The 57,093-nt window shown below is 53.7% G+C and carries 53 protein-coding genes and 1 rRNA gene (1 of these 54 only partly in view); 38 read left to right on the forward strand and 16 right to left on the reverse strand.

Annotated features, from left to right (window positions below):
* The first annotated feature begins 10 nt into the window (after positions 1-10).
* A 5S ribosomal RNA gene (rrf, locus tag ACKI5T_RS04925) occupies positions 11-126 on the forward strand.
* 151 nt (positions 127-277) lie between these two features.
* Here the strand turns inward: rrf and ACKI5T_RS04930 are convergent.
* The 5 genes from ACKI5T_RS04930 to trxC form a co-directional block, all read right to left on the reverse strand.
* Entirely contained in the window at positions 278-601 is a 324-nt protein-coding gene (locus ACKI5T_RS04930) for a YfiM family lipoprotein (protein ID WP_407435998.1), read from the reverse strand.
* 44 nt (positions 602-645) lie between these two features.
* On the reverse strand, positions 646-2,001 hold the full coding sequence (pssA, locus tag ACKI5T_RS04935; protein WP_407436777.1) for a CDP-diacylglycerol--serine O-phosphatidyltransferase: 1,356 nt from the start codon (positions 1,999-2,001) through the stop codon (positions 646-648).
* 109 nt (positions 2,002-2,110) lie between these two features.
* Positions 2,111-4,774: a bifunctional acetate--CoA ligase family protein/GNAT family N-acetyltransferase gene (locus ACKI5T_RS04940; RefSeq protein ID WP_407436000.1), complete on the reverse strand. Its 2,664-nt coding sequence runs from the start codon at positions 4,772-4,774 to the stop codon at positions 2,111-2,113.
* Positions 4,775-4,809: 35 nt separating this feature from the next.
* A complete protein-coding gene (gene tapT / locus ACKI5T_RS04945) occupies positions 4,810-5,508 on the reverse strand; it encodes a tRNA-uridine aminocarboxypropyltransferase (protein ID WP_407436002.1) in 699 nt (232 codons plus the stop codon).
* A gap of 69 nt (positions 5,509-5,577) precedes the next feature.
* On the reverse strand, positions 5,578-5,997 hold the full coding sequence (gene trxC / locus ACKI5T_RS04950) for a thioredoxin TrxC (protein ID WP_015960061.1): 420 nt from the start codon (positions 5,995-5,997) through the stop codon (positions 5,578-5,580).
* Between the two features lie 206 nt (positions 5,998-6,203).
* On the opposite strand from trxC, the gene ACKI5T_RS04955 reads away from it, so the two are divergent.
* Positions 6,204-7,301, forward strand: coding sequence for a tRNA/rRNA methyltransferase (locus ACKI5T_RS04955; RefSeq protein ID WP_407436005.1), 1,098 nt, complete (start codon positions 6,204-6,206; stop codon positions 7,299-7,301).
* A gap of 76 nt (positions 7,302-7,377) precedes the next feature.
* On the opposite strand, the gene ung is transcribed toward ACKI5T_RS04955, so the two are convergent.
* Positions 7,378-8,067: a uracil-DNA glycosylase gene (gene ung / locus ACKI5T_RS04960; RefSeq protein ID WP_407436007.1), complete on the reverse strand. Its 690-nt coding sequence runs from the start codon at positions 8,065-8,067 to the stop codon at positions 7,378-7,380.
* Between the two features lie 300 nt (positions 8,068-8,367).
* On the opposite strand from ung, the gene grcA reads away from it, so the two are divergent.
* A complete protein-coding gene (grcA, locus tag ACKI5T_RS04965) occupies positions 8,368-8,751 on the forward strand; it encodes an autonomous glycyl radical cofactor GrcA (RefSeq protein WP_015960058.1) in 384 nt (127 codons plus the stop codon).
* Positions 8,752-8,796: 45 nt separating this feature from the next.
* Here the strand turns inward: grcA and srmB are convergent, their stop codons facing one another.
* Positions 8,797-10,125, reverse strand: coding sequence for an ATP-dependent RNA helicase SrmB (gene srmB, locus ACKI5T_RS04970; protein ID WP_015960057.1), 1,329 nt, complete (start codon positions 10,123-10,125; stop codon positions 8,797-8,799).
* Positions 10,126-10,258: 133 nt separating this feature from the next.
* Between srmB and trmN the strand changes: the two genes are divergently transcribed.
* A complete protein-coding gene (gene trmN / locus ACKI5T_RS04975) occupies positions 10,259-10,996 on the forward strand; it encodes a tRNA(1)(Val) (adenine(37)-N(6))-methyltransferase TrmN (RefSeq protein ID WP_407436009.1) in 738 nt (245 codons plus the stop codon).
* Here the strand turns inward: trmN and nadB are convergent.
* Complete coding sequence (nadB, locus tag ACKI5T_RS04980) at positions 10,981-12,600, reverse strand: L-aspartate oxidase (RefSeq protein ID WP_407436011.1); 1,620 nt, start codon at positions 12,598-12,600, stop codon at positions 10,981-10,983. The genes trmN and nadB overlap by 16 nt on opposite strands.
* A 346-nt stretch (positions 12,601-12,946) precedes the next feature.
* Between nadB and rseD the strand changes: the two genes are divergently transcribed.
* The 12 genes from rseD to acpS all read left to right on the forward strand — a co-directional run bounded on the left by rseD (position 12,947) and on the right by acpS (position 22,468).
* Positions 12,947-13,030 carry a rpoE leader peptide RseD gene (gene rseD / locus ACKI5T_RS04985; RefSeq protein ID WP_407436779.1) on the forward strand — a complete coding sequence of 28 codons (84 nt, stop codon included), beginning with the start codon at positions 12,947-12,949 and terminating at the stop codon, positions 13,028-13,030.
* Positions 13,027-13,602 carry an RNA polymerase sigma factor RpoE gene (gene rpoE / locus ACKI5T_RS04990; RefSeq protein ID WP_015960054.1) on the forward strand — a complete coding sequence of 192 codons (576 nt, stop codon included), beginning with the start codon at positions 13,027-13,029 and terminating at the stop codon, positions 13,600-13,602. Before rseD ends, rpoE begins: the two co-directional genes overlap by 4 nt.
* A 31-nt stretch (positions 13,603-13,633) precedes the next feature.
* Positions 13,634-14,284, forward strand: coding sequence for an anti-sigma-E factor RseA (gene rseA / locus ACKI5T_RS04995; RefSeq protein WP_059179479.1), 651 nt, complete (start codon positions 13,634-13,636; stop codon positions 14,282-14,284).
* Entirely contained in the window at positions 14,284-15,237 is a 954-nt protein-coding gene (gene rseB / locus ACKI5T_RS05000; RefSeq protein ID WP_407436013.1) for a sigma-E factor regulatory protein RseB, read from the forward strand. Before rseA ends, rseB begins: the two co-directional genes overlap by 1 nt.
* Positions 15,234-15,710: a SoxR-reducing system protein RseC gene (gene rseC, locus ACKI5T_RS05005; protein ID WP_407436015.1), complete on the forward strand. Its 477-nt coding sequence runs from the start codon at positions 15,234-15,236 to the stop codon at positions 15,708-15,710. Before rseB ends, rseC begins: the two co-directional genes overlap by 4 nt.
* Positions 15,711-15,896: 186 nt before the next feature.
* Complete coding sequence (gene lepA, locus ACKI5T_RS05010; RefSeq protein ID WP_015960050.1) at positions 15,897-17,696, forward strand: translation elongation factor 4; 1,800 nt, start codon at positions 15,897-15,899, stop codon at positions 17,694-17,696.
* 15 nt (positions 17,697-17,711) lie between these two features.
* Positions 17,712-18,686: a signal peptidase I gene (lepB, locus tag ACKI5T_RS05015; RefSeq protein WP_059179475.1), complete on the forward strand. Its 975-nt coding sequence runs from the start codon at positions 17,712-17,714 to the stop codon at positions 18,684-18,686.
* Between the two features lie 221 nt (positions 18,687-18,907).
* Positions 18,908-19,588 carry a ribonuclease III gene (gene rnc / locus ACKI5T_RS05020; RefSeq protein ID WP_015960048.1) on the forward strand — a complete coding sequence of 227 codons (681 nt, stop codon included), beginning with the start codon at positions 18,908-18,910 and terminating at the stop codon, positions 19,586-19,588.
* Positions 19,585-20,490 carry a GTPase Era gene (era, locus tag ACKI5T_RS05025; protein ID WP_015960047.1) on the forward strand — a complete coding sequence of 302 codons (906 nt, stop codon included), beginning with the start codon at positions 19,585-19,587 and terminating at the stop codon, positions 20,488-20,490. The genes rnc and era overlap by 4 nt, the downstream gene beginning before the upstream one ends.
* 131 nt (positions 20,491-20,621) lie before the next feature.
* The gene (gene recO, locus ACKI5T_RS05030) at positions 20,622-21,329 is read left to right on the forward strand and encodes a DNA repair protein RecO (protein ID WP_041689706.1); all 708 of its coding nucleotides are present in this window, start codon (positions 20,622-20,624) and stop codon (positions 21,327-21,329) included.
* 27 nt (positions 21,330-21,356) lie between these two features.
* Positions 21,357-22,088 (forward strand): pyridoxine 5'-phosphate synthase, encoded by a 732-nt coding sequence (pdxJ, locus tag ACKI5T_RS05035; protein WP_407436018.1) that lies wholly within the window; start codon positions 21,357-21,359, stop codon positions 22,086-22,088.
* On the forward strand, positions 22,088-22,468 hold the full coding sequence (acpS, locus tag ACKI5T_RS05040) for a holo-ACP synthase (RefSeq protein WP_015960044.1): 381 nt from the start codon (positions 22,088-22,090) through the stop codon (positions 22,466-22,468). The genes pdxJ and acpS overlap by 1 nt, the downstream gene beginning before the upstream one ends.
* Here acpS and ACKI5T_RS05045 read toward each other — a convergent pair.
* Together ACKI5T_RS05045 and ACKI5T_RS05050 are read right to left on the reverse strand one after the other, a co-directional pair.
* Positions 22,465-22,725: a YfhL family 4Fe-4S dicluster ferredoxin gene (locus ACKI5T_RS05045; protein ID WP_133629580.1), complete on the reverse strand. Its 261-nt coding sequence runs from the start codon at positions 22,723-22,725 to the stop codon at positions 22,465-22,467. The two genes, acpS and ACKI5T_RS05045, sit on opposite strands and share 4 nt — an antisense overlap.
* Positions 22,726-22,781: 56 nt before the next feature.
* Positions 22,782-23,630, reverse strand: coding sequence for a MurR/RpiR family transcriptional regulator (locus ACKI5T_RS05050; protein ID WP_015960042.1), 849 nt, complete (start codon positions 23,628-23,630; stop codon positions 22,782-22,784).
* Between the two features lie 117 nt (positions 23,631-23,747).
* Here ACKI5T_RS05050 and murQ point away from each other — a divergent pair, with 117 nt between their 5' ends.
* Genes murQ through tadA form a run of 4 tightly spaced genes read left to right on the forward strand, consistent with a single transcriptional unit; the run spans position 23,748 to position 27,225 of the window.
* The gene (gene murQ / locus ACKI5T_RS05055) at positions 23,748-24,641 is read left to right on the forward strand and encodes an N-acetylmuramic acid 6-phosphate etherase (RefSeq protein WP_407436021.1); all 894 of its coding nucleotides are present in this window, start codon (positions 23,748-23,750) and stop codon (positions 24,639-24,641) included.
* Positions 24,642-24,657: 16 nt separating this feature from the next.
* On the forward strand, positions 24,658-26,019 hold the full coding sequence (locus tag ACKI5T_RS05060) for a PTS transporter subunit EIIC (RefSeq protein ID WP_407436023.1): 1,362 nt from the start codon (positions 24,658-24,660) through the stop codon (positions 26,017-26,019).
* 3 nt (positions 26,020-26,022) lie between these two features.
* Complete coding sequence (gene yfhb, locus ACKI5T_RS05065; RefSeq protein WP_407436025.1) at positions 26,023-26,658, forward strand: phosphatidylglycerophosphatase C; 636 nt, start codon at positions 26,023-26,025, stop codon at positions 26,656-26,658.
* A 57-nt stretch (positions 26,659-26,715) separates the two neighbouring features.
* Positions 26,716-27,225: a tRNA adenosine(34) deaminase TadA gene (tadA, locus tag ACKI5T_RS05070; RefSeq protein ID WP_407436027.1), complete on the forward strand. Its 510-nt coding sequence runs from the start codon at positions 26,716-26,718 to the stop codon at positions 27,223-27,225.
* Here tadA and mltF read toward each other — a convergent pair.
* The gene (gene mltF / locus ACKI5T_RS05075) at positions 27,110-28,663 is read right to left on the reverse strand and encodes a membrane-bound lytic murein transglycosylase MltF (RefSeq protein WP_407436028.1); all 1,554 of its coding nucleotides are present in this window, start codon (positions 28,661-28,663) and stop codon (positions 27,110-27,112) included. The genes tadA and mltF overlap by 116 nt on opposite strands.
* A 266-nt stretch (positions 28,664-28,929) precedes the next feature.
* Here mltF and purL point away from each other — a divergent pair, with 266 nt between their 5' ends.
* The 5 genes from purL (at position 28,930) to glnB (ending at position 37,355) form a co-directional block, all read left to right on the forward strand.
* On the forward strand, positions 28,930-32,817 hold the full coding sequence (gene purL, locus ACKI5T_RS05080) for a phosphoribosylformylglycinamidine synthase (protein ID WP_407436030.1): 3,888 nt from the start codon (positions 28,930-28,932) through the stop codon (positions 32,815-32,817).
* 592 nt (positions 32,818-33,409) lie between these two features.
* Positions 33,410-34,843, forward strand: coding sequence for a two component system sensor histidine kinase QseE/GlrK (gene qseE, locus ACKI5T_RS05085; protein ID WP_407436032.1), 1,434 nt, complete (start codon positions 33,410-33,412; stop codon positions 34,841-34,843).
* Positions 34,840-35,604, forward strand: coding sequence for a two-component system QseEF-associated lipoprotein QseG (qseG, locus tag ACKI5T_RS05090; protein ID WP_407436034.1), 765 nt, complete (start codon positions 34,840-34,842; stop codon positions 35,602-35,604). The genes qseE and qseG overlap by 4 nt, the downstream gene beginning before the upstream one ends.
* Positions 35,601-36,938: a two-component system response regulator GlrR gene (gene glrR, locus ACKI5T_RS05095; protein ID WP_015960033.1), complete on the forward strand. Its 1,338-nt coding sequence runs from the start codon at positions 35,601-35,603 to the stop codon at positions 36,936-36,938. Before qseG ends, glrR begins: the two co-directional genes overlap by 4 nt.
* A gap of 78 nt (positions 36,939-37,016) precedes the next feature.
* A complete protein-coding gene (gene glnB, locus ACKI5T_RS05100; RefSeq protein WP_002914032.1) occupies positions 37,017-37,355 on the forward strand; it encodes a nitrogen regulatory protein P-II in 339 nt (112 codons plus the stop codon).
* Between the two features lie 38 nt (positions 37,356-37,393).
* Here glnB and hmpA read toward each other — a convergent pair whose 3' ends face one another.
* On the reverse strand, positions 37,394-38,584 hold the full coding sequence (hmpA, locus tag ACKI5T_RS05105; RefSeq protein ID WP_407436040.1) for an NO-inducible flavohemoprotein: 1,191 nt from the start codon (positions 38,582-38,584) through the stop codon (positions 37,394-37,396).
* Positions 38,585-38,886: 302 nt separating this feature from the next.
* Between hmpA and glyA the strand changes: the two genes are divergently transcribed.
* Complete coding sequence (gene glyA, locus ACKI5T_RS05110) at positions 38,887-40,140, forward strand: serine hydroxymethyltransferase (protein WP_407436042.1); 1,254 nt, start codon at positions 38,887-38,889, stop codon at positions 40,138-40,140.
* Positions 40,141-40,188: 48 nt separating this feature from the next.
* On the opposite strand, the gene ACKI5T_RS05115 is transcribed toward glyA, so the two are convergent.
* A complete protein-coding gene (locus ACKI5T_RS05115; protein WP_407436044.1) occupies positions 40,189-40,611 on the reverse strand; it encodes a DoxX family protein in 423 nt (140 codons plus the stop codon).
* Between the two features lie 118 nt (positions 40,612-40,729).
* On the reverse strand, positions 40,730-41,926 hold the full coding sequence (locus ACKI5T_RS05120; RefSeq protein ID WP_407436046.1) for an ROK family protein: 1,197 nt from the start codon (positions 41,924-41,926) through the stop codon (positions 40,730-40,732).
* 114 nt (positions 41,927-42,040) lie between these two features.
* Between ACKI5T_RS05120 and ACKI5T_RS05125 the strand changes: the two genes are divergently transcribed.
* The 4 genes from ACKI5T_RS05125 to ACKI5T_RS05140 all read left to right on the forward strand — a co-directional run bounded on the left by ACKI5T_RS05125 (position 42,041) and on the right by ACKI5T_RS05140 (position 48,886).
* Complete coding sequence (locus tag ACKI5T_RS05125; RefSeq protein WP_407436048.1) at positions 42,041-45,316, forward strand: DUF5107 domain-containing protein; 3,276 nt, start codon at positions 42,041-42,043, stop codon at positions 45,314-45,316.
* A gap of 70 nt (positions 45,317-45,386) precedes the next feature.
* A complete protein-coding gene (locus ACKI5T_RS05130; protein WP_407436050.1) occupies positions 45,387-46,829 on the forward strand; it encodes a sugar porter family MFS transporter in 1,443 nt (480 codons plus the stop codon).
* A complete protein-coding gene (locus ACKI5T_RS05135; RefSeq protein ID WP_407436052.1) occupies positions 46,829-47,674 on the forward strand; it encodes an aldose 1-epimerase in 846 nt (281 codons plus the stop codon). Before ACKI5T_RS05130 ends, ACKI5T_RS05135 begins: the two co-directional genes overlap by 1 nt.
* Positions 47,675-47,746: 72 nt before the next feature.
* On the forward strand, positions 47,747-48,886 hold the full coding sequence (locus tag ACKI5T_RS05140) for a 3-phenylpropionate MFS transporter (protein ID WP_407436054.1): 1,140 nt from the start codon (positions 47,747-47,749) through the stop codon (positions 48,884-48,886).
* A gap of 3 nt (positions 48,887-48,889) precedes the next feature.
* Here ACKI5T_RS05140 and csiE read toward each other — a convergent pair whose 3' ends face one another.
* Entirely contained in the window at positions 48,890-50,167 is a 1,278-nt protein-coding gene (csiE, locus tag ACKI5T_RS05145) for a stationary phase inducible protein CsiE (RefSeq protein WP_407436056.1), read from the reverse strand.
* A 124-nt stretch (positions 50,168-50,291) separates the two neighbouring features.
* Between csiE and ACKI5T_RS05150 the strand changes: the two genes are divergently transcribed.
* Both ACKI5T_RS05150 and ACKI5T_RS05155 read left to right on the forward strand, forming a co-directional pair.
* Positions 50,292-50,930 (forward strand): DUF1007 family protein, encoded by a 639-nt coding sequence (locus ACKI5T_RS05150; RefSeq protein ID WP_407436058.1) that lies wholly within the window; start codon positions 50,292-50,294, stop codon positions 50,928-50,930.
* Positions 50,921-51,901, forward strand: a complete 981-nt coding sequence (locus ACKI5T_RS05155; RefSeq protein ID WP_407436060.1) for a nickel/cobalt transporter — start codon at positions 50,921-50,923, stop codon at positions 51,899-51,901. The genes ACKI5T_RS05150 and ACKI5T_RS05155 overlap by 10 nt, the downstream gene beginning before the upstream one ends.
* A 53-nt stretch (positions 51,902-51,954) precedes the next feature.
* On the opposite strand, the gene suhB is transcribed toward ACKI5T_RS05155, so the two are convergent.
* Complete coding sequence (suhB, locus tag ACKI5T_RS05160; protein WP_015960025.1) at positions 51,955-52,761, reverse strand: inositol-1-monophosphatase; 807 nt, start codon at positions 52,759-52,761, stop codon at positions 51,955-51,957.
* A gap of 136 nt (positions 52,762-52,897) precedes the next feature.
* On the opposite strand from suhB, the gene trmJ reads away from it, so the two are divergent.
* The 6 genes from trmJ to hscB all read left to right on the forward strand — a co-directional run.
* The gene (gene trmJ, locus ACKI5T_RS05165; protein ID WP_015960024.1) at positions 52,898-53,632 is read left to right on the forward strand and encodes a tRNA (cytosine(32)/uridine(32)-2'-O)-methyltransferase TrmJ; all 735 of its coding nucleotides are present in this window, start codon (positions 52,898-52,900) and stop codon (positions 53,630-53,632) included.
* Between the two features lie 148 nt (positions 53,633-53,780).
* On the forward strand, positions 53,781-54,272 hold the full coding sequence (gene iscR, locus ACKI5T_RS05170) for a Fe-S cluster assembly transcriptional regulator IscR (RefSeq protein WP_015960023.1): 492 nt from the start codon (positions 53,781-53,783) through the stop codon (positions 54,270-54,272).
* A gap of 179 nt (positions 54,273-54,451) precedes the next feature.
* Positions 54,452-55,666 (forward strand): IscS subfamily cysteine desulfurase, encoded by a 1,215-nt coding sequence (locus tag ACKI5T_RS05175; protein WP_407436063.1) that lies wholly within the window; start codon positions 54,452-54,454, stop codon positions 55,664-55,666.
* Positions 55,667-55,689: 23 nt separating this feature from the next.
* The gene (iscU, locus tag ACKI5T_RS05180; RefSeq protein ID WP_005120408.1) at positions 55,690-56,076 is read left to right on the forward strand and encodes a Fe-S cluster assembly scaffold IscU; all 387 of its coding nucleotides are present in this window, start codon (positions 55,690-55,692) and stop codon (positions 56,074-56,076) included.
* Positions 56,077-56,092: 16 nt separating this feature from the next.
* The gene (iscA, locus tag ACKI5T_RS05185; RefSeq protein WP_015960021.1) at positions 56,093-56,416 is read left to right on the forward strand and encodes an iron-sulfur cluster assembly protein IscA; all 324 of its coding nucleotides are present in this window, start codon (positions 56,093-56,095) and stop codon (positions 56,414-56,416) included.
* A gap of 198 nt (positions 56,417-56,614) precedes the next feature.
* Positions 56,615-57,093 carry the 5' portion of a co-chaperone HscB gene (gene hscB, locus ACKI5T_RS05190; RefSeq protein WP_407436066.1) on the forward strand. Its footprint extends 37 nt past the window's final position, so the window shows 479 of its 516 coding nt (coding positions 1-479); the start codon lies at positions 56,615-56,617; its stop codon lies beyond the right edge, outside the window.

The raw sequence follows: 57,093 nt of genomic DNA on the forward strand, positions 1-57,093 counted from the left end.
ACAGAATTTGCCTGGCGGCTTTAGCGCGGTGGTCCCACCTGACCCCATGCCGAACTCAGAAGTGAAACGCCGTAGCGCCGATGGTAGTGTGGGGTCTCCCCATGTGAGAGTAGGGAACTGCCAGGCATCAATAAAGAAGAACCCCGGTCCGCAAGGCCCGGGGTTTTTTGCTTGTGTTTTTCAGTGATAATGCTCAGAAAATAAGCCAGTCTGATAAGAAGTCCGGATGTTTGTTACATCGGTGATACAGTTGTGTAAAAGTATGGAGTGAGTCGGCTTAATAATGGGCAAGCTGCCATAATGAATACCCCGCCGTAGCACCGGCGACGTCCCACGCAAAGTCTTTCCAGCTCCAGCCGCTTCCTGCGGGGCGACTATCCCACAATTCCTTTGTAGCCCCTAGGCTTACTGAAAACATAAGCCCATAAAGAGCGCTGCGATCACGGCTATAACCCTGATGTTGAGCGTATTCGTTTCCTGCTGCAGATAGCATTGCTGAGGCTATAAAATGCTGGGCCTTATCCTGGCCCTGCCAGCGATCGTTGGCCATATGGCTACAGCCAGAAAGTAAAAGAAGACTAAAGAGGAAAGGGCTGCGCATCGTGGACTCCAAAAAAAAGCCCTGTCGATGACAGGGCTTGGGCATTACAAAATGCGGCTAATCAGGCGATCAATACGTATCCGGCGTAAACGGCGGATGAGCTTACGCACTTTCACCGGATAGTCTGCAATACTCTGCAGGTCGCGATAGTGGCGAACAGTGAGTGTGTGGGTACGGATCAATTCGAGTTCACGTTCACGCTGTGCAGAAAGTTCGTGCCGCGGATCGTGAATCAGGATTGCGTTTTCAAGATCCAGACGCCATGCACGTGGGTTTAAATTATTCCCTGTCAGAAGCATCCAGTTATCGTCCACCCACATACCTTTCAGATGATAGCTGTTATCATCATCCTTCCAGAGACGAACGATGAGCTGATCGGTATTGACGTAATATTGCAGACGGCTCAGGAATCGACGCAGGTTAATTTCATAGAGATAGGGCAGTGCGCCAATAATTTTAAATGGCTGATCTTCTGGGATAAAGAAATCATTTGCACTCTTATCACCGACGATAATTTCGACTTTTTTACCATCACGCAGCAGTTGAATAATGTTGCGAACCAGGATGGCAGGTAAATTGAAATACGGCGTACAGATCGTCAGTTTTTGCTCGGTACACGGCATCAAATGATAGATGGTCTTGTTCAGCAGGCTGGATTTACCCAAACCGACCAATGGCGTAACAGAAAGCTGTTCATTATCCGCATCGCCATGAAAATGATAAACCGCATCGCGTAATTCCTGACGGAAAAGGCGGATGTCATTTTTGATTTCTGGGCTCTTTGGACGATTAGGATCATCAAGACGATTTACGCCACGACCATGTACCAGGTTTTGATCAACCCAGTTAAACATGATGTCCGTCATCTGTTTATTGCGAATAAGGTGGTAGCGATCATAACGATATTTATCAAGCTGGTGCAGATAAACGTCATTAATGCTTGCGCCGCTGTAAAGGACACAGTCATCAATGATGAAACCTTTGAAATGCAGAACACCAAGCGCTTCACGTGTATTGACCGGTACGCCATAGACACGCACGTCTACACCTGGATTTTCCTGAGCCATGCGGCAATACCAGTCTGCATTGGTGTTTGATGCAGCGGCGCCTATCCGGCCTCGTTGTGCGCGATGCCAGTCAACTAAGATGCGAACGTCAAGTTCCGGGCGCTGCCGTTTCGCCTCATAGACTGCGCTTAAAATGGCACGTCCGCCTTCATCCTGTTCAAGATAAAGCGCCACAATGCAAATACGCTGAGCGGCACTCGCGATCTTTTCCAGAAGCGTCTCCCGAAAATGGGCGGGAGCATAAAAGAACTCGACATCATCAACTGACTGAGAAATCTTCGGTAGTTGAGCAAGGTGTTGTTGATGTTTATTGCGCTTAAATTTTGACAACATCACAGTGCGTATCTTCTCTGTTCATTGAAGGGTTATCTGACATCTGCAGACAACATAAGCGGACAATGATACCACCAGTAAAGTCTAAGTGGTCAACATTTCCAGTACCTTACTTCCGACTCAACGGCGGTGTCAGACTAAGCGACAGAGCAACAATCCCTTCATCCAACTGAATATCGACGTCAAATCCAAGTTTACGCGCCAGGGTAATCATGCCGCGGTTATGGGGCATCGTAATGCCATTCAGGCACAACAATCCGTGATCGCGGGTGTAACTGATCAGTTTTTCTAGCAGTCGCCGTCCCAGACCCAGACCTTTCAGATCAGACCGAACAAGCACCGCAAATTCCGCATCCACATTGTCAGGATCGGAGATCGCGCGCGTCACGCCCAGGATCTCATCGCCGCTATCACGATGACGAACGGCCACAAACGCCATTTCCCGATCGTAGTCGATCTGGGTCATATTGGCTAAATCTTCATGGGTAAATTCGCTGATCTCGCTAAAATAACGATAATACAAGTCCTCTTTAGTGACCTGTTCAATAAATACACGTAGCTGCGGCTCGTCTTCAGGGAGAATAGGGCGAAATAGCACGCTTTCCCCGCTCTTTAACTCAACCCACTCTTCCAGGTGCAAAGGATAGGGGCGGATGGCCAGCCGATTCTCCCGGTCGCCGTCAAATGGGGCGATATCTAGCGTCACATCCAAAGCCGTAAACTCGTTACCTGAAGCCAAAAGCGGATGAATATCCAATCGCTGTATTTCTGCACAATCGACAATCAGGTTTGATACTTGCACCAAAAATTGGCTTAACCCGGCAATATCCAGAGGCTGAAGAGCACTGCGGCCACGGATTTTTTTACTCTTGATAGCCTGTATCACCAGATAGCGTGCCAGGTTCATATTCAGCGGAGGCAATGCCACGACAGCCTGTTCTTCCGGGTGCCACTCTACGCCCCCTTCGCCCAACATAATCAGCGGACCAAATACAGGATCCTGTTCGACGACGACTCTCAGTTCTTGTGCTCCGGCCCGATTAGCCATGCTTTGTACCAATAGCCCATGAACCCTCGCCTGGGGCCAGGCCATTTTGACGCGATCAAAAATAGCTTCAGCGGCCTGCTGCACTTCCGCTGCGGTACGCAAGTAAAGCATCACCCCTTGTACATCCGACTTGTGCGGGATATCAGGGGAGCGCAGTTTCAATGCAACGGGATAACCAATCTGTTCGGCAATGTGAACAGCCTCGGCGCTATCCCCGGCAATCCAGGTCGACAGAGTGTGTATGCCGTAGGCATCAAGGATCGGCTGGACCTCATGCGTATCAAGCGCACGCGTGCCGTCTTCGATTGCCGAGCGCAACAGATGATGAGCCGCGGTCGCGTTTGCCGTAAGATTGTCGGGTAACGCGGGCGTTTCACGCAGTTGTTTTTGGTTACGACGATACTCAACCATGTGCATAAAAGCGGTAATCGTCCCTTCTGGCGTGCGATACGTTGGGAGCCCCGTTTCGCTGAACAAGCGCCGCGCCTCTTGCGAGGAAAACTCGCCGCACCAGTTGGTTAGTAGAGTGACATATTTTCCGCGTGGGTGATTTTTGACAGCATCGATTAACGCTCTGGCGCTTTCGCTTCCTGGGGCAGCGGCGCTAGGGGAATGGATCACCATCAGCGCATCAAAGTCCTGACTATCCAGCAATAATGTAATAGCTTTGATATAACGCTCGCTGCTGGCATCGTCTCGCAGATCGAGTGGATTACCGGGCGTCACGCTGTCCGGAAATGCTTCACGTAGTTTGCCAAGCATCTCTTCACTCAACGTGGCCAATTTTCCATTGCGTAGCCACAGCTCATCGAGAGCCAGTGCAGCCGGCGCCGCACCGTTGCTGATGATCATCAGCCTTTCGCCACGCAACGGACGCATATGGCTCAACGTCTCTACGGCAGAGAAAAGCTCGTGAGTATCCTGCACACGCAGCAGACCGGCACGCTGAATGGCGGCGTCCCACGCAGGATCCATACCTGAATGGGAATGCAGCAGACGCTGCGCTGCCGGGCTACGACCGCTTTTAATGACCAGAATAGGTTTGTTACGCGCGGCACTGCGAGCAGCGGAGACAAAGCGTCGCGCGTCGCTTAAATGTTCCAGATAAAGAAGTATGGCGCTGGTTTTACTGTCACGCGCGAGGAAATCCAACAGTTCGTCCACGTCGATATCGAGGCTATCACCCAGCGCGATAAAATACGAAAACCCCATTTCACGCTGCTGGGCCCAATCGAGAATCGTGTTAGAAACGGCTGCCGATTGAGAAATGAACGCTAACTTACCTTTACGTATCGGGACTGGAGAGAAACTGGCGTTTAAGCCCTGCCAGGGGGCCAGCAATCCCAGACTGTTTGGCCCCAGCAGGCGCATTTGGTAACGACTGGCGCAGGCCATGAGTTCTGCCTGCTGTTCCGGCGGGGAAGAGAGAATGATGCAGGTTTTACAGCCTTTATCACCCAACGCTTCCAGCAACGTGATGTTGCGTTTGGCATGCGTACACAGCACAGCAAGATCGGGCACAAACGGCAGACTGCCAACATCGGGCCACGCAAGCACACCCTGAACCGCTTTATATGCCGGCGTAACGGGCATCACCGGACCATTAAAACCCCCGGCCAGCAGGTTGCGCATCATTAAATATCCCGCACGATCGGGTTTCATGGATGCGCCAATAACGGCAATCGATTTTGGACGGAGTAGCGCTTCTAGCCCTCGCTGGCTCATACAAGTCTCCTGAAAGCACGAGTGACCCGATGATTTTAAACGCTTTCTGACTCTTCTGCTGTGATGCTTCCCGTACGATTGGGTTTTCCTGCCAGATAGCGCTCACGGAAACAGGAAAAATGGTTCCCCAAAGCGCTGGCCGCAACGGTATCGCCCGCAAGATCCAGCAGAGCGATAGCCACTTCAGCCGTGCAATATTGATCTTCAGCATGAGCAGCGCGTAATCGGTAGGCCGACACCCTGGAGAGATCGACTGAGATCACGGGGAGTGCATCCAGATAAGGACTCTTGCGGAACATTTTCCGCGCTTCGGTCCAGGTGCCATCCAGCATAATGAACAGAGGAGGCTTTCCCGTTGCTGGCATTGACATCACCTTCCTGTCAGGTCCTGCGTAAGAGGCGGGAAACACCACCATTGGTTGATAATCTGGGTTTGCAACCAGATCGAGAAGTGCCTGAGGAGGATCGGTTCGCGACCACTGAAACGCGGCGGTATCCGGAAGGATATCGGCAATCAACCGGCCGGTATTGCTGGGTTTCATCGGCTCAGTATCAAACATTACCAGGCAAAAACGGCTTTTGGCGTGGCTGGGAGCCAGCGTGTCACACAGGCAAAGTTTAAGCGGCAGTAGGCAACGCTGACAGCGACGAACGCGGTTGCCACGAGCGAGAAAAGGACGGGTCGCACGCGCCAGGCGTTCGGCGCGTAATTGGAGTACGGCGTTATCAGTCATAGAGGTGGCATAGGGAAAATGTCATTTTCGCAGAGCAAACTGCGGGGCACAAGACGCACCCCGAGATTGTTAGAGCGATTCGTTCAACCAGCTCTCGAAAGGCGCCTTCGGTACGGCACCATTAAGCATATCCACCATTTCGCCATTTTTGAAAATCATAATAGTCGGAATACTGCGAATGCGAAAACGCGCGCTGAGCTCGCGTTCAGCTTCGGTATTCACTTTCACAAAACGCATTTTGCCGCTGCGTTCTTCCGCGACATCTTCAAAGATGGGTGCAAAGTTACGGCACGGGCCACACCAGGGTGCCCAGAAATCCACTACAACCGGGAGATCGTCTTTCAGCAGTTTGTCGAGAGTTTCACCCGTGGCGTTAATCACGTCGCCATCGAAAAGCTCATGACCGCAACGCCCACATTTTGCTCCATCATCAATGCGGCCTTCCGGAATGCGATTAAGAGCCTGGCAGTTGGCACATACGGTATTCATAACTAACCTCTGATAGAGCAGTAGGACAATGCGGCATAATGCCGATAATGTTTCCGATATGTTACATATTATCATTGAGCCTGTTTGAAACGACAATGCGTTTTATTCAATAGGAACAATAGTCATAGGCTTTTATACGAAATAATGGCTATGCGCTTGCACATCGGGTAATCTGCGCGCTTCGCGCAGCGCTGGTGGAGAAAAGCATGAACGATGAACTGAAAAATAAAAGCGGCAAGGTCAAAGTGATGTATGTCCGCAGTGATGATGATTCTGACAAACGCACCGTTAATCCGCGTACCGGAAAGGGTGCAGGGCGTCCAGCATCTTCGCGTGCAGACGGTGGCCGTCGCCCCGCCCGCGATGACAAAAATTCCCGCGGTGATGACCGCAAACGTGATGACCGTAAGCGTGACGATCGCAAACGCGACGACCGCCCTCGGGATGACTTCCAACGTGATTCCTCACCATGGCGCACGGTGTCTCGTGCCCCAACTGACGACGCACAGGCTAAGGCCGATCACGGCGGAATCAGTGGTAAAAGTTTCATCGATCCGGAAGTGCTGCGCCGTCAACGCGCAGAAGAAACCCGTGTGTATGGTGAAAATGCGTGTCAGGCCCTGTTCCAGAGCCGTCCGGAATGTATCGTTCGTGCCTGGTTTATCCAGAGCGTAACGCCGCGTTTCAAAGAAGCACTTCGCTGGATGGCTGCAAACCGTAAGGCATACCACGTTGTTGATGACGAAGAACTGACGAAGGCGTCGGGTACTGAGCATCACGGTGGCGTTTGCTTCCTGATCAAAAAGCGTAACGGCACAACCGTTAAGCAGTGGGTCAGCCAGGCGGATGCCGATGACTGTGTACTGGCACTGGAAGATGTGGGTAACCCACATAATCTGGGCGCAATGATGCGTAGCTGCGCGCACTTCGGCGTGAAAGGCGTACTGTTGCAGGATGCGGCGATTGTCGAGTCAGGTGCAGCGATTCGTACGGCTGAAGGTGGGGCTGAGCACGTCCAGCCTATCACAGGCGAAAGCGTACTGGATGCTATTGAGGAGTTCCGCAAAGCGGGTTATTCCATTGTGACTACATCCAGCCATACAGGCACGCCGCTGTTCCAGGCCACGCTGCCGCGCAAAATGGTGCTGGTGCTGGGTCAGGAACGCGATGGTTTGTCCGATGCTGCGCTTTCAACGGCCGACCTGAGTGTTTCTATCGAAGGGACTGGTAAAGTAGAAAGCCTTAACGTTTCCGTTGCAACCGGCGTTCTGCTGGCTGAATGGTGGCGTCAAAACAAAGCGTAATCTCGCATTGTTTATTATGCCCGGCGATTGTCGGGCATATTCATTTTGGTATTAACCTTTAAATCTGCTTAAAAAATCACTCACTTTCCGCCGGTAAGACTGGCATCCAGTCGATAGGCTTCTCGCCACGTTTTTCTAACCACTCATTTGCTAACACAAAATGATTGCAGCCAAAAAAGCCACGATGAGCAGAAAGCGGAGAAGGATGGGGCGCTTTCAGCACATGGTGGCGCTTGGGATCAATAATCGCCCCTTTCTTCTGCGCATGCGCTCCCCACAGTAAAAACACAACGCCTTCTCGATGCTCGTTGATCAGGCTAATCACTTTGTCGGTGAACGTTTCCCATCCGAGGCTGGCATGAGAATGTGCCTGTCCTGCCCGCACGGTCAGTACCGTATTGAGGAGCAGCACACCCTGATGCACCCAGCTCTCTAGATAGCCATGGGCAGGGCGAACAAAGCCAGGCATAGAACCTTCCAGCTCCTTATACATGTTCAGCAGAGAAGGTGGTGTGGCAATACCCGGACGAACAGAGAAAGCCAAACCATGCGCTTGTCCTGGGCCGTGGTAGGGATCCTGACCCAGGATCACGACTTTGACGTTATTCAGTTCGGTGTAGCGGAAAGCGTTAAACACATCTTTTTGCGGCGGGTAGATTGTTTGGCCTGACTGCCTTTCAGTGGCGACGGTGTTCAGCGTATTAACAAAATAGGGTTGTTGTTTTTCATCAGCCAACACGTCATGCCATGTTAATGAAGTGGTCATCTCGCTCTCCTACGAATTTTATCTGCGCCTAGCTTAACCGTTAATGCCGGAGGCGCAAAATCCGTTAGGGATAAAGCCCTTAAGACTTGAAAAGAACGAAAACAAACCCAGATTCCACGGTGTGAAAATTGATATAAAACAACAAATTCAAACCACACAATTTGTAAGGTCTGTTTTTTGTTGATTTAGGTCAATGAATGGGGCGGGTTCGACTGATATATATACACTCAAGAAACAATGGTTTTACCAATTGGCCGCTAATGGCCGACACCAAATAATGTAGGTTATGGGAGGCATCATATGATTACGGGTATCCAGATCACTAAAGCTGCAAATGACGACCTGTTGAATTCTTTTTGGCTGCTGGACAGCGAGAAAGGTGAAGCGCGTTGCGTCGTGGCGAAAGCCGGTTTTGCGGAAGACCAAATTGTGCCAGTAAACAAACTGGGCGAAATCGAATACCGTGAAATCCCAATGGAGATCCAACCAGAAGTACGCGTTGAAGGTGGTCAACACCTGAACGTCAACGTACTGCGTCGCGAGACACTGGAAGATGCGGTTAAGCATCCAGAAAAATATCCGCAGCTGACCATCCGCGTTTCAGGTTATGCCGTACGCTTCAATTCACTGACGCCAGAACAGCAGCGCGATGTGATTGCTCGTACCTTTACTGCTAGCCTGTAAGATCCGCTGGAAATAAAAACGCCGGGTAATGAGCCCGGCGTTTTTTTATTCTTCTTTGTTAGAAGTCGCTGTTGAGCCACTCGGCTTACGGCGTTTGCCAATATTCTTGGCATCACGGTGACGGTCCTTCACGCGCGGTTTTTCTTTTTCTTTCTGTTTCTGCTCTTCGCGTTTAGCGAGCACTTTCTTAGACGGTTTACCCGTCATTTTCTCGCTCGGCGGACGCGTCGTAGGGCGTAACTCATCAATTACGCGCGCTTTAACGGGCTCTTCGATGTAACGGCCTACTTTCTGAAGCAGCAGATAGTCATGCGCTTCAACCAGAGAAATAGCCGTACCCTTCAGGCCTGCACGACCGGTACGACCAATACGGTGAAGGTAGGTATCCCCGCTGCGCGGCATGTCAAAGTTAATAACATGGCTTACTTCAGGAATGTCGATACCGCGCGCCGCTACGTCGGTAGCCACCAGAACATTAACGCGACCTTCGGTCAGACGTTTAATACCTTCGGTGCGTTTCACCTGCGGCATGTCGCCTTCAAGATAGCAGTTATCGATACCCGCTGAACGCAACTGAGCGGCTAACTCATGCACGCGCTCGCGTTTACGAACAAAAACAATGGTACGCGTCGTGTCATCTTGTTTGAGCAAATGCTTCAACAGCTCAAGCTTGTGTTCAAAGTTATCCGCGCGGTAATACCACTGGTGGATCTTTTTGCGCTCACGCGTAGAAGGCGTGGCAGAAACTTCGGCCGGATCCTCCAGAAGACGCTCAGCAAAATCTTTGATCGCATCGCCTTCAAGCGTTGCGGAGAACAGCATCGTCTGTTTGCGCCAGCGCGTTTCGCCTGCGATATGCTCGATATCCTGCGCAAAGCCCAGTTCCAGCATACGGTCTGCTTCATCAAGGATCAGCGTTTCTACTGCGCGGCAGTCAAAGTTCTCTTCTTTGATGTATTGCATCAAACGACCGGTCGTCGCCACCACGATATCCTGGTTCTCACTGAACACTTCGGCGTGGTTCATGTAGGCGACACCACCGGTAATGGTGGCAATATCCAGATGCGTTTTTGCGGCTAATTCACGCGCATGTTCTGCTACCTGAACGGCAAGTTCACGTGTAGGTGTCAGAATCAAAATACGCGGTGGGCCAGATTTCTTGCGAGGGAAATCAATAAGATGCTGCAAGACAGGCAGCAAGTACGCCGCCGTTTTACCGGTGCCTGTCGGCGCAGAACCGAGTACATCACGGCCTTCTAACGCAGGCGGAATGGCAGCCGCCTGGATGGCAGTCGGGCGTGTGAAGCCTTTATTCTGGAGAGCTTCCAGCAGGCATTCATCGAGTTCAAGTTCGGAAAAAGTCGTTACAGTCATGTTCTACCTCTGTGTGGGGCGCTGATTATAGACGTTATGGCTGCAATCTTCATCTGTTTGTATGGATATCCCTTTTCCACCACTTCGCTTTCCCCTATGCTATTCCAGTTTCATTTAAGAAGGTTGTTTTGACATGTCTCAACCCAAAGCGCTGTTGCGCCGCGATGGTTTCACTTTTAAACAGTTCTTTGTAGCTCACGATCGTTGCGCGATGAAGGTCGGTACTGACGGTATTTTACTCGGTGCATGGGCTCCCGTCGTGGGCGTAAAGCGAATTTTGGATATTGGTAGCGGAAGTGGCCTTTTAGCGCTGATGCTGGCGCAACGTACCGAGCAGCATGTCACGATTGACGCGGTCGAACTGGATGCTCAGGCAGTGAATCAGGCCAGTGAAAACGCCGCTGAATCCCCTTGGGCTGAACGTGTTCAGGTTCAGTGCGCTGATATTCTGGCGTGGGCGCCCGAGCAAACGGCGCGCTACGATCTTATCGTTAGCAATCCCCCTTATTATGAGCCTGGCGTTGACTGCGGCACGCCAGAGCGTGACCAGGCACGCTATACCGGTTCGCTTGGTCATCCTGCGCTTTTAGCAGCGGCAGCCAATTTAATCTCGGAAGAAGGGTTTTTCTGCGTCGTATTACCCGAAAATACCGGGAATACTTTTATCAAGACTGCGCTCGATATAGGCTGGTTCTTACGTCTGCGAACCGATATTGCCGATACCGATGGAAAACTGCCTCACCGGGTATTACTGGCGCTATCGCCGAAAGAGGGAGAGTGCTTCAGCGACAGAATGGTGATTCGTGGGCCAGACCAGCGTTACTCCGAAGATTACACCGCGCTGACCCAGGCATTTTATCTGTTTATGTGAACAAGTGGGGCCAGAATCGACGGCCCCGACTCTTCCAGTTGATCGGGGTAATCCAGCGTGTAATGTAAGCCTCGACTTTCTTTACGCATCATGGCGCACCGCACAATCAACTCAGCAACCTGTACCAGGTTGCGCAGCTCAAGCAGGTTATTGGACACGCGGAAATGGGCGTAATACTCATCGATTTCTTGCTGGAGCATAGTAATGCGCCGCAGCGCGCGTTCCAGACGTTTCGTGGTTCGCACAATCCCAACGTAATCCCACATAAACAGTCTCAACTCATGCCAGTTATGCTGAATGACCACGAGTTCATCCGGATTATCGACTCGACTCTCATCCCAGGCGGGAAGCGATTCTACCTTGCGGGCATAGGGCGTACGTTTGGTGATATCTTCTGCAGCTGACCAGCCATAAACCAGACATTCAAGCAGCGAGTTAGACGCCATGCGGTTTGCACCATGCAGCCCGGTGTAACTCACCTCGCCGATCGCGTAAAGACCATCAACGTCTGTCCGTCCATGGTCGTCTACCATCACGCCGCCGCATGTATAGTGCGCAGCGGGGACAATAGGGACGGGTTCTTTGGTCAGATCGATCCCCAGTCCGAGTAATTTCTCGTAGATGGTCGGGAAGTGCTGACGCACAAAATCAGCGGGTTTATGGCTGATGTCGAGATACATGCAATCGACGCCGAGACGCTTCATTTCATGGTCAATGGCGCGCGCCACAATATCGCGCGGAGCAAGTTCACCGCGGGAATCAAAGTCTGGCATAAACCGCGAGCCGTCGGGGCGTTTAAGGTGAGCACCTTCGCCACGCAGGGCTTCGGTCAACAGAAAGTTGCGCGCCTGAGGATGGAACAACGCTGTTGGATGAAACTGATTAAACTCCAGATTGGCGACACGGCAGCCGGCACGCCAGGCCATCGCAATGCCATCGCCTGAGGAGATGTCTGGGTTTGTCGTATATTGGTAAACTTTAGAAGCGCCGCCCGTTGCCAACACCACAGATTTTGCCTGACAGGTTTCCACTTTTTCTTTATTACGGTTCCAGACCCATGCACCAACGACTCGTCGCGTTCCCGGCAGCCCAATCTTATCGGAAACAATCAAATCGACCGCGTTGCTGCGCTCGAGTACCTGAATGTTCGGATGGTTACGCGCCTGGCTGACTAGCGTGGTTTCAACTTCTTTACCCGTGGCGTCGGCAGCATGCAAAATGCGACGGTGACTATGACCCCCTTCACGGGTGAGGTGATAGCCTTCTTCACCATTCGGCTGAATATGCGTATCGAATAAAACGCCCTGATCGATAAGCCATTGAACACAGTGACGTGCATTGCTGGCTACAAATTCAGCGGCATGCTCTTCAACAATTCCTGCGCCCGCTATTAAGGTGTCTTCGACATGTGACGCGATGCTGTCTGTTTCATCAAACACAGCCGCAATGCCACCTTGCGCGTAGAAGGTTGAGCCTTCGCTCATTGGCCCTTTGCTCAGGACAATCACTTTCTGCTGAGAAGCCAGGCGAAGTGCGAGGGACAGGCCAGCTGCGCCGCTGCCAATAATCAGTACATCACATTGGAGTTCTGGAGTTGTGTTCATGATTTTTGTTTAATTTACTAAACAGTGTTTGGCCAGAATAGCACCGGTACGCGTTACACAGCACGTTTTTTTTATTGTGTGTTGCGCAGCCTAAACATCGGCGGAGAGGATAAAATCGTGCAAATGCGCGAAAATATTTTGCGAAGCAGATCGTTAGCTTCAGATTTTGTGGTGAAATAATACCTTTGTTGCGGTACTCTGCTGGCTGTAAAAATGCCCTTTACTATCAGAAATTGGGGTACGTATCGTTAACAGACATATAATGAGAGAAAATGAACTGTCTGCGACACGATGAACAAAAACAAAAGCGTAACGGAACTTACTGATGAATAGACACTCTAATCTCATGCTTGCTCACATTGCAGTGCTTTTAGAGTGGCGTTTCGATAACGCGTGGAATTTAGGTTTGGGGAGACATTACCTCGGATGAGCGAGCAGTTAACGGACCAGGTCCTGGTAGAACGGGTCCAGAAGGGAGATCAGAAAGCCTTTAACTTACTGGTAGTGCGCTATCAGCATAAAGTGGCGAGTCTGGTGTCCCGTTATGTCCCGTCAGGGGATGTCCCTGATGTGGTACAAGAGTCTTTCATTAAGGCCTATCGCGCGCTGGATTCTTTCCGGGGAGATAGTGCTTTTTACACCTGGCTGTATCGCATTGCTGTCAATACAGCAAAGAATTATCTGGTTGCTCAGGGCCGTCGTCCGCCATCAAGTGATATTGATGCGATTGAAGCAGAAAACTTCGAAAGTGGCGGCGCATTGAAAGAAATTTCGAACCCTGAGAACTTAATGTTGTCAGAAGAGCTGAGACAAATAGTTTTTCGAACGATCGAGTCGCTCCCGGAAGATTTACGTATGGCAATTACGTTACGGGAACTGGATGGCCTTAGCTATGAAGAGATAGCTGCCATCATGGATTGTCCGGTCGGGACGGTTCGCTCACGTATTTTCCGTGCGCGAGAAGCTATTGATAATAAAGTTCAACCGCTTATCAGGCGTTGACGATAGCGGGATACTGGAAAAGGTATTAGGCATGCAGAAAGAAAAACTTTCCGCTTTAATGGATGGTGAAACGCTGGACAGTGAGTTGCTCAACGAGCTTTCTCATTCTCCCGATATGCAAAAGACCTGGGAGAGTTACCATCTCATCCGTGATTCTATGCGCGGTGATACGGGCGATGTTCTCCATTTCGATATCTCAGCACGCGTAATGGCGGCCATTGAGAACGAGCCTGTACATCAAACCATTCCTTTGATTCCTGAAGCTCAGCCGGCGCCGCATCAATGGCAAAAGATGCCGTTCTGGAAAAAAGTGCGCCCATGGGCGAGTCAGCTTACCCAAATGGGTGTGGCGGCATGCGTATCGCTTGCAGTTATTGTTGGCGTCCAGCACTATAATGGTCAATCTGAAGCGAATCAGCAGCCTGAAGCGCCAGTGTTCAATACGCTGCCGATGATGGGCAAAGCAAGTCCGGTAAGTCTGGGCGTGCCAGCAGATGCGTCGGTAAGTCCTGGTCAGCAACAGCAGGTACAGGAACAGCGCCGTCGCATTAATGCGATGTTGCAGGATTACGAATTGCAGCGCCGCTTGCACTCGGAACAACTCCAGTTTGAGCAGGCGCAAACCCAGCAAGCTGGCGTGCAAGTACCAGGAAACCAAACTTTAGGAACGCAATCGCAGTAATGAAGCAACTTTGGTGCGCCATGTCTTTGGTGGCGGGTAGCCTGTTCTTCTCTGCCAACGCCTCGGCTGATTTATCGTCCGGGGCGTTGTTGCAGCAAATGAACATGGCCAGCCAGTCACTCAATTATGAGTTGGCTTTTGTCAGTATCAATAAGCAAGGTGTAGAGTCGTTGCGCTATCGCCATGCTCGTCTTGATAAACAGCCGCTTGCCCAGCTTTTACAGATGGACGGCCCGCGTCGTGAAGTTGTTCAGCGCGGTAATGAAATCAGCTATTTTGAGCCAGGTCTTGAACCGTTTACGCTCAATGGCGATTACATCGTCGATTCGCTACCCGCTCTTGTGTATACCGATTTTAAGCGTCTGTCGCCTTACTACGATTTTATTTCGGTTGGCCGTACCCGCATTGCGGACAGGCTGTGCGAAGTCATTCGCGTAGTGGCAAAAGACGGCACACGCTATAGCTACATTGTGTGGATGGATACGGAAACCAAGCTGCCAATGCGTGTCGATCTGCTCGATCGCGACGGTGAAACGCTTGAACAATTCCGCGTGATCTCGTTCACCGTGAATAATCAGGTTGGCACCAGTATGCAAAGTCTGGCTAAAGCTAACCTTCCACCGCTTCTGTCGGTTCCTGCGGGCGACGCGGCTAACTTTAACTGGGCGCCATCATGGATACCTCAAGGTTTCAATGAGATATCCAGCAGTCGCCGTCAGCTTCCAACGATTGAAACTGCGGTCGAATCTCGACTTTATTCTGACGGTCTGTTTAGCTTCTCGGTGAATATCAATCGCGCCACCGCTAACAGTTCTGAGCAAATGCTCCGGACGGGCCGCCGAACAGTCAGTTCGACGATACGCGATAATGCTGAGATCACCATTGTGGGAGAACTTCCTCCGCAAACGGCAAAACGTATTTCAGATAGCATTAAATTCAGGGCCGCCCAATGATCAAAGAATGGGCCACGGTGGTTTCGTGGAACGATGGCGTTGCGCTGGTTATGTGCGACGTCAAAGCCTCATGTAACAGTTGTGCTTCCCGTGCTGGATGCGGCTCTCGCGTACTCAACAAACTCGGACCGCAAACCACGCATACGATTTCTGTACCCAGCGAGCAGCCTCTCACCGAAGGGCAAAAGGTCGAGCTTGGTATTGCTGAGGGCAGTTTGCTAGGCTCGGCAATGCTGGTTTACCTCTCGCCGCTCGTGGGCTTATTTGTACTTGCGGGAATCTTCCAAATGTTATTTGGAACCGATCTTGCGGCAATGTGCGGCGGAGCGTTGGGTGGTGTAGGTGGTTTCATGTTGGCACGTGGCTTTTCGCAAAAACTCGCTGAGCGAGAGGCCTGGCAACCTGTCATTCTGAGCGTAGGCCTTCCTCCCAACATGCTTCGTGTTGAAACGCTATCTTCTGAAGCCCGGTAATGACACCGGGCTTTATCTTTATTTACCTCTCTGAAATGAAAACCCCGAATCCTCGCGCTAAGCTTGGCTTTAAGAGCATTTCCTGGTGACGAAGATGTAGTGTAGAATGCTGCGTTTTCGCACTGAAAAACGTCAGGCTAAGAACAGCGGCCTCCAGGAATTCGTAAGGCATAATTATTTAATTATATGAAGAATATACGTAACTTTTCGATCATTGCTCACATTGACCACGGTAAGTCGACGCTGTCTGACCGTATTATCCAGATTTGCGGTGGCCTGTCTGATCGTGAAATGGAAGCCCAGGTTCTGGACTCCATGGACCTGGAACGCGAACGTGGTATTACCATCAAAGCGCAGAGCGTCACGCTTGATTACAAAGCCGCCGATGGCGAAACCTATCAACTGAATTTCATCGACACCCCAGGCCACGTTGACTTCTCATATGAAGTTTCTCGCTCGTTGGCGGCCTGTGAAGGCGCGCTGCTGGTGGTCGATGCCGGGCAGGGCGTAGAAGCCCAGACCCTGGCGAACTGCTACACCGCAATGGAAATGGAACTTGAAGTGGTGCCGGTTCTTAACAAAATCGACCTGCCTGCGGCTGATCCAGAGCGTGTAGCGGAAGAGATTGAAGACATCGTGGGCATCGATGCTACCGATGCTGTGCGCTGCTCCGCGAAAACCGGCGTGGGTGTTCCTGATGTGCTGGAACGACTGGTTCGCGACATTCCGCCACCGGAAGGTGATGTGGATGCCCCGCTGCAGGCACTGATTATTGACTCCTGGTTTGATAACTACCTGGGCGTTGTGTCGCTGGTCCGTATCAAAAACGGCACCATGCGCAAAGGCGACAAAATCAAAGTGATGAGCACCGGTCAGGTTTATAACGCTGATCGTCTGGGGATCTTCACGCCAAAACAGGTTGACCGTACTGAACTGAGATGCGGTGAAGTTGGCTGGTTGGTTTGCGCGATTAAAGACATTCTGGGCGCGCCAGTTGGCGATACCTTGACGCAAGCGCGTAACCCGGCTGACAAAGCGCTGCCTGGCTTCAAAAAAGTGAAACCACAGGTATATGCGGGTCTGTTCCCCGTTAGCTCTGATGATTACGAAAACTTCCGTGACGCGCTGGGTAAGCTGAGCCTCAACGATGCTTCACTGTTCTATGAGCCAGAAAGCTCTACTGCGTTGGGCTTCGGCTTCCGCTGTGGCTTCCTCGGTCTTTTGCACATGGAGATCATTCAGGAACGTCTGGAGCGTGAATACGATCTGGATCTCATCACCACGGCACCGACCGTCGTGTATGAAGTTGAGACAACGAACAAAGAAGTTATTTACGTCGATAGCCCATCGAAGCTGCCGCCTCTGAATAACATCGAAGAGCTGCGCGAGCCTATCGCTGAATGTCACATGCTGCTGCCACAGGAATTCCTGGGCAACGTGATTACACTGTGTATCGAGAAACGTGGCGTGCAGACCAACATGGTTTACCACGGTAACCAGGTTGCGCTCACCTATGAAATCCCGATGGCAGAAGTGGTGCTCGACTTCTTTGACCGTCTGAAGTCCACTTCGCGCGGCTACGCGTCGTTGGATTACAACTTCAAACGCTTCCAGGCTTCCAACATGGTACGTGTGGATGTGCTGATCAACAGTGAGCGCGTCGATGCGCTGGCGCTGATTACGCACAACGATAACGCACCATACCGTGGCCGCGAACTTGTCGAGAAAATGAAAGAACTGATCCCGCGTCAGCAGTTTGATATCGCGATTCAGGCGGCCATTGGCAACCATATTATTGCTCGTGCAACGGTAAAACAGCTGCGTAAAAACGTTCTGGCGAAATGCTACGGCGGTGACGTCAGCCGTAAGAAAAAACTGCTGCAGAAACAGAAAGATGGTAAGAAACGCATGAAGCAGGTTGGTAACGTTGAGCTGCCACAGGAAGCGTTCCTCGCCATTCTGCACGTTGGTAAAGACGGAAAATAATTCTAAGGAGTTGGCATGGCGAACATGTTTGCCCTGATCCTGGTCGTTGCGACACTGGTGACGGGTCTGTTGTGGTGTCTGGATAAGTTTATTTTTGCCCCTAAACGTCTCCAGCGTCAGGCCGCCGCGCAGGCAGCGACAGGTGATCAACTGGATCCGAAAACCCTGAAGAAAGTCAGCCCTAAACCGGGCTGGCTGGAAACTGGCGCTTCCGTGTTCCCGGTTCTGGCGATAGTTTTGGTGGTGCGTTCATTTATTTATGAACCCTTCCAGATCCCGTCAGGTTCGATGATGCCAACGCTTTTGATTGGTGATTTTATTCTGGTAGAGAAGTTTGCTTACGGCATCAAAGATCCTATCTACCAGAAAACATTGATTGAAACCGGTCATCCAAAACGCGGCGACATCGTGGTCTTCAAATACCCTGACGACCCGCGTCTGGACTACATCAAGCGTGCAGTAGGGTTGCCGGGTGACAAAGTCAGCTACGATCCCGTCGCGAAAGAAGTCACCGTTCAGCCGGGTTGCAGTTCCGGTACGGCATGTGAAAACGCGCTGCCAATCACCTATTCCAACGTTGAGCCGAGCGACTTCGTTCAGACTTTTGCTCGTCGTAATGGCGGCGAAGCCACCAGTGGCTTCTTCCAGTTGCCAAAAGGCGAGACCAAAGAAAACGGTATTCGCCTGGTAGAACGCAAGGAAACGCTGGGTGATGTAACGCATCGTATTCTGACCGTGCCGATTGCGCAGGATCAGCTGGGTATGTATTACCAGCAGTCAGGCCAGCCGTTAGCGACCTGGATCGTGCCGCCGGGACATTACTTCATGATGGGTGATAACCGTGATAATTCCGCGGACAGCCGTTATTGGGGCTTTGTTCCGGAAGCCAACCTGGTTGGTAAAGCGACCGCGATTTGGATGAGCTTTGAGAAACAAGAAGGCGAATGGCCGACTGGCGTCCGCTTGAATCGTATTGGCGCGATTCATTAATTCGTGTGAATTGAACACGTAACCACTGATAAGAGTGGTTACGTGAATTATTTAAAGGATAATCTCACCTGGCTAACGACATCCCCACCCGTTGTGTATAGAATATTCCCCCGAAGTTTAAGGTTGGCGCAGAGCCAGTGCCACGGCACACGAAACCGCGTTGGTTTTCTCAGGTCGGTTTCGTGTGCTGCATTTTTGACGCATTCATTTATTGGTATAGCATGAACCCCATCGTAATTAATCGGCTTCAACGGAAGCTGGGCTACACTTTTCAGCATCATGAATTATTGCAACAGGCATTAACCCATCGCAGTGCCAGCAGCAAACATAATGAGCGTTTAGAGTTTTTAGGTGACTCCATTTTGAGTTACGTGATCGCGAACGCGCTTTATCACCGTTTCCCCCGCGTTGACGAAGGCGACATGAGCCGGATGCGTGCCACGCTGGTACGCGGCAATACGCTTGCCGAAATTGCGCGCGAGTTTGAACTGGGTGAATGTTTGCGACTGGGTCCTGGCGAACTGAAAAGCGGTGGTTTTCGCCGTGAATCTATTCTCGCCGATACTGTCGAAGCATTAATCGGTGGCGTTTTCCTCGACAGCGATATCCAGACTGTTGAGCAACTGATTCTGAACTGGTATCAAACGCGTCTGGACGAAATCAGTCCAGGCGATAAACAAAAAGATCCGAAAACGCGTCTGCAGGAATACCTGCAGGGTCGCCATTTGCCGCTACCATCGTATCTGGTGGTGCAGGTTCGTGGCGAAGCACACGATCAAGAATTTACCATCCATTGCCAGGTTAGCGGCCTGAGTGAACCGGTGGTTGGCACAGGTTCAAGCCGCCGTAAGGCTGAACAGGCTGCCGCCGAACAGGCGTTGAAAATGCTGGAGCTGGAATGAGCGAAGAAAAAAGTTACTGTGGTTTTATTGCTATCGTCGGACGTCCGAACGTTGGCAAATCAACCCTGCTGAATACATTACTTGGGCAGAAGATCTCAATCACGTCCCGAAAGGCGCAGACCACGCGCCACCGTATCGTTGGCATCCATACAGAAGGTGAATATCAGGCCATTTACGTTGATACTCCGGGTCTGCATATGGAAGAAAAACGAGCCATTAACCGTCTGATGAACAAAGCGGCGAGCAGCTCAATCGGTGATGTTGAGCTGATCATATTCGTCGTGGAAGGGACTCGCTGGACGGCGGACGATGAAATGGTCCTGAACAAACTGCGTGACGGTAGAGCGCCGGTCATTCTTGCGGTCAACAAAGTTGATAACGTGCAAGAGAAAGCCGATCTGCTGCCACACCTGCAGTTCCTGGCAAGCCAGATGAACTTTCTTGATATCGTTCCGCTGTCTGCGGAAAGCGGAATGAATGTGGATACCATCGCGGGTATTGTGCGTAAACATCTGCCAGAAGCGATTCATCACTTCCCGGAAGATTACATCACCGACCGTTCTCAGCGCTTTATGGCCTCTGAAATCATCCGTGAAAAACTGATGCGTTTCCTGGGCGCTGAACTGCCGTACTCTGTGACCGTTGAAATCGAGCGTTTCCAGACTAACGAGCGCGGTGGTTATGACATCAACGGACTGATCCTCGTCGAGCGCGAAGGGCAGAAGAAGATGGTGATTGGTAACAAAGGTTCCAAGATTAAAACCATCGGTATTGAAGCGCGTAAAGACATGCAGGACATGTTTGAAGCACCGGTACACCTCGAACTGTGGGTGAAGGTGAAGTCTGGCTGGGCCGATGATGAGCGCGCACTGCGCAGCCTCGGTTACGGCGACGACGTCTGATTTTCACACTCGATGGCTTTCGAGGTGCACGAAGGCGGCAAGACCGCGAATCTCCGGAAGCTTACTCGGGTAAACGACCGGGGTGAATGGGTGCCGCCAACGCACCTGCAGCGTGAAAGACGATGAGCATGATGGAAGGCTGGCAGCGCGCATTCGTCCTGCATAGTCGTCCCTGGAGCGAAACCAGCCTCATGCTGGACGTCTTCACGGAAGAGTCTGGTCGCGTGCGCCTTGTGGCAAAAGGCGCACGATCCAAACGTTCCAATTTGAAAGGGGCTCTACAACCTTTCACCCCTCTTTTAGTTCGCTTTGGTGGTCGTGGGGAAGTCAAAACCCTGCGCAGTGCTGAAGCCGTCTCTCTGGCGCTTCCCCTTTCCGGTATCACGCTTTACAGCGGTCTGTATGTCAACGAACTCATCTCACGCGTTCTGGAACATGAGACCCGCTTCTCTGAACTCTTCTTTGATTATCTGCACTGCATTCAGGCGCTGGCTGGCGCAACGGACTCGCCGGAACCCGCATTACGTCGGTTTGAACTGGCGCTGCTCGGGCATCTTGGCTACGGTGTCGATTTTCTGCACTGTGCGGGGAGCGGGGATTCAGTCGATGACACCATGACTTATCGTTATCGGGAAGAGAAAGGGTTTATCGCCAGTATCGTTATTGATAACACCACTTTTACCGGGCGACACCTCCGGGCGCTGTCCGAGCGTGAATTTCCCGATCAGGACACCTTACGCGCGGCAAAACGCTTTACCCGAATCGCCCTCAAGCCGTATCTTGGTGGCAAGCCTTTAAAGAGCCGAGAATTATTCAGGCAGTTTGTGCCAAAGCGTTAACGAACAATGAGAAAACCGAGGATTGTCATGGCTGAATTACTGTTAGGCGTCAACATTGATCACATCGCCACACTGCGTAACGCGCGTGGTACGGCATATCCTGATCCGGTTCAGGCGGCGTTTATTGCCGAGCAGGCGGGCGCAGACGGTATCACCGTTCATTTGCGTGAAGATCGCCGCCATATCACTGACCGCGATGTGAAAATTCTGCGCCAGACGCTGGATACCCGCATGAATCTGGAAATGGCGGTGACGGAAGAGATGCTGGCGATTGCCTGCGAAACCAAACCGCATTTCTGCTGCCTGGTGCCGGAAAAACGTCAGGAAGTAACCACCGAAGGCGGGCTGGATGTCGCCGGACAGCAGGATAAAATGCGCGATGCCTGCAAACGCCTCGCTGACGCCGGAATTCTGGTTTCCCTGTTTATCGACGCCGATTTTGACCAGATCAAAGCGGCTGCCGCGGTCGGCGCGCCGTACATCGAAATTCACACCGGCTGCTATGCCGATGCCGAAGATGAAGCCGCTCAGGCTAAAGAGCTCGCCCGTATCGTGAAAGCAGCCACTTACGCTGCCAGCCTGGGCTTGAAGGTTAACGCCGGGCACGGTCTGACGTATCACAACGTCAAAGCGATTGCGCAAATTCCGGAGATGGTTGAGCTGAACATCGGTCACGCCATTATCGGTCGGGCAGTGATGAGCGGTCTCAAAGAAGCCGTGTCGGAAATGAAACGTCTGATGCTGGAAGCGCGTCAGTAATGGCGATTCTGGGCTTAGGCACGGACATTGTTGAAATTGGCCGTATCGAAGCGGTGATCGCCCGGAGTGGCGATCGCCTGGCGAGACGCGTGTTGAGCGACAACGAATGGGCAATCTGGGAAACGCATCAACAGCCGGTGCGTTTTCTGGCGAAGCGTTTTGCAGTTAAAGAGGCAGCAGCGAAAGCCTTTGGCACGGGCATCCGCAACGGACTGGCTTTTAATCAGTTTGAAGTGTTTAACGATGAACTGGGCAAACCGCGCCTGCGTTTATGGGGTGAGGCGCAAAAACTGGCGGAGAAACTCGGCGTGGTCAATATGCACGTGACGCTGGCGGATGAACGGCGCTACGCCTGCGCGACGGTCATTCTCGAAAGTTAAACTTTGTCGGCGTGGTGCATCAGCACAAATTTGTCCCACAGCTGCTCTTCTGATTCAGCATGCGCAGGATCTTTGAGGATGGTGTTTGGAATAGGGCACACTTTCTGACAGGTCGGCGTCTCGTAATGACCGATGCATTCGGTACAGCGCTCGCTGTTAATCTCATAAATGCTGTCACCCATGGAAATCGCCTCGTTAGGGCATTCGGGTTCGCACATATCGCAATTGATGCATTTTTTAGTGATTAACAGCGCCATCAGGAAAATCTCAGAAACAACACAAACAGGGCGGGCATTATACGCTCATTCCCTGTTCAAACCAGTTTTTTTACCAGCTCTTCGCTGTGACGAATACGTTCTGGCGCATGTTCCAGATCCTGCTGTACGAGTGCCACAAAGAGCAAATCCGTCAGCATCATCTGCGCGCTGGTGGACGAAATGGCCGCGCTGCGCGTCGCTTGTTCTTCCGCAATGGTGTACAGGCAGCGCGTCGCCCGTTGTTGCAGGGCGTTAGGGGTAAAACCGGTGATCGCCAGAATTTTACCTCCAACGCGTAACGCTTCATCCGCAGCAAGATTGATCTCGCGGCGCTCACCTGAATATGAAATTGCCAGCAGCAGATCGTCGGGAGCCATTGCCTGAACTGTAGACAGCAGGGCATGCATATCCTGTTCGGACATGGCGTTGAAACCAATTTTCGTGAGTTTCCAGCCTAAATTCCGCGCCACCAGTCCGGATGCGCCAATGCCCGTCAAAATGATCCGTCTCGCGCTGCGCAGCATGGCGACACTTTCGAGCAATTTTTCTTCGCTATTCACATCAAGCGTGGCGTGCATTGCCGTCACGTTCTCCTTGATGAGTTTTTCCCCGACGAGGCGCATCGGGTCATCACCGCGAATCTGATTGTGCAGCGGCATGGATTGCGGATTAGGGTTGTTGACCAGCGCTTCACTGATCGCCAGCTTTAGTGCCGGAAACCCTTTGAAGCCAATCTTTTGCGCAAATTTAACGACGCTCGACTGGCTGACTCCCGCTTCGCTGGCGAGCTGTTGAGAGCTTAAATGACGCGCGTGATCGGGCTGCGCCAGCAGGAAATCCGCCAGTTTTTTGTCGCTCTGGGCAAAGCCCGCATAACGCTGGCGAATACGAATTAAGCAGTTCATACGTCCTCCTGGCGAAAATGTGATAGCCGCAGCAAATCGACGTTTGCTCACCTGAATGAATTTTATATTCCACTATAGTACGGGTATTATGAATTAAAAATTCTTGAGGTACAAAAGATGAATCTTGGCTCGTTAGTGTCTGAATCACGTAATCCACAAACCATGGATCTGGACGCGTTGTCCACCTTTGACCTTGTAACCCGTTTTAATCAACAGGATACGCTGGTCGCGCTGGCAGTGAAAGAGACATTGCCTGAGGTGGCTAAAGCCGTGGATGCGGCAGCTGATGCGTTGAAGTCCGGTGGGCGCATAATTTATATGGGCGCAGGAACCAGCGGGCGGCTGGGTGTGCTGGATGCGTCAGAATGTCCGCCAACCTTTGGCGTGCCGCACGGTCTGGTGCTTGGCCTGATTGCAGGCGGACCCGGCGCGTTATTAAAAGCGGTCGAAGGCGCTGAGGATAATCAGCAACTGGGTGCAGACGATCTCATCGCAATTCATCTGACTGCCAACGATTTGGTGGTCGGTCTGGCCGCATCCGGGCGTACGCCCTACGTCATCGGTGGCCTGGAATACGCCAAACAGCTGGGATGCACGACGGTTGCGATCTCCTGCAATCCGGGGTCGCCGATTGCTCAGGTCGCGGCGATTGCTATCTCTCCTGTTGTGGGGCCAGAAGCGTTGACCGGCTCAACGCGGCTTAAATCCGGCACGGCACAAAAGCTGGTGCTCAACATGATCTCCACCGGCGCGATGGTGAAATTCGGCAAGGTTTACCAGAACTTAATGGTGGATATGCAAGCCACCAATATCAAGCTGGTGGACAGAGCCTGTCGCATGGTGGTGCAGGCAACGGGTGCCAGCCGTGAAGAGGCGGAAGCGGTGCTCAAACAAACCGATCACGATGTGAAACCCGCCATTCTAATGCTCCTGAGTGGGCTGGATGCCGCAGCGGCGCGCGCTAAGCTCGAGGCACATCAAGGTTTCCTGCGGGCCGCGTTAGAAAACTAAAACAGCAGAGGCGTGTATGGAAAAAACAGCAGCGCTCGCCAGCGACATTTTGCAGGGGATTGGCGGAGAGAAAAATATTCTGCGTCTTGAAAACTGCATGACGCGGGTGCGGGTGGAAGTTCAGGATGACGAGCAGCTTGATGTCGCTCGTCTGAAAAATCTCTCCGGCGTCAGCGGCTACGTTAAACAAGGTGCGCAGCACCAGTTGATTGTCGGGCCGGGCAAAGCCGCGCAGGTTGTCGATGCGATGCGGGCCTTAATGGGGGACGGCGGCGCTGGCGTGCTTAATGACGCGGAACGCACCAAAGCTCAGGCGAAAGCCAAATACAAAGCCCCAATGAGCGATGCGCTGCGACAGCTGGCGAACGTTTTTATTCCGCTGATTCCTGCGTTTATCGCCTCTGGTCTGATTACCGGCATTATCAATATTCTTAAGCGTCCGGATATCGTCGGGGATTTCGCCACGCAGTATCCTAATATGCTAGGAATCCTGGGCATTTTCGGCAGCGCGGTATTTGCCATTATGAATATCCTGGTCGGCGTCAATGCCGCGAAGGTGTTTGGCGGATCGCTGGCGATGGGCGGCGTGATGGCGGGGATCCTTTCCAGTCCGCAGCTGGCGCAGATAACGCTGTTTGGCGAAGCGCTACAGCCGGGGCGGGGTGGCGTAATCGCGGTGCTGCTGGTGGTCGTCCTGATGTGCTGGATAGAGAAAAAACTGCGCAGCCTGCTGCCAGGCTCAATTGAGTTGATTCTTAACCCACTGCTGACGACGCTGATCACAGGGAGTATCGCGATTGTGGCGCTGCAACCGTTAGGCGGATGGATCTCAGAGGCCATTGCTCACGGTGCTTCTTTAGCTATCGATCGCGGTGGCCTGCTGGTTGGGGCGATTTTGTCCGGGACGTTCCTGCCGCTGGTGTTGACCGGTTTACATCAGGGACTGGTGCCGATTCACGTTGAGCTGGTTCAGGCGCATGGTTACAACGCCCTGCTGCCGATCCTGTCGATGGCGGGCGTTGGACAGGTGGGTGCGGCCATTGCGGTACTGATGAAAACGCGCAACGCCCGACTGAAAAAGGTCATCAAAGGGGCGCTGCCGGTAGGGTTACTGGGTATCGGCGAGCCGCTTATTTTCGGCGTCACGCTCCCGCTCGGCAAACCGTTCCTCGGTGCCTGTCTGGGCGGTGCTGTGGGCGGGGCGCTGATCAGCTACTGGAAAGTGGCGACCGTTATCACCTTTGGCATTTCAGGTTTACCGCTGGCATTAACCATCGTGACCGGAAAAGTCATGCTCTATCTGTTAGGCTATTTAATAGCGGTGATCGCCGGGTTCCTGTTTACCTGGCTGTTAGGGTTCAACGATCCAGAGGAGTAAGGTTTGGTTAATCACGAGCGACGTGTTGTCTTTTTCGATCTAGATGGAACGCTGCATCAGCAGGATATGTTTGGCACATTTATGCGCTATCTGCTGCGCCGCCAGCCCCTCAATGCGCTGCTCGTGCTGCCTCTTTTGCCGGTGATCGGCATGGCGTTGTTAATCAAAGGACGCGCCGCTCGCTGGCCGATGAGCCTGCTGCTATGGGGATGTACTTTTGGTCATAGCGAGGCACGGCTCAAGCAGCTTCAGCAGGATTTTGCCCTGTGGTTCCGCGAGCATGTCACTGCGTTTCCGGTGGTCCAGGATCGCCTGACCACCTATCTGAATGCCAACGATGCGGATATCTGGTTAATTACCGGTTCTCCCCAGCCGCTGGTGGAGCAGGTCTATTTTGATACGCCGTGGCTGCCACGCGTGAATCTAATCGCCACCCAAATTGGCCGTGCCTATGGTGGTTGGGTGCTGACTATGCGCTGCCTGGGTCACGAGAAAGTCGTGCAACTCGAGAAAAAAATTGGTACGCCGCTGCGGCTGTACAGCGGTTACAGCGACAGCAAACAAGACAACCCACTGCTCTATTTTTGCCAGCACCGCTGGCGAGTCACACCCTCTGGTGAACTTCAGCAACTGGAATAGTGTTAATCATAACGGGTGTGTATAATGCGCCCGCTTTTCAGACTGGAGTATTAGCCGTTGTCCGACCTTGAACTCAATCATGAATACTGGATGCGTCATGCGCTCCTGCTTGCCAAACGCGCCTGGGATGAGGGCGAAGTGCCCGTGGGTGCCGTTCTGGTACATAACAACCAGGTGATTGGGGAAGGGTGGAACCGCCCGATTGGGCGTCACGATCCCACTGCACATGCCGAAATTATGGCGTTGCGTCAGGGCGGTCTGGTATTACAAAACTACCGGCTGCTTGATACCACGCTTTACGTCACGCTGGAGCCGTGCGTAATGTGCTCCGGCGCGATGGTACACAGTCGCATCGGGACGTTGGTCTTTGGGGCGCGAGACGAAAAAACAGGCGCGGCGGGTTCGCTGATGAACGTGCTCGGCCATCCGGGTATGAATCACCAGGTGCCGGTTATCGGCGGGGTGCTTGCACCAGAGTGTTCGGGGCTATTAAGTGATTTCTTTCGAATGCGCCGTCAGCAGAAAAAGCAACAAAAGGCAGAATCGACGTCGTCGCCGGGTGATTGAGTTCATGCGGTGAAACCACCGGATAGCTCTGCGCGATCTGCTTGGACTGTGTCACTTCCTTTTCCTTTTCCATCAGATAACCCACAAGGCTTATCTGATATTTCCGGATATTTTCCACATAGGCGTAAGCCTCATGCCCACGCGCATAGCCGTAGGTGAGTTTGTTGTACCAGGGTTTCTGGCTTAAGAGTGGCAATCGCTGTTTAACGTCGGACCAGCTGTCCGGGTTACCTTTCGTTTTGGCCGTCAACGCACGGGCGTCGAGCATGTGCGCATAGCCCATATTGTAGGCCGCGAGCGCAAACCAAATCCGCTCTTCTTCCGGCACGGTATCCGGTACTTTTGCCATCATGTCCTGCAAATAGCGCGCGCCGCCGCTGATGCTCTGTTCGGCATCGGTGCGATCGGTCAGGCCGAGACTTTGCGCGGTATTTTTGGTGAGCATCATCAGACCGCGCACACCGGTCGGTGACGTCGCCTGGGCATCCCAATGTGATTCCTGATAGGAAATTGCCGCCAGCAAACGCCAGTCAATTTCCTCGGCATATTTCTCGAAGAGGGGCTGTAAATCGGGCAGCACACTGTCAACGGCACGCAGGAAGCTGCGGGTATCAACGTAATCAAAATCACCGCCGTGCCCGAGATATTTCTCTTCAAGTCGCGCCAGGGTGCCTTCTTCATTCATGGAATTAAAGAAATCGAGAATGGCAGCGGAGAGCGTCTGATCGTCATCGAGCGGGCTAAACCAGGTGACGGGCTGTTCATCGGTCACATCAAGCGCAACGGCGATTTCTGGATGAACGCGCTGGAAAAAACTGATCGCGACAGAATCGGCGATCGTGTACGCCAGCTTTTTGTCTTTCACTTGCTCCAGCAGCGCAGTGGTACCCAGCTTCTCATCGACTTTCCAGCTCAGATCCGGATATTTTTTCTCTTTCAGGACACGCAAATCGTCAATGACCACATGGCCCGGCGCGACGGTGAGCTGCTGCTCGTTAAGCGTGGCCATCGTACGTGGGCGAACGCCACCGACGCGATACACCACCTGCTGCGAAACAGAATAGTATGTCGGGCCAGGTTGATAGTTTTTGCTCCGCTCGCTGTTATACACCAGCCCGGCGGCCAGCAGGTCGGCATCGTCATTATCCAGGTCGTCAAACAGCTGGCTGATATTTTGACGAACGGTGATTTTGAGTTTTACGCCAAGGTAATCGGCAAACTGTTGCGCCAGTTCATAATCCAGGCCAATGATTTTGCCATTCACATTGTTATAGGTCAGCGGGGAGTCGAGAGTACTGACGCGCAGTTCCCCCCGCGACTGAATCGCGGCGATACGGTTTTCGGCTTTGCCGAACCAGGGAATTGAAGGCCATAAGGCCGCTGCCAGCAGCAAGGTGACTATGCCGATGAGCAGATAATTAATCTTGAATTTTTTCAATTAGTTAATTCTCTGCGCAGTGCGATGCCTCAGTGTGCTGTAGTCATGTTAAGAATAAGGTTTACCATTGAATGAGCGGCATTTTGCGTAAACTTGCGCCAGTTGGCAACTAATTACAGAGACAGGTCACACCAATCGATAAAAATTCAGAATGATTTTATTTCGACGCAAACGGTTTCGTCGGCGCTCAGGATTCTCTATAATGACGCCCGTTTTCCCCTTGCGCACACTGTAAGCGCCTCAGGCGCTTCGAAGACGAGAGACTTATGATGGAAATTCTGCGTGGTTCGCCTGCACTATCTGCCTTCCGTATCAACAAACTGCTGGCACGTTTTCAGGCTGACGGCCTTCCGGTAAGCACTATTTACGCTGAGTATGTCCATTTTGCTGACCTGAATGCTCCTTTAAATGCAGAACAGCGAGCGCAGCTCGAACGCCTGCTCAAGTATGGTCCGAGTCTGAGCAGCCACACGCCGACCGGTAAACTGATTCTTGCTACGCCTCGTCCGGGCACCATCTCCCCTTGGTCTTCTAAAGCCACTGACATCGCCCACAACTGCGGTCTGAGCCAGATCAATCGTCTGGAACGCGGCGTGGCGTATTACGTTGAAGCATCGACGCTGACAGACGAGCAGTGGCAGACGGTTGCCGCTGAACTGCACGATCGCATGATGGAGAGTGTGTTTGCCTCTCTGGACGATGCACAACAGCTGTTTTCCCATCATCAGCCTGCACCTGTACAAAGCGTGGATCTGCTGGGACAGGGCCGCCAGGCGCTGATTGACGCCAACCTGCGTTTAGGGCTGGCGCTGGCGGATGACGAAATTGACTACCTGCAGGATGCGTTCGTTAAGCTGAACCGCAACCCTAACGACATCGAACTGTATATGTTCGCGCAGGCGAACTCTGAGCATTGTCGTCACAAGATTTTTAACGCCGACTGGATTATCGACGGCGAAGAACAGCCGAAGTCGCTGTTCAAGATGATTAAAAACACCTTTGAGAAAAATCCTGAACACGTGCTGTCAGCGTATAAAGACAACGCGGCGGTGATGGAAGGGTCTGACGTGGGCCGCTTCTTCGCCGATCGCGAAGCAGGGCGCTATGACTTCCACCAGGAGCCAACGCATATCCTGATGAAGGTCGAAACGCATAACCACCCGACGGCGATTTCTCCGTGGCCGGGAGCGGCGACAGGTTCCGGCGGCGAGATTCGTGACGAAGGTGCAACCGGACGTGGCGCGAAGCCGAAAGCAGGGCTGGTAGGTTTCTCCGTTTCAAACTTGCGTATTCCTGGCTTTGAACAGCCGTGGGAAGAAGATTTCGGCAAGCCGGATCGCATTGTCACCGCGCTCGATATCATGACCGAAGGCCCGCTGGGTGGCGCAGCCTTTAACAACGAATTTGGACGCCCGGCGCTGAACGGCTACTTCCGTACCTACGAAGAAAAAGTCGATAGCCATAACGGTGAAGAGCTGCGCGGGTATCACAAACCGATCATGCTGGCGGGTGGGATCGGCAATATTCGCGCCGATCACGTCCAGAAAGGCGAGATCGTTGTGGGCGCAAAGCTGATCGTCCTCGGCGGTCCGGCTATGAATATCGGTCTTGGCGGCGGTGCGGCGTCTTCTATGGCGTCCGGTCAATCTGACGCAGACCTTGATTTTGCCTCCGTCCAACGTGACAACCCGGAAATGGAACGTCGCTGTCAGGAAGTGATCGACCGCTGCTGGCAGCTTGGCGATGCCAACCCGATTCTGTTCATTCACGATGTCGGCGCGGGCGGTCTTTCGAACGCCATGCCAGAGCTGGTGAGTGACGGCGGTCGCGGTGGTCGCTTCAATCTGCGCGATATTCTGAGCGATGAGCCAGGCATGAGCCCGCTGGAAATTTGGTGTAACGAATCTCAGGAACGCTACGTGATGGCCGTCGCTGCCGATCAGTTGCCGCTGTTTGACGAGCTGTGCCGCCGTGAGCGCGCGCCATACGCGGTGATTGGTGAAGCGACAGAAGAACTGCACCTGACCATGAACGATCCGCACTTCGACAATCAGCCGATCGATCTGCCGCTGGATGTGCTGCTGGGCAAAACGCCAAAAATGACCCGCGATGTGCAAACCCGTAAAGCGACGGGCAAAGCGCTGGATCTGCATGGTGTGACAATTGCCGATGCGGTAAACCGCGTTCTGCATCTGCCTGCGGTGGCAGAGAAAACCTTCCTGGTGACCATCGGTGACCGTTCCGTGACCGGTATGGTGGCACGCGATCAAATGGTCGGCCCGTGGCAGATCCCGGTGGCGAACTGCGCGGTTACCACCGCGAGCCTCGACAGCTACTACGGCGAAGCGATGGCGCTGGGCGAACGTACGCCGGTCGCGCTGCTCGACTTTGCTGCTTCTGCGCGCCTGGCTGTTGGCGAAGCGCTGACGAACATTGCCGCCACGCAGATTGGCGACATCAAACGCATCAAATTATCCGCAAACTGGATGGCGGCTGCAGGGCACCCTGGTGAAGACGCCGGTCTGTACGAAGCGGTGAAAGCGGTAGGCGAAGAGCTGTGTCCTGCGCTCGGCCTGACCATTCCGGTGGGCAAAGACTCGATGTCGATGAAAACCCGCTGGCAGGAAGGTAATGAGCAGCGCGAGATGACGTCTCCGCTGTCGCTGGTGATTACCGCTTTTGCGCGTGTTGAAGACGTACGTCATACCATCACGCCGCAGCTTTCTACCGACGATAACGCCCTGTTGCTTATCGACCTGGGTAAAGGGCACAACGCGCTGGGGGCGACCGCGCTGGCGCAGGTTTACCGTCAACTTGGTGACAAACCTGCTGACGTGCGTGATGTGGCACAGCTGAAAGGCTTCTACGAGGCAATTCAGGCGCTGGTGGCCGCGCGCCAACTGCTGGCCTACCACGACCGTTCAGACGGCGGCCTGATGGTCACTCTGGCGGAGATGGCCTTTACCGGCCACTGTGGCGTGGAAGCGGATATTGCTGCGCTGGGCGACGATCGTCTGGCGGCGCTGTTCAACGAAGAGCTGGGCGCGGTGATTCAGGTGCGTGCGGCGGATCGCGAAGCCGTAGAAGCGCTATTGGCGCAGCATGGTCTGGCTGATTGCGTGCATTATCTGGGTAAAGCCGTGGTGGGCGATCGCTTTGTCATTGAAGCGGACGGTCATGCGGTGTTCAGCGAAAGCCGCTCGACGCTGCGTATGTGGTGGGCTGAAACCACCTGGCAGATGCAGCGCCTGCGTGATAACCCGGAATGCGCTGACCAGGAGCATGAGGCGAAAGCCAACGATAACGATCCGGGCCTGAACGTGAAGCTCTCTTTCGATATCAACGAGGATGTTGCGGCTCCGTATATTTCGACCGGTGCGCGTCCGAAGGTCGCTGTGCTGCGTGAGCAGGGCGTGAACTCCCACGTTGAAATGGCGGCAGCGTTCCACCGTGCGGGCTTTGATGCTATCGACGTGCACATGAGCGACCTGCTGGCTGGCCGCATGGGTCTTGAGGACTTCCAGGCGCTGGTGGCCTGCGGCGGGTTCTCCTACGGCGACGTGCTGGGCGCCGGTGAAGGCTGGGCGAAGTCCATTCTCTTCAACAATCGCGTGCGCGATGAGTTTGAAACCTTCTTCCATCGTCCACAGACGCTGGCATTGGGCGTGTGTAACGGCTGCCAGATGATGTCCAATCTGCGCGAAGTCATTCCGGGCAGCGAAGCCTGGCCGCGCTTTGTGCGTAACCAGTCCGACCGCTTCGAAGCACGCTTCAGCCTGGTGGAAGTGACGCAAAGCCCATCTCTGCTGCTGCAGGGAATGGTGGGTTCGCAGATGCCCATCGCCGTTTCCCACGGTGAAGGCCAGGTTGAAGTGCGCGATGCTGCGCATTTGGCTCAGATCGAGAGCAAAGGGCTGGTGGCGCTGCGCTTTGTCGATAACTTCGGCAAAGTGACAGAAACTTATCCGGCAAACCCGAACGGCTCCGCCAACGGTATTACGGCGGTGACCAACGAAAGTGGCCGTGTGACTATCATGATGCCGCATCCGGAGCGTGTATTCCGCACCGTCAGCAACTCATGGCACCCGGAAAACTGGGGCGAAGACAGCCCATGGATGCGTATTTTCCGCAATGCGCGCAAGCAGTTGGGGTAACCCCGTTGCCTGGCGCCGGACGATAAGCGTTACGTCCGGCGGATGAGATGTGCTTTCAAAGCCCGGTCCGCGTCAATGCGACCGGGCTTTTTCATTGTGACGGCGCGCATCTTTAGGTGTCGGTCATCCCCGACAATGGCGCCTTTGAGGTGTCTCTAAATGGCGACGCTTAACATCATGATTTATAAGGTGGTTAGAAAGTTTGCAATAAGGTGTAGTCAATAAGCGACACTTAGCCTGGAAATTATTCAGGCAGTAAGTAACAGGATATTGTAGTAAAACTTATATATTTCATAATGTTAATATTTTGTTTTGTTTTTTGGCACGGCTGTTGCATAATATTAACCAGTGGCTCATTCACCCTCTTATGTCAGCCCCTTCGGGACGCGCTACATAAACTTCGAATGACGCACAAAAAGGTGCCTGCCGTCCAACTACTGATTATTGCGCAAGCTTTATCAGGCTCCGGGCGAAACGTCGAGTAAGGCACCGCCTCATTGCACAACAAAGCCGGGTTTTTACCCGGCTTTGTTGTATCTGAAGGGCAGACTCGGTACGCTCTCCAGACCCCCCTCACTGAGAGAGTCATGCGTTGAAACGCTGGTCTGTTTTTCCTCGCTCCCTGCGACAGCTTGTTATGATGGCGTTCCTGCTCATCCTGTTACCGCTGCTGGTATTGGCATGGCAGGCGTGGCAAAGCCTGAATGCGCTCAGCGCCCAGGCCGCGCAGACTAACCGCACGACGCTCATTGATGCCCGCCGTAGTGAGGCGATGACCAACGCCGCGCTGGAAATGGAGCGCAGCTATCGCCAGTATTGCGTGCTGGACGACCGTACGCTGGAAAAGGTCTATCAAAATCAACGCAAACGCTACAGCGAAATGCTGGACGCGCATGCGGGCGTGCTCCCTGACGATAAGCTGTACCAAGCGCTGCGCCAGGATCTGAACGATCTGGGGCAATTGCAGTGCAAAAACAGTGGGCCTGATGCCGTCGCAACGGTCCGGCTCGAAGCGTTTGCCAGCGCCAATACCGAGATGGTGCAAACAACCCGTACCGTCATTTTTTCCCGCGGACAGCAACTGCAACAGGAAATCGCTGAGCGCGGTCAGTTCTTTGGCTGGCAGGCGCTGGTGCTTTTTATGGTCAGCCTTGGGCTGGTGCTGCTGTTTACTCGCATGATCATCGGCCCGGTAAAAGGCATTGAACGGATGATTAATCTTTTGGGTGAAGGAAAATCTCTCGGGAATACCGTGGTGTTTAAAGGGCCGCGGGAACTGCGTTCCGTGGGGCAACGGATTATCTGGCTCTCTGAGCGACTGGCGTGGCTGGAATCTCAGCGCCACCAATTTTTACGCCATATCTCCCACGAATTAAAAACGCCGCTCGCCAGTATGCGCGAGGGGACGGAACTGCTCGCCGATGAGGTGGCAGGGCCGTTAACCACCGAGCAAAAAGAGATCGTTGAAATCCTGGATGCCAGTAGCCGTAATCTGCAAAAACTGATCGAACAACTGCTGGATTACAACCGGAAGCTGGCTGATGGCGCGGTTGAACTGGAAAGAGTGGAGATCGAACCGCTGGTGGATATGGTGCTCTCCGCCCACAGCTTGCCTGCGCGAGCTAAAATGATGCATACCGAACTGGATCTCCAGGAGCCAGTCTGTTTTGCAGAGCCTATGCTATTAATGAGTGTGCTGGACAATCTTTATTCCAATGCGGTGCACTATGGTACTGAATCCGGTAACATTTATATTCGTAGTTTCACCCAGGGATCGCGGGTGTGTGTCGATGTTGCCAATACCGGAGATCCCATTCCGGATGACGAAAAAACGATGATTTTTGAGCCCTTTTTCCAGGGAAGTCATCAGCGAAAAGGTGCGGTAAAGGGGAGTGGTTTGGGCTTAAGTATCGCCCGCGACTGCATACGGCGTATGCACGGCGAGTTGTATATCTCGCATGACGATCGCGCCGATGTTTGCTTTCGTATTGAACTGCCTCTTGAGCCGGAAAAATCAATGCAATGAATCTAAGTCTGGTGAGTATGTTACACGTCTTTTCTCGCGCCATTAACGCGGTGTTTTCCCGTAAAATTATCTGTGCTGGCCTGCCATGTCTGCTGCTGGCGGGATGCGTTTCCCACGCGCCGAAAAGTGCAATCAGCGATAAACAAGACGATAAATTACCTGAGCATCAGTTGGCCGATTTCCTCTCGACTGATTGCGAAAACATCTGGCAACTGAACGGCCATGATGTCGAAGCGAACCCGTTATTCTGGTTGCGGGGAATTGATTGCGCCGATCGGCTGTCACCTGCGGCAGCGCGCGCGCAGGCCCACCAGTGGGCCGATGACACCTGGCAGGACAGTTTCAAACGCGGCATCCTGCTGGCCAATGCCAAAATTAACCCGGTTGAGCGTCGCGTGAACACCACGCGGATGGATGCGCTCAGCCCACAAATTCCTGCGCAAGTCCGCCCGGTGTATCAGCTCTGGCGTGACGGGCAGGTCCTGCAATTGCAGCTCGCCGAAGAGCGCTTCCGTTACAGTAAATTGCAGCAATCCGCCGACGCGGAACTGGATACGCTTCGGTCACAACACCAGTATTTGCGCGCGCAGCTTGAAACCACGACGCGCAAGCTGGAAAACCTCACGGATATTGAGCGTCAGCTATCCACGCGTAAGCCTGCCAGCAACTATCTGCCGGACGGACCGAAAACTAACGCGCAGCCGACCAAAACGCCTGATGATGACGGTGGTACTTCGAAACAAGAGGACGTGAAGCCATGACAAGTCGCAAACCTGCCCATCTCCTGCTGGTGGATGACGATCCCGGCTTGCTGAAGCTACTGGGTATGCGCCTGGTCAGCGAAGGCTACAGCGTTGTCACGGCCGAAAGTGGACAGGAAGGGCTGAAGGCGCTTGGTCGCGAGAAAATCGATCTGGTGATCAGCGATCTGCGCATGGACGAGATGGATGGCATGCAACTGTTCGTCGAAATCCAGAAGTTGCAGCCCGGAATGCCGGTCATTATTCTCACGGCCCACGGCTCGATTCCTGATGCAGTCGCCGCAACACAGCAGGGCGTGTTTAGCTTCCTGACCAAGCCGGTGGACAAAGACGCGTTGTATAAAGCCATTGACGATGCGCTGGAACATTCCGCTCCGTCCGTTGATGAAAAATGGCGTGAATCCATCGTCACGCGCAGCCCGATTATGCTGCGCTTACTGGAACAAGCGCGCATGGTCGCGCAATCCGACGTCAGCCTGCTGATTAATGGGCAGAGCGGCACCGGGAAAGAGATCCTGGCGCAGGCGATACACAACGCCAGTCCGCGCAGTAAAAACGCCTTCATTGCGATTAACTGCGGTGCGCTGCCGGAACAGCTGCTGGAATCTGAACTCTTTGGCCATGCACGCGGCGCATTTACCGGTGCGGTGAGTAGCAGGGAAGGGCTTTTCCAGGCTGCAGAAGGCGGGACGCTGTTCCTCGATGAAATTGGTGATATGCCCGCACCATTGCAGGTCAAACTGCTGCGTGTGTTGCAGGAGCGCAAAGTTCGTCCACTGGGCAGCAACCGTGATATCGACATTAACGTGCGTATTATCTCGGCCACTCACCGTGATTTACCAAAAGCGATGGAGCGTAAAGAGTTCCGCGAAGATCTCTACTACCGCCTGAACGTCGTCAATCTGAAAATCCCCGCGCTGGCGGAGCGTGCGGAAGATATTCCGCTGCTGGCAAATCATCTTCTGCGCCAGTCGGCGGACAGACATAAGCCGTTTGTGCGTGCGTTTTCAACCGATGCAATGAAACGGCTCATGACCGCCGGCTGGCCGGGTAACGTCCGTCAACTGGTGAACGTGATCGAACAGTGCGTGGCGCTGACCTCTTCGCCAGTCATCAGCGATGCACTGGTGGAGCAGGCGCTTGAAGGCGAAAACACCGCGCTGCCGACGTTTGTTGAAGCGCGTAATCAGTTCGAGCTGAACTATCTGCGTAAGCTGCTGCAAATCACCAAGGGCAACGTGACGCACGCCGCGCGCATGGCTGGGCGAAACCGTACAGAGTTTTATAAACTGCTGTCGCGCCATGAGCTGGAAGCGAACGACTTTAAAGAGTAATACCGCAAATTTGATTGTTTATGATACTGTGAGCAATCGATTACGAAGCTGCAAAAGACAGGCGTTTAAGGACCCACCATGAAAAAGATTGATGCGATTATTAAACCTTTCAAACTGGATGATGTGCGTGAAGCGCTGGCTGAAGTTGGCATTACCGGGATGACAGTGACCGAGGTGAAAGGTTTTGGTCGCCAGAAGGGCCACACCGAGTTATACCGTGGCGCAGAGTACATGGTGGACTTCCTGCCGAAAGTGAAAATCGAAATTGTGGTGACTGACGATATCGTGGATACCTGTGTGGATACCATTATCCGCACGGCGCAAACCGGTAAAATTGGTGACGGTAAGATCTTCGTCTTTGATGTGGCGCGCGTCATTCGTATTCGTACGGGTGAAGAAGACGACGCTGCAATCTAATCTGAATATTCCCCTCCCGCTCGGGAGGGGAAGTCCTACTACAGCACTTTATGCGGGCCGAAACATTCGTAATGAATGTTGTCTTTATTCACGCCCAGCTCAACCAGCTGCTTCGCGGCAAACTGCATAAACGCCACCGGCCCACAGACGTAAAACTGCATCTCCGGCGCGCTGAATAATCCCTCATGCAGGCTTAAATCCATCAACCCTTCGCTGTTAAAACGTGCATTTGCGCGATCTGCATCCGTTGGCAGACGGTACCAGGTGTGTGCGTTAAAGCGCGGCAAACCGGTCGTCATGGCGGCGATCTCATCGGCAAAGGCATGTACATCGCCGTTTTCCGCCGCGTGGAACCAGTTAACCTGAGCGCTATGATTGGCTTGAGCGAGCGTGTCCAGCATCGCCAGCATAGGCGTTTGGCCGACGCCTGCGGAAATCAGCGTAACAGGCGTATTGGCGTCAACAGCCATAAAGAAGTCCCCCGCCGGCGCGGCAAGATGAACTTCGTCGCCAACCACGGCGTGGTTGTGCAGCCAGCTTGATACCTGACCGCCATCTTCGCGTTTCACGGCAATGCGATAGCCTTTAGCGTTTGGTTTGCGCGTAAGGGAATACTGGCGGATTTCCTGATGAGGGAACCCCTCGGGTTTGATCCACACGCCAAGATATTGGCCTGGCTGATAGTCCGCGACAGGCAAGCCATCAACCGGCTCAAATTCAAAACTGGTGATCAGCGCGCTACGCGGTGTTTTCTCTACGATGCGGAAAGCACGCGTTCCTTCCCAGCCGCCATTTTTAGTGGCGTGTTCACTGTAGATTTGCGCTTCGCGATTGATAAACACATTCGCCAGCACGCCATAGGCTTTGCCCCAGGCATCCAGCACCTCCTGGCCAGGACTGAACATCTCATCCAGCGTCGCCAGCAGATGGCTGCCAACGATATTGTACTGCTCCGGTTTGATCTGGAAACTGGTGTGTTTTTGCGCGATTTTTTCGACTGCTGGCAAAAGCGCCGCAAGATTATCGATATTGCTGGCATAAGCCGCGATGGCGTTAAACAACGCTTCACGTTGATCGCCGTTGCGTTGGTTGCTCATGTTGAAAATCTCTTTGAGCTCCGGGTTATGCGCGAACATGCGATCGTAGAAATGGGCGGTGAGTTTTGGTCCGGTTTCAACCAGTAGGGGAATGGTAGCCTTGACCGTAGCGATGGTTTGAGCGTCTAACATAGCAATTTCCTTCAGGTGATATTTTAATGATGTATTTTATATGCATCTTATAAAAAATAACCCTGCGTTGTAAATGGGTCTGTGCATCATGAAAAATGTGCATCACAAACCTGAAAAGAAATCCGTTTAAAATCGTGAGAGCTTTATTCCTCAAACCCTTGCGTGGCGTGCAGGTAAACGTTTGCGTAAATTCGTTTGTCAAGACCTGTTATCGAAGAACTATTCGGTTATACTGTGGCGCGTTGTCCAACAGGACCGGCTTTTTAGGCCAAATTTTATTGTTAGCTGAGTAGGAGAAGCGGATGTTAAAGCGTGAAATGAACATTGCCGATTATGATGCAGAACTGTGGCAAGCAATGGAGCAGGAAAAAGTACGTCAGGAAGAGCACATCGAACTGATCGCCTCCGAAAACTACACCAGCCCGCGCGTTATGCAGGCTCAGGGTTCTCAGCTGACCAACAAATACGCTGAAGGTTATCCAGGCAAACGCTACTACGGCGGTTGCGAGTACGTTGATATTGTTGAGCAGCTGGCGATTGACCGTGCAAAAGAGCTGTTCGGCGCAGATTACGCTAACGTGCAGCCGCACTCCGGTTCTCAGGCTAACTTTGCGGTTTACACCGCGCTGCTGCAACCGGGTGATACCGTGCTGGGTATGAACCTTGCACAAGGCGGTCACCTGACTCACGGCTCCCCGGTTAACTTCTCAGGCAAACTGTACAACATCATCCCTTACGGTATTGATGAGTCCGGCAAAATTGACTACGAAGACATGGCGAAGCAGGCTGAGACCCACAAGCCGAAGATGATCATCGGCGGCTTCTCTGCTTACTCCGGTATCGTTGACTGGGCAAAAATGCGCGAAATTGCAGACAGCATCGGCGCATACCTGTTCGTTGACATGGCGCACGTTGCGGGCCTGATTGCCGCAGGCGTTTACCCGAACCCGGTTCCGCATGCTCACGTTGTGACCACCACCACCCACAAAACCCTGGCGGGTCCACGCGGTGGCCTGATCCTGGCGAAGGGCGGTGACGAAGATCTGTACAAAAAACTGAACTCTGCGGTATTCCCAAGCGCGCAGGGCGGCCCGCTGATGCACGTGATCGCGGCCAAAGCCGTGGCGCTGAAAGAAGCAATGGAGCCAGAGTTTAAAGTGTATCAGCAGCAGGTTGCGAAAAACGCTAAAGCCATGGTGGAAGTGTTCCTGAACCGTGGCTACAAAGTGGTTTCCGGCGGTACTGAAAACCACCTGTTCCTGCTGGATCTGGTTGATAAGAACCTGACCGGTAAAGAAGCTGACGCCGCCCTGGGCCGCGCCAACATCACCGTGAACAAAAACAGCGTACCGAACGATCCGAAGAGCCCGTTCGTGACCTCCGGAATCCGTATCGGTTCTCCGGCTGTGACTCGCCGCGGCTTCAAAGAAGCTGAAGTGAAAGAGCTGGCTGGCTGGATGTGTGATGTTCTGGATAACATCAACGACGAAGCGGTGATCGAACGTATTAAAGGTAAAGTGCTGGATATCTGCGCACGTTTCCCTGTGTACGCTTAATTCTGCTCGCAGTGACATGAAAGGCCGCGTAAGCGGCCTTTCGTTTATCTAGCGCCGGTCAATGGAAATCGCACCCGGCCCGGTTACCGCCAGCAATAAAAATGCACCGGCGATACTGACGTTTTTGTAGAAATTAATCATGTTTGGCATCACCGCATCGCCACTCATATCCCAGTAGTGATGCCCAATTACCGCCGTTCCCAGCGTATAGAAGACAAACAGCACGGCCAGTGGGCGGGTAAAGAAACCGAGCACAATCAGGATTGCGGCAGGCACTTCCATTACCACCGCAATAATGGCGGCCAGCATTGGCATCGGCGCACCCAGCGACGTCATATACTGCACGGTTCCATCAAACCCGGTCATTTTGGGAATACCAAAAATAATAAACAGCACAACGATTGCGATACGGGCGATCAACAGTATTAACGAACGGGACTGGCCGAAATCGAAATAGCGTAAAGTGTTCATGGCAGGCTCGATATTGGAGGGGCTTACGTTAAAGCTAATACACAAACTGCGGGCTCGCCATATTCTTTGTCATTCAAAATCAGGCATAAGCGTGATGTCATCGTTGGCAAAATCCGCTTCATTCCGCCGCTAAAGAATCCTCGACAAACAAATACCCGATCCCAGTAATTTGTTGCTGGCGAGTTAACCCGCCAAAGCCAATTTCCGTTTGTCGGGTACGCCCAGCATCGCCATGATCAAACGGAGTAAAACCAATCTGACGGTTAATGGTTTGCAACCAGGGCTCACCAAAAGCGCAGCTACGACCATAGAACCAGATTTGGTTGATATTCACGATATTGAGCAGATTGTAAAGCGTCAGACCAATAGCATTAGCGGCCTGTTCGACCCAGCGTTGAATATTCGTATCCCCCTTACGCCAGGCGTCAAGCAGCTGCAGGCTGGTCAGTGAATCAGGATTCAGAGTGGAGGAATTCGGTTGTGATTTATGCCATATTCGTGCCTGTTTCTTTAGAGCCGATAACGAGGCAACTGTTTCAAGGCAACCGTAGCGTCCGCAAGAACACGCCATACCGTCCCTGTCAAAAATGGTGTGACCGATTTGCCCGCTGCCGTTCAGCGTCCCGCGATAAATTTGCCCATTAATGACAAACGATGAGCCAATACCGTAATCGACGTTTATCACGCAAAAATCCTCACGATTCAACGGGTTTTGCCATTTTTCGGCCAACGCCAGCATGACGCAGTCGTTATCGACCATCACCGTAATCCCAAGTTTTTCTTCCAGCAGATACTTTATCTCGACCGGTTTTTTCCACGGGGCTTGCGGCATGGTCTGGGAAACGCCTGTCGCGGTATCGACTTGTCCGTGGATCCCCAGTGCCAGGTTGATCCGCCGTCCGGGCCACTGCTTATGATGTTGCTGCCATAGTTTTTCAATCGCTCTCAGCAGCGCATCGGGTGTAGGGGCATTGACTTCTGTCCAGTTGAAATCCCCCTGAGGTAACATACGCGCGTCAATCAGCTGGCTTTCAATGCTCGTCGGGCTGACATTCATGCAAAGAATTAATGGGCCCTCGCGGGGAATTTGATAGTGACCGCTGTTGATACCGCGAGTGCTGAGATTTTCGCTGGAATGGCTCAGCTTTTTGTTGCTGACCAGTTCATCCAGAATCTTACTCACCGCAGGAATGGAAAGTCCTGTGTGCTGGGCTAGCTGTGATTTGCTCAGGCGCTTATACCGCCATACCAACGTCATTATTGTCCGTCGATTGTGCTGACGAACCGTCTGGTTATTCAACCCCGAAATACGCATTCACTAAACTCCGTTAATTATATTGCGTGAGCATTACGCAATCAGCCCGCGAAATTCCTCTCTACACTGCCATCCTATCGTCTTTCACTGTGTTTTGTTTACTGGAGAGTGAAAATGTCTGGAGCAGTTAAGGTCTGGCGGGAAACCGTCTCATTACCAACGTGGACCACCGGTGCAGAAGACACCAACCCGATGTTTCTCGAAAAACGCGTCTATCAGGGCTCGTCCGGCGCGGTCTATCCCTACGGCGTCACCGACACCCTGACGGGCAAACGCGAAATGCGGGACTACCAGGCGGTGTGGATGGAGAACGACTTTATCCGCATCATGCTGCTGCCCGAACTGGGCGGAAGGATTCACCGCGCCTATGACAAAGTCAAAGCGCGTGATTTTGTCTACTACAACGAGGTGGTCAAACCTGCGCTAGTGGGACTGCTGGGGCCGTGGATCTCCGGCGGCATCGAATTCAACTGGCCACAGCACCATCGTCCGACTACGTTTATGCCCGTTGATGTCACCCTCCAGTCTGCCGACAATGGCGCACAAACCGTCTGGATGGGCGAAACCGAACCGATGCGCGGGCTGCAGGTGATGACCGGTTTTACCCTCTATCCGGATCGCGCCCTGATTGAAATCACCGGCAAAGTGTTTAACCCCAACGCCACGCCGCGACACTTCCTGTGGTGGGCGAACCCGGCGGTAAAGGGCGGGGACGACCACCAGAGCGTTTTCCCGCCGGATGTGACGGCGGTCTTCGATCACGGTAAACGTGATGTTTCCGCTTTCCCGATGGCGCATGGAACCTATTACAAAGTCGACTACTCGGCGGGCGTGGATATTTCACGCTACAAAAACGTGCCGGTGCCGACGTCCTACATGGCCGAGAAATCAGATTACGATTTTGTCGGCGCATACCATCACGGCGAGCGCGGCGGGTTGCTCCATGTCGCCGATCACCACGTTTCTCCAGGTAAGAAGCAGTGGACCTGGGGCCATAAAGAGTTTGGCCGCGCCTGGGACCGCAATCTGACAGATGAAAACGGTCCGTACATTGAGCTCATGACCGGCGTCTTTACCGATAACCAGCCGGATTTCACCTGGCTTGCGCCGTATGAAGAGAAAGTGTTCGTGCAGAATTTCCTGCCCTACAGCGAACTGGGCATGGTGCAGAACGCCAACACGCAACTGGCGTTAAAGCTAGAACGTTATGCACCACAGATTATGCTGGGCGTTTACGCCATCGCGCCGCTGGAGGATGTCAGCCTCGAACTGAGCGCCGATGGTCAAACACTCTGGGAAATGCGCCTCAGCCTGCTGCCGGGCGAAAGCCACCAGCAGACGCTGGAACACACTGAATCCTCTCGCTTAACCCTGACGGTCAAAGATGCCTCGGGCCATTCGCTGCTGAGCTATCAGGAGCATATCCCCGAGGAGACGCCGCTGCCTGCACCCGCCATCGCACCGGCGCTGCCGGAACACATTACGAACGGTGACGAACTCTATTTTATCGGCCAGCATCTGGAGCAGTACAACCACGCCAGCCGTCACGCGGAAGATTATTACCGCCGCGCGCTGGCGCTGGACGTGCACGACTATCGCAACAACGTCGCGCTCGGCACGCTGGCGCTCAACCGCGCCGACTGGGCCCTGGCGCAGCAGTGCGCCGAAGCGGCTTTGGTGCGGGCGCACCAGTTGAATAAAAACCCGCGCGATGGCGAAGCTAGCCAGCTGTTGGCAACGGCGCTGGAACGTCAGGGCGATAACGACAAAGCCTGGGATCACTACTACAAAGCCTCGTGGAGCGGCAACTGCCGCGACGCGGCGTTTTGGTCGCTGGCGCGCCTGGCGATGAAGCGCGATGACTATGCCGACGCGCTGGAAAAGGTCGAGGTCAGTCTCGGTATCAATGCCAGCAACAATCTGGCGATGGGGCTGAAGGCGCTGGCGATGGCGAAACTCGGTCACCAGGACGACGCGCTGGCGTATATCGATGCCAGTCTGCATACCCATCCTCTGAGTTACGTTCTGCACTACGTGCGCTGGGCCATTCGCCAGGATGATGCCGCGCAGGAGAAACTGCGCCAGGTTACGGGCCGTCGTGGGGCGAATGCCTGCGTGCTGGCGGGCTGGCTGACGTCGATGGGTATGAGCGATGCGGCACGCGATGTGTTGGATCTGCTCGACAGCCAGGAGACGCTCCCGCAGCTATGGCGTGCGGCATTCAGTGACGATACAGAAACTCGCGCCCGTTACCTCGCTGCCGCACGTCGCTGCGAGCCAAATCGGGTGCGCTTCGCAAATGCCCTTGACGAAGTGCAAATGCTACAAACCCTGCAGGACGACGCTTTTGCCCGCTATCAGTTAGGGTGCTTCTGGTACAGCAAGCGCCGCTATGACGAGGCTGTTTCTTGCTGGCAATTCACTCTTGAGCAGGAGCCGCAGTTTGCGCCCGCTCAGCGTCTGCTGGGAATTTACGCCTGGAATAAAAAGGGCGATCTGGCGCTGGCGCAGGCGTATTTGCAGCGCGCGGTCGAGCTGGAGCAGGAAAATCCGCGCTTCCTGTTTGAACTTGACTACCTCAACAAACTCAACGGCGTGCCAGCGGCTGTCCGTCTAGGCACCCTCAGCGAGCGTCAAAGCGTGGTGCTAGAACGCGACGATCTGACGGCGGAACTGCTGAGTCTGTGGAACAGCACCGGGCGTTATACCGACGCGGCAAACATACTAAAAACCCGTGAGTTCCACCCGTGGGAAGGGGGCGAAGGCAAAGTCACCGGACAGTATCTGCTCAATCAGCAGCATCGTGCTTTGCAGCATATTCAGAATGGCGAATGTAACGAGGCCATTAGCCTGCTTCAGGCCGCGCTCTGCTATCCGCATAATCTGGGGGAAGGGCGTCTGCCGGGGCAAACGGACAACGATGTCTGGTATCTGCTTGGCTACTGTCACGCGCGGTGCGATAGCCAGACTGAGGCACAGCGCTGTTTCACCCATGCGGCGCAGGGCGGAACAACGCTAAGTGCCGGGCGCTACTACAACGACCAGCCCGCCGATTATCTCTTCTGGCAGGGGATGGCGATGCGCGTGCTGGGCGACAGCGCCGCTGCCGAACGTCACTTCAACAGTTTCTTGTCGTGGGTGAAAGCGCACTACGACGAAGTTCCTGAGGCTGATTTTTTTGCTGTTTCGCTGCCGGATCTGGTGGTGCTTGATACACCAGCACGGCAGCAACATCAGCAGCACTGTCTGTTCATTGAGGCGCTGGGCCACGCGGGACGGGGGGACGACACCGCCAGCCAGCGCTGTCTCAATACCCTGCTAACGCTCAACCCGGCACACGACAAAGCGCACTTCGTTCAACACGCGCGCGCGGCTGGCATTTTTAACTAACCGACCCGACAGGTGGGGACATCCACCTGTTAACCCTCTGTTCCCTGCATTCCCTTGAAGAGGAATCACGATGAATAATGACGCACAGACACAACTGAAAATGGGCTACGTCTGGACCATCTGCCTGGTCGCCGCCTGTGGCGGGCTGCTCTTTGGTTACGATTGGGTAGTGATTGGCGGGGCAAAACCCTTCTACGAAGCTTGGTTTTCGATAACCGACCCGGCGCAGTCCGGCTGGGCGATGAGCAGTGCGCTGGTGGGCTGTATTTTTGGGGCACTGATCTCCGGCTGGTGTGCTGACAAGTTGGGCCGCAAACGCCCATTAATTATCTCGGCTGCACTGTTTAGCGTCTCGGCGCTCGGCACGGCTCTGGCGCACAACTTTGAGATTTTCGTGGTCTTTCGCATTATTGGCGGCATCGGGATTGGGCTTGCCTCGGCGCTCAGCCCGCTCTATATCGCCGAAGTCAGTCCGGCGGAAAAACGTGGTCGCTTTGTGGCGGTCAACCAGCTCACTATTGTGGTCGGCGTGCTGGCCGCGCAGCTGGTGAATCTGCTGATTGCCGAGCCGGTGGCGGCAGGGGCGACTCAGGAGGCTATCCTTCACAGCTGGAACGGACAAATCGGCTGGCGCTGGATGTTTGGCGCAGGACTGGTGCCTGCTCTGGCCTTTTTAGTGTTGATGTTTTTCGTTCCGGAATCCCCGCGCTGGCTGATGAAGGTCGGCAAACCGGAGCGTGCACGTGCCATGCTGGAACGAATCGGCACCGTGCAATACGCCAGCCAGACGCTAAAAGAGATCGCCCATACTCTGGAAAAAGACACCCAGAAAGTCACCTACTCCACGTTGCTACAGCCGCAAATCAAACCGATTGTGATTATCGGGATGGTGATGGCGATGTTCCAGCAGTGGTGCGGAATCAACGTCATTTTCAACTACGCCCAGGAAATTTTTGCCTCTGCCGGGTTTGATATCAACGACACTCTGAAATCGATTGTGGCGACAGGTATTATCAACCTCGTCTTTACCGTCGCTGCGCTGCCGCTGGTGGACAAAATCGGTCGTCGCAAACTGATGCTGCTGGGCGCATCGGGCCTGACCATTATCTATGTGCTAATTGCCAGCGCGTATGCAATGAACATCATGGGCTGGCCGGTTCTGCTGCTGGTGCTGGCGGCGATTGCGATCTACGCCCTGACGCTGGCTCCGGTGACCTGGGTGCTGCTCTCGGAAATTTTCCCCAACCGCGTGCGTGGGCTGGCGATGTCTCTTGGCACTTTGGCGCTGTGGGTGGCCTGTTTCCTGTTGACCTACACCTTCCCGCTGCTCAATGCCGGGCTGGGCGCTGCGGGCAGTTTCCTGCTCTACGGTGTGATTTGTGCGGCCGGGTATATCTATATCCTGCGTAACGTCCCGGAAACCAAAGGCGTCACCCTCGAAGCGCTAGAGGAGCAGCTAGAAAAGCAGCACCGCAAAACCGCTCACGCGGCGAATGCCGGACGGGTGCACTGATGGCAGAAACCTTATTTTTGCAAAACGCGCATCTGCAGATGCGCGTCGATCCTCAGGGGGGCGCGCTGCGCGAACTGGTTTCCCTTATCCACGACAGGCCCGTCCTGTGGGAGAAAGGTGACCGCGCGCTGTTCCCGATGCTTCCGCTGGCTAACCGCGTCGCCGGGAATCGCTTTTCGTTTCGCGGGCGGGAGATTGTGCTGCCGGACAGCCCGGTCGATGAAACGTTTTTCCTGCACGGCAACGGCTGGCTGGAACGCTGGGACGTCGAATTCGTCTCCGACACGGAGTGCCTGCTGACGCTGCGTAGCCAGCATCCCTGCGGTTTTGACTATCTGGCCGAGCTGCGCTATCGGTTGTTTGGAAACGTTCTGCGAGCGGATCTGACGTTAACGCACCTCGGCCAAAACCCGATGCTCTACGGGCTGGGATTTCATCCGTGGTTTGTATTTGAGGAGGCGAGCCGCGTACAGTTCTCTGCCGGCGGCTACTGGCCGGAAGGGGATAAACATTTGCCGCTGGCGTGGCAGGGGGAGATCCCGACAGAGATTGACTTCAGCGGCGCGAAACATGGCGAGAACCGCTGGCTGAATGTGGGCTTTTCCGGCTGGAACGGGGTGGCGCAGATCCAGAGTGACGTGATGACTGTCACATTATCATCGCAAACTCCATGGCTGATGCTGTTCCGAATGTCGGATGAATCATTCTTATGCCTCGAACCGCAGAGCCATCCGGTGAACGCCCATCATCAGGCCGGACAGCCAGGATTAGTGGCGTTAGGCCAGAGTGATAGCACCTGTTTGGCCATGGAAATTGCCGTCGAATCAACGACCCAATCCTGTTAATCGGCTGTTAATACTCGCTTGCGCCAGCCTCTTTTTAGCGCCAGACTAGCGCCTCCAAATCGGGAGGGATTCATGGGTTTGCATTCCACACGCTGGCTGGCGCTCAGCTATTTTACCTACTTCTTTAGCTACGGTATTTTTCTGCCTTTCTGGAGCGTCTGGCTCGCAGGAATCGGCCTCACGCCCGAAACGATCGGCGTCCTGCTTGGTGCAGGTCTGGTGGCGCGTTTCTTAGGCAGTCTACTGATTGCGCCGCGCGTCAGCGATCCTTCGCTGCTGATCAAATCCGTGCGCATCCTGTCACTGCTCACGCTGGTATTTCTGGCGGGCTTTTGGGTCAGCCAGCAGTTTGCCTGGCTGATGGTGGTGATGGTCGGCTTTAACCTCTTTTTCTCACCCCTGGTTCCACTGACGGATGCGCTGGCCAATACCTGGCAAAAACAGATGCCGATGGATTATGGCCGGGTGCGCCTGTGGGGGTCGATAGCCTTTGTGATTGGCTCTGCGCTGGTGGGTAAACTGGTCAGCCTTTACGATTATCAGGCCATTCTGGCGCTACTGAGTGTCGGTATTGCCTCAATGCTGCTGGGGATGCTGCTGCGACCATCCGTGATGCCACAGGGCGAAAGCCGTCATCAGGAGCGCGCGGGCTGGCCGGCATGGAAAATGCTGATCGTGCAAAGCTGGCGTTTTCTGGCGTGCGTCTGTTTGCTGCAGGGCGCACATGCGGCGTACTACGGTTTCAGCGCGATCTACTGGCAGGGCGCGGGCTATTCCGCTTCGGCCATCGGTTATCTGTGGTCGCTCGGTGTGGTGGCGGAAGTGGTTATTTTCGCGCTCAGCAAGAAGCTGTTCCGCCGCTTTGGTGCGCGCGATTTGCTGCTGCTTTCCGCCGTATGCGGCGTGGCGCGCTGGGGGATCATGGGCTGGACGACGGAATTACCGTGGCTTATCGTGGCGCAAATCCTGCACTGCGGCACGTTCACCGTGTGCCATCTGGCGGCAATGCGTTACATCTCTGCGCGTGAGGGCAGCGACGTTATTCGTCTGCAGGCGATTTATTCCGCTGTGGCGATGGGCGGCAGTATCGCCGTGATGACGGTTTTTGCGGGCTATTTGTACCAGCATCTCGGTCACGGCGTGTTTTGGGTGATGGCGCTGGTTGCGTTGCCCGCGATGATTGTGCGACCGAAAGTGGCCGCACGCAGTTAAGCATTACGATTCCAGCATCACGCGAATATGTTCTTGCTGCTGCGTGTTCAATGCCTCTACGGCATGAATCAGCGGCGGTGAGAACAGTGGCAGGGCGGTGGCGTAAGGGGTAATCACCAGCGCCGCCTCTCGCGGTGCACCGTCTTTCTGGAAAGCCTGCAGCGTCAGATAGCGAATATTCAACGGCAACAACGTCAGCTCCCGCAGTTGTTCCTCAATCAGCTCTTCACACGCTTTGTCTTCACCCGTGAGCAACACCACCTGTTTTTCATACAGGTCAGTTTCCTGCATCAGCCACGCGCCAAAGATGACGGCGACCAGACACATCTCTTCATCCGAAAAGCGCAGGCCAAATTCGGCTTCGACTTCAAACAGAACATGGCGAGTGGTGCGCATCAGACGCGGATAAAGACGCCCAATCTCTTCGGGTAGGCTGTTATCGATCCCGATGCCGAACAACGAGCGATCCAGCGCCTGCGTCAGATGGATATACAGCTGGTCCGTCAGCCCTTGTTCATCACTAAAGCGCATTCCCGTTTGGCCGCGAAAGCGACCGATCATTCGCGAAATCGCCTGACGCAGCCGCTCATCCTGCTGATGGGCGTCCCGCAGCGGGTCCGGGGTGCGAATCATCATGAACAGCAACGACAGGAAAAGATTTTCATCGGTGTGAGGATTCTGTTGTACCCGGCGCTGCCAGTGACGAACGATCTCCTGCGCGGTCAGGAATTCCCCGCGGGACTGCGCCCAGTGACGTTGCACGGGAGAAAACTGCGGCGTGAGACCAAGATGATGCTGTATCAGACAGTACTGCAGGTACAACTGCAAAAACTGAACGTCACGGCACTCAAACTGGCGCTGCAGGCGGCGCGAGCAGAAGTTGATCAGCGCCCGCAGATTGGTATCGTCATAGAGTGTGCGCGCAATGCCGAGCTGTTTAAGCTGCGTTTTAAGCGCCGGGGTAAACTGCTGAGTGATAAAGTGCGGACACAGGCGCAACGCCCGACGCAGCCAGTGCAGCAGGCATAACCGTTGATCGAGCGTGGTGCCTTCAAGCCGGTAGCTGCCGTCATAGTGCGTGGCGATGTCGAGCCGGTGATAGCGCTGGATTTCATCGCGCGTCTCGGCTATATCTTGCCGTGCAATGTCGTCGTCGACCCCGTTAATGCCAACAATGCTTTGCGGGGTAACGGCAAAATCGGGCAGGTAAAGCATCAAAAGCACCTGGCAGCGACGCTGCGAACTGGAAAGCACAGATGGAATTTCAAGTGTCGTCATCATCTGTCGGTATCCAGGAGAAGTATTCGATAAGAATAGCCAAAGGATGTGCGCTGGAAAGCGCGGCGGCAGCTCTTTCCGTCAGGAATGCGGGAGAACATCACAGAATTTTTGACGTGAGGAAACGATGCAAATAGTTAAACAAAGCGCCAGCGCGCTATTTTTGGCGGTTTTATCCCTCTCCGCCGCGGCGCATCCTCACAGTTTCATCAGCCTGAAAACGGAAGTGGTGGCTGATGACGCGCAGATTAGCGGGCTGAAAATGCGCTGGACGATGGATGAAATCACCTCCGCCGATCTGCTCTATGATGCGGGCAACGCCAAACCCGGCGATGAGATCTGGAAAAAACTGGCGGCAGAAGTGATGGCAAATGTCCTCGGCCAGCACTATTTCACTGAATTCTGGCATAACGGACAAAAGGTAAAGTTCCTGAATCGTCCTACGACATACGGCATGGAGCGCGACGGTCAGCAGGCTGTTTTGACTTTTATTCTGCCTCTGTCACAACCGCAGCCGCTGGCCGGGCAGAAATACACGTTTTCCACTTTTGATCCGAGCTATTACGTCGATATGAGTTACGCCGAAGACCGCGATGCTACCTTGCCAGCGGCGCTACAAAACCGCTGCAGCATCGCCGTACATACGCCGTCGCCCAGCGACGAAACGCGCAATTTTGCGATCGCTCTGGATAAAGACGATGCGCCGCCGGAGGACATGGATCTGGGCAAACAGTTCGCGCAGCAGGTGACCGTCCAATGTCAGTAATTTCAGCGTCGATGAAGACAAAGCGTCGTTGGCTACATCTGTGGCCGCTGGCGCTGTTTTTGGTCATCGCGGGGGTTGCCGCCCTGTGGCTTTGGCAGGCGTGGCCGCAGGTGATGATGAAAAGTATCCTCTGGCAACGAGAGGTTAACCAGCAGATGAGCGGCTTGCTGAAAGCCGTTGCGGAGAATCCGTCAAAGGCGGGAGGCTCGCTGTTGATTTTCAGCTTTCTCTATGGCGTGCTGCACGCCTTAGGGCCGGGGCATGGAAAAATTGTCATTACCACCTGGCTGGCGACGCATCCTTCAAAGCTAAAATCCAGTATCGGTTTAACGCTCGCGTCGTCTTTATTGCAAGGCTGCGTGGCAATTGCTCTGGTGCTCGTGGTGCTCACGCTGCTGCAATTGCCCGCTCGTCAGCTGCATATGAGTAGTTTCTGGTTAGAGAAGGGCAGCTATGCGCTGGTGGGCTTACTGGGCGTAATGCTCTGCTGGCGAGCGCTCAAAAAATTAAGCGCGCTGCTGCGCAAGCCGAAGTTCAAAGCCTTTACCCCGCATCATGTTCATGACCAACGCTGCGGGTGTGGGCATCAGCATTTACCGACGCAGGAACAGCTCCATAGCGGCGATGACTGGCGGGCACGCCTGATGATTATTCTGTCCATGGGAATGCGACCGTGTTCCGGGGCGATCATGGTTCTGCTGTTTAGTAAGGTGATTGGCGTATTTAGCTGGGGTGTTGTGTCCGCACTGGCGATGGCGGCCGGTACGTCGTTGACGATTACGTCGCTGGCCCTGCTGGTGCACAGCTTCCGTCAACTGGCCGTCAGATTGAGCGGTAATAAAGCCCCGGTTCTGTGGCGACAGGTGGGATGGACGACATTGGCATTAGCGGGTGGCGTGATTCTGCTGGTCGCGGCGGTGACGATGTGGATAAGCGCCGTACCGATGGGAAGGGGATTAAGACCGTTTTGATGACTTTTCCCTCTCCCAATGGGAGAGGGAACCGCGGGATGCAGCTGGAGCGATTAACGCTTCAGCGCATCACTCAGTTCGTCACGCATGCTCGCCAGCATCGATTTCACGACGCGTGGGTTACCTGCAACGATGTTACCGCTCATCAGGTGGTTGTGGCCGCCAGTGAAGTCACACACCAGTGCGCCTGCTTCACGTGCAATCAGTTCACCTGCAGCAAAGTCCCATGGCTTCAGTGCGATTTCGAAGTAGCCATCAACACGGCCAGCGGCAACGTAGGCCAGATCCAGTGCAGCAGAACCTGAACGGCGGAAGTCCGCGCATTCGGTGAACAGCTTGCCGAGGATTTTCATATACGTGGTGGCGTGCTGTTTGGCTTTGAACGGGAAGCCGGTCGCCAGAATAGTGCCATCCAGATCGCGCGCGTTGGTGCCACGCAGACGATAACCGTTCAGCTGTGCGCCTTGACCGCGCGTTGCGGTGAACAGTTCGTTACGCATTGGATCGTAAACAACAGCGACTTCAGTACGGCCTTTGATGCGTACTGCGATAGAAACAGAAAAGTGTGGGAGGCGTTTGACGAAGTTGGTCGTGCCATCCAGTGGATCGATAATCCATTGAACATCCTGATCTTCGCCTTCATTCTCACCGCTTTCTTCGGCGATGATGGTGTGCTGCGGGTAAGATTTGCGAATGGTTTCGATAATAATCGCTTCTGCGGCTTTATCGACGTTAGTCACAAAGTCATTGCTGCCTTTCTGGCTGGTTTCTACAGAATCTGGTGTTTCGTAGTGTTTGGCAATTACATTACCCGCCTTGCGCGCTGCGCGCACGGCGATGGTCAACATAGGATGTTGCATCGGTTACTCTCACTGGATGTTAAAGAACAGGGAAACGAAAACGGCGCAGAGTATAGCAGCGAGTTCGGATCATGTCTCTCGTTTATGATAATATGCCGGAATATTCTTCAGACAATGACCTCAGACAACTAAAACTATGCTGCAAAATATTCGAATCGTGCTGGTCGAAACATCGCATACCGGCAATATGGGCTCTGTTGCCCGTGCAATGAAAACAATGGGTTTAACCAATCTGTGGCTGGTGAATCCACTGGTGAAGCCAGACTCTCAGGCGATCGCGCTGGCCGCGGGTGCCAGTGATGTTATCGGCAACGCACAAATCGTGGATACCCTCGACGAAGCGCTGGCGGGTTGTAGCCTTGTGGTCGGTACCAGCGCGCGTTCGCGCACGTTGCCGTGGCCGATGCTCGATCCACGCGAATGCGGTCTGAAAAGTACTGCCGAAGCGGAACATGCGCCGGTGGCGCTGGTGTTTGGCCGTGAACGCGTTGGCTTGACTAACGACGAGCTACAGAAGTGCCACTACCATGTGGCGATTGCGGCTAACCCAGAATACAGCTCGCTGAATCTGGCGATGGCGGTACAGGTTATTGCTTACGAAGTGCGGATGGCATGGCTCGCCGCGCAGGAAAAAGGCGAGACCGCTGAACCCGAAGAAACACCGTATCCGCTGGTGGATGATCTTGAGCGTTTTTACGGTCATCTGGAGCAAACGCTGCTCACGACCGGTTTTATCCGCGCCTCTCATCCAGGCCAGGTCATGAATAAACTGCGCCGTCTGTTCACGCGTGCTCGTCCAGAAACACAGGAATTGAACATTCTGCGTGGCATGTTGGCTTCAATTATTGAGCAAAAGAACAAAGAATCTTAAACGGCACAGAAGGTTAAATACCTGACTAAAACAGTCAAGTAAATAGTTGACCAATTTAGTCGGGAATGTCAGACTTGCCCCTGCTATGCAATACCCCCATTTTACAATAAAAACCCCGGGCAGGGGCGAGTTTGAGGTTAAGTAAGACATGAGACTGACATCTAAAGGGCGTTATGCCGTGACCGCGATGCTGGACGTTGCGCTCAACTCCGAAACGGGCCCGGTTCCGTTGGCAGATATTTCAGAACGTCAGGGAATTTCCCTGTCTTATCTGGAGCAGCTTTTCTCCAGACTGCGTAAAAATGGATTGGTTTCCAGCGTTCGTGGCCCAGGCGGCGGATATCTGCTGGGTAAAGACGCGGGCAGTATTGCAGTTGGCGAAGTGATCAGCGCTGTTGACGAGTCTGTAGATGCGACGCGTTGCCAGGGCAAAGGCGGTTGTCAGGGCGGCGATAAGTGCCTGACCCACGCGCTGTGGCGCGATCTGAGTGACCGTCTGACCGGCTTCCTGAACAACATCACCCTGGGTGAACTGGTGAATAACCAGGAAGTTCTGGATGTGTCGGGTCGTCAGCAGAGCCATGAAACACAACGCACTACCCGCGCGCAAGACGCTATCGACGTTAAGTTACGCGCATAATTTACCCATCCTGTTTCGTGGACAGCCAACGACGCTGTCCCGCAAAGCAGTTAGGGTAAAAATTATAAAAGAGATTTTAGAATCAGGCCGGAGCGTTAACCCGCCCCGTTTACTCGGTCGTACATCCAGCCGGTTGCCTGATTCCTTGCATTGAAGCGATGTACGGAGTTTATAGAGCAATGAAATTACCGATCTATCTCGACTACTCCGCAACCACGCCGGTGGACCCGCGTGTTGCCGAGAAAATGATGCAGTGTCTGACCCTGGACGGAAACTTTGGTAACCCAGCTTCCCGTTCTCACCGTTTTGGCTGGCATGCTGAAGAGGCGGTTGATATCGCCCGTAACCAGATTGCTGAGCTGGTAGGTGCCGATCCGCGTGAAATTGTTTTCACCTCCGGTGCAACCGAATCCGATAACCTGGCGATAAAAGGCGCGGCCAACTTCTATCAGAAGAAAGGCAAGCACATTATTACCAGCAAAACCGAACACAAAGCCGTGCTGGATACCTGTCGTCAGCTGGAGCGTGAAGGGTTTGAAGTGACCTATCTCGCACCGAAAAGCAACGGGATCATCGACCTCAAAGAGCTCGAAGCGGCCATGCGTGATGACACCATTCTGGTTTCCATCATGCACGTGAACAACGAAATCGGCGTGGTTCAGGATATCGCGACTATCGGCGAAATGTGCCGTGCGCGCGGTATCATCTATCACGTTGACGCCACCCAGAGCGTGGGCAAACTGCCTATCGACCTGAGCCAGCTGAAAGTAGATCTGATGTCCTTCACCGGCCACAAGATCTACGGCCCGAAAGGTATCGGTGCGCTGTACGTTCGTCGTAAACCCCGTATCCGCATCGAAGCACAGATGCACGGCGGCGGTCACGAGCGTGGCATGCGTTCAGGGACTCTGCCTGTTCACCAGATCGTGGGAATGGGTGAAGCCTACCGTATCGCGAAAGAAGAGATGGAAACCGAGATGGCGCGCCTGCGCACGCTGCGTAACCGTCTTTGGGACGGCGTGAAGGACATGGAAGAAGTGTACCTGAACGGCGATCTCGAGCAGGGCGTGCCAAACATTCTCAACGTCAGCTTCAACTATGTTGAAGGCGAGTCGCTGATTATGGCGCTGAAAGACCTGGCCGTTTCTTCGGGTTCTGCCTGTACGTCTGCAAGCCTCGAGCCATCCTACGTGCTGCGCGCACTGGGCATGACCGACGAGCTGGCACACAGTTCTATCCGTTTCTCTTTAGGTCGTTTCACTACCGAAGAAGAGATTGACTACACCATCAAGCTCGTTCGCAACTCCATTGGCCGTCTGCGCGACCTTTCTCCACTGTGGGAAATGTTCAAACAGGGCGTGGATATCAACAGCATCGAATGGTCACATCACTAATCGGTAGGTAAGGAGATTCAATCATGGCATACAGCGAAAAAGTTATTGATCATTACGAGAACCCACGCAACGTTGGCTCTTTCGACAACAGCGACGAGAGCGTAGGCAGCGGCATGGTTGGCGCGCCAGCGTGTGGCGACGTGATGAAGTTGCAGATCAAAGTCAACAATGAAGGTATCATTGAAGACGCACGTTTCAAGACTTACGGTTGCGGCTCTGCAATCGCGTCCAGCTCCCTCGTAACTGAGTGGGTGAAGGGCAAGTCTTTGGACGAAGCACAGGCAATTAAAAATACCGATATTGCTGACGAACTCGAACTGCCACCCGTGAAAATTCACTGCTCTATTCTGGCAGAAGACGCGATTAAAGCCGCTATTGCGGACTACAAAAGCAAACGTGAAGCAAAATAAGAGTTGAGGTTTAAGTATGTCGATTACCCTTAGCGACAGCGCTGCCGCGCGAGTAAGCTCCTTCCTGGAGAACCGTGGTAAAGGCTATGGCCTGCGACTGGGCGTACGTACCTCCGGCTGTTCCGGTATGGCTTATGTACTGGAATTTGTGGACGAACCGGCGACGGATGACACCGTGTTTGAAGACAAAGGCGTGAAGGTAGTGATCGATGGCAAGAGCTTGCAATTCCTCGACGGCACTCAGCTGGACTTCGTCAAAGAAGGCCTGAACGAAGGGTTTAAATTCACTAACCCGAACGTAAAAGACGAGTGCGGTTGCGGCGAAAGCTTCCACGTATAGTCGCGATCCGCTGTTATACCGAGTCATTCGTGTTGCAGAAAGGCGGCAAGCGAGTGAATCCCCAGTCGCTTACTTAAGTAAGCGACTGGGGTGAACACGTGAAGACAACGCATTTGCAACGCGAAGAAAGAAGGTATAACCCCACGCGCAGTACTCCTGCGGTGGGGTTTGTTTTAACAGGCTAACCCTGAGATTGTTATGGATTATTTCACCCTCTTTGGGTTGCCCGCCCAGTACTCGATTGATCTTCCCGCGCTGACGATCCGTTTTCAGGATTTGCAACGTCAATTCCATCCGGATAAATTCGCCAGCGGTACCCCGGCGGAGCAACTGGCAGCTGTATCACAGTCTGCAACCATCAATCAGGCGTGGCAAACCCTGCGCAACCCGTTGGCCCGCGCGGAGTATCTGCTTTCCCTGCACGGTTTTGATCTGACGAGCGAACAGCATACTGTACGTGACACCGCGTTCCTGATGGAACAGCTGGAGCTGCGTGAAGAGCTGGATGAAATCGAACAGGCGAAAGACGAAGCGCGTCTGGAAAGCTTCATCAAGCGGGTGAAGGGAATGTTCGATTCCCGCCATCAGCAGATGGTTGAACAACTGAATAACGAGACGTGGGACGTGGCCGCAGACGCTGTGCGCAAGCTGCGTTTTCTCGATAAACTACGAAGCAG

Source organism: Lelliottia sp., from assembly GCF_045627565.1.
GTDB lineage: Bacteria > Pseudomonadota > Gammaproteobacteria > Enterobacterales > Enterobacteriaceae > Enterobacter.

Bases quoted from the DNA above. Each gene is read 5' to 3' on its own strand.
- ACKI5T_RS04930 (WP_407435998.1), bottom strand. From the start codon at position 601: ATGCGCAGCCCTTTCCTCTTTAGTCTTCTTTTACTTTCTGGCTGTAGC.
- pssA (WP_407436777.1), bottom strand. From the start codon at position 2,001: ATGTTGTCAAAATTTAAGCGCAATAAACATCAACAACACCTTGCTCAA.
- ACKI5T_RS04940 (WP_407436000.1), bottom strand. From the start codon at position 4,774: ATGAGCCAGCGAGGGCTAGAAGCGCTACTCCGTCCAAAATCGATTGCC.
- tapT (WP_407436002.1), bottom strand. From the start codon at position 5,508: ATGACTGATAACGCCGTACTCCAATTACGCGCCGAACGCCTGGCGCGT.
- trxC (WP_015960061.1), bottom strand. From the start codon at position 5,997: ATGAATACCGTATGTGCCAACTGCCAGGCTCTTAATCGCATTCCGGAA.
- ACKI5T_RS04955 (WP_407436005.1), top strand. From the start codon at position 6,204: ATGAACGATGAACTGAAAAATAAAAGCGGCAAGGTCAAAGTGATGTAT.
- ung (WP_407436007.1), bottom strand. From the start codon at position 8,067: ATGACCACTTCATTAACATGGCATGACGTGTTGGCTGATGAAAAACAA.
- grcA (WP_015960058.1), top strand. From the start codon at position 8,368: ATGATTACGGGTATCCAGATCACTAAAGCTGCAAATGACGACCTGTTG.
- srmB (WP_015960057.1), bottom strand. From the start codon at position 10,125: ATGACTGTAACGACTTTTTCCGAACTTGAACTCGATGAATGCCTGCTG.
- trmN (WP_407436009.1), top strand. From the start codon at position 10,259: ATGTCTCAACCCAAAGCGCTGTTGCGCCGCGATGGTTTCACTTTTAAA.
- nadB (WP_407436011.1), bottom strand. From the start codon at position 12,600: ATGAACACAACTCCAGAACTCCAATGTGATGTACTGATTATTGGCAGC.
- rseD (WP_407436779.1), top strand. From the start codon at position 12,947: ATGCTTGCTCACATTGCAGTGCTTTTAGAGTGGCGTTTCGATAACGCG.
- rpoE (WP_015960054.1), top strand. From the start codon at position 13,027: ATGAGCGAGCAGTTAACGGACCAGGTCCTGGTAGAACGGGTCCAGAAG.
- rseA (WP_059179479.1), top strand. From the start codon at position 13,634: ATGCAGAAAGAAAAACTTTCCGCTTTAATGGATGGTGAAACGCTGGAC.
- rseB (WP_407436013.1), top strand. From the start codon at position 14,284: ATGAAGCAACTTTGGTGCGCCATGTCTTTGGTGGCGGGTAGCCTGTTC.
- rseC (WP_407436015.1), top strand. From the start codon at position 15,234: ATGATCAAAGAATGGGCCACGGTGGTTTCGTGGAACGATGGCGTTGCG.
- lepA (WP_015960050.1), top strand. From the start codon at position 15,897: ATGAAGAATATACGTAACTTTTCGATCATTGCTCACATTGACCACGGT.
- lepB (WP_059179475.1), top strand. From the start codon at position 17,712: ATGGCGAACATGTTTGCCCTGATCCTGGTCGTTGCGACACTGGTGACG.
- rnc (WP_015960048.1), top strand. From the start codon at position 18,908: ATGAACCCCATCGTAATTAATCGGCTTCAACGGAAGCTGGGCTACACT.
- era (WP_015960047.1), top strand. From the start codon at position 19,585: ATGAGCGAAGAAAAAAGTTACTGTGGTTTTATTGCTATCGTCGGACGT.
- recO (WP_041689706.1), top strand. From the start codon at position 20,622: ATGGAAGGCTGGCAGCGCGCATTCGTCCTGCATAGTCGTCCCTGGAGC.
- pdxJ (WP_407436018.1), top strand. From the start codon at position 21,357: ATGGCTGAATTACTGTTAGGCGTCAACATTGATCACATCGCCACACTG.
- acpS (WP_015960044.1), top strand. From the start codon at position 22,088: ATGGCGATTCTGGGCTTAGGCACGGACATTGTTGAAATTGGCCGTATC.
- ACKI5T_RS05045 (WP_133629580.1), bottom strand. From the start codon at position 22,725: ATGGCGCTGTTAATCACTAAAAAATGCATCAATTGCGATATGTGCGAA.
- ACKI5T_RS05050 (WP_015960042.1), bottom strand. From the start codon at position 23,630: ATGAACTGCTTAATTCGTATTCGCCAGCGTTATGCGGGCTTTGCCCAG.
- murQ (WP_407436021.1), top strand. From the start codon at position 23,748: ATGAATCTTGGCTCGTTAGTGTCTGAATCACGTAATCCACAAACCATG.
- ACKI5T_RS05060 (WP_407436023.1), top strand. From the start codon at position 24,658: ATGGAAAAAACAGCAGCGCTCGCCAGCGACATTTTGCAGGGGATTGGC.
- purL (WP_407436030.1), top strand. From the start codon at position 28,930: ATGATGGAAATTCTGCGTGGTTCGCCTGCACTATCTGCCTTCCGTATC.
- qseG (WP_407436034.1), top strand. From the start codon at position 34,840: ATGAATCTAAGTCTGGTGAGTATGTTACACGTCTTTTCTCGCGCCATT.
- glrR (WP_015960033.1), top strand. From the start codon at position 35,601: ATGACAAGTCGCAAACCTGCCCATCTCCTGCTGGTGGATGACGATCCC.
- glnB (WP_002914032.1), top strand. From the start codon at position 37,017: ATGAAAAAGATTGATGCGATTATTAAACCTTTCAAACTGGATGATGTG.
- hmpA (WP_407436040.1), bottom strand. From the start codon at position 38,584: ATGTTAGACGCTCAAACCATCGCTACGGTCAAGGCTACCATTCCCCTA.
- glyA (WP_407436042.1), top strand. From the start codon at position 38,887: ATGTTAAAGCGTGAAATGAACATTGCCGATTATGATGCAGAACTGTGG.
- ACKI5T_RS05115 (WP_407436044.1), bottom strand. From the start codon at position 40,611: ATGAACACTTTACGCTATTTCGATTTCGGCCAGTCCCGTTCGTTAATA.
- ACKI5T_RS05120 (WP_407436046.1), bottom strand. From the start codon at position 41,926: ATGCGTATTTCGGGGTTGAATAACCAGACGGTTCGTCAGCACAATCGA.
- ACKI5T_RS05125 (WP_407436048.1), top strand. From the start codon at position 42,041: ATGTCTGGAGCAGTTAAGGTCTGGCGGGAAACCGTCTCATTACCAACG.
- ACKI5T_RS05130 (WP_407436050.1), top strand. From the start codon at position 45,387: ATGAATAATGACGCACAGACACAACTGAAAATGGGCTACGTCTGGACC.
- ACKI5T_RS05135 (WP_407436052.1), top strand. From the start codon at position 46,829: ATGGCAGAAACCTTATTTTTGCAAAACGCGCATCTGCAGATGCGCGTC.
- ACKI5T_RS05140 (WP_407436054.1), top strand. From the start codon at position 47,747: ATGGGTTTGCATTCCACACGCTGGCTGGCGCTCAGCTATTTTACCTAC.
- csiE (WP_407436056.1), bottom strand. From the start codon at position 50,167: ATGATGACGACACTTGAAATTCCATCTGTGCTTTCCAGTTCGCAGCGT.
- ACKI5T_RS05150 (WP_407436058.1), top strand. From the start codon at position 50,292: ATGCAAATAGTTAAACAAAGCGCCAGCGCGCTATTTTTGGCGGTTTTA.
- ACKI5T_RS05155 (WP_407436060.1), top strand. From the start codon at position 50,921: ATGTCAGTAATTTCAGCGTCGATGAAGACAAAGCGTCGTTGGCTACAT.
- suhB (WP_015960025.1), bottom strand. From the start codon at position 52,761: ATGCAACATCCTATGTTGACCATCGCCGTGCGCGCAGCGCGCAAGGCG.
- trmJ (WP_015960024.1), top strand. From the start codon at position 52,898: ATGCTGCAAAATATTCGAATCGTGCTGGTCGAAACATCGCATACCGGC.
- iscR (WP_015960023.1), top strand. From the start codon at position 53,781: ATGAGACTGACATCTAAAGGGCGTTATGCCGTGACCGCGATGCTGGAC.
- ACKI5T_RS05175 (WP_407436063.1), top strand. From the start codon at position 54,452: ATGAAATTACCGATCTATCTCGACTACTCCGCAACCACGCCGGTGGAC.
- iscU (WP_005120408.1), top strand. From the start codon at position 55,690: ATGGCATACAGCGAAAAAGTTATTGATCATTACGAGAACCCACGCAAC.
- iscA (WP_015960021.1), top strand. From the start codon at position 56,093: ATGTCGATTACCCTTAGCGACAGCGCTGCCGCGCGAGTAAGCTCCTTC.